This is a genomic window from Methylobacterium sp. (genome assembly GCF_019745455.1).
Taxonomy (GTDB): domain Bacteria; phylum Pseudomonadota; class Alphaproteobacteria; order Rhizobiales; family Beijerinckiaceae; genus Methylobacterium.
Genome location: NZ_JAIETD010000042.1, coordinates 1 through 56,224 on the forward strand (window position 1 = coordinate 1; position 56,224 = coordinate 56,224).

Below are 56,224 nucleotides of genomic sequence, written 5' to 3' on the forward strand. Positions count from 1 at the left end.
GAGTGGGAGTGAACGTAATTCGTGCCGTGGCTTCCGCTCTGATGGTACCGACTGCGCGGTAAAGTTCGGCACCGGACCAATCGATCCGGCGCCTATTCAGATCATCATGCGATCCTCAGATCGCCAACGTCCCGGCCTTCGCCGCCGCAAACCGGTCGTTCACCTTCGACCAGTCCACCACGTTCCACCAGGCCTTGAGGTAGTCCGCGCGGCGATTGCGGTAGGTGAGATAGTAGGCGTGCTCCCAGACGTCGTTGCCGAAGACGACCGGAGTGCCGTCCATCCAGGGGGAATCCTGGTTCGGGCGGTTCACGATGGCGAGCTTGCCGTCCTTGCCGAGCACGACGAAGACCCAGCCAGAACCAAACTGGCGTGCGCCGGCGGCGTTGAAATCGGTCTGGAGCTTGGCGAAGCCGCCCAAATCCTTGTCGATGGTCGCCTTGAGGTCGCCCGTGGGCTCGCCGCCCTTGCCGCCCATGATGGTCCAGAACATCGCGTGATTGGCGTGGCCGCCACCGCTATTCCTGACAACCGGACGAAGCGCCTCCGGCAGGGACGACAGGTTGGCCAGCATCTCGGCAAGCGGCTTCTTGGCGAGGTCGGGCTCCTTGGCGAAGGCCGTGTTCAGGTTTGTGATGAAGGCGGCGTGGTGCTTGCCATGGTGCAACTCCATCGTCTCGGCGTCGATGGTCGGTGCGTTGCGGTCGTTCGGATAGGGCAGCGGGTCGAGCTTGAAGGGGCCGGTCGGGGCGGCGGCCGGTGCCGGTGCGGCCTGGGCGAAGACTCCCTGCGCTTTCATCGCGATGAGGCTGCCGCCCATGGCGGCAAGGGCGGTGCGGCGGTTCAGATGCATGATCTCGGTCTCCGGTGGACGGCCGACGAACCCGATGTCGGCGATGCGGCTACGCTTTTCACTCGCGAAAGGTTTCATTTCGCGATCACGAGATCGGTGCGGCACGGTTCTCCGCTCCCGCCGATCCTTCCCATTACGGCCACACCTTGATCGCCAGGCGTCGTTTCACGAGGTCGCGGTCGGAGGTGATGGCGCAGCCTTCGGTACGCAGCGTGACGTAGGTCATGAGGGCGGTGTCGCCGACATCGTCGAAGTTACGGCCGGTGGCGGCAGGGTCGAGGAGCGAAGGATAGGCGATGAGGCCGCCCGTTGCCTTGCAGGGATCGTCGTAGAGGGTCGCGCCTTCAAGGAGAAGGCGCGGCTGGTCCCAGGCGAGGAGATCGCGCGACGTGGTCCAGTAGAACCCGGAGCGGGGAAAGGCGGCGCTCGCCTGCGCCATGAACAGGGCGATCCAGGTGCCGGTCGCGCGGTGGCGCACCACGGCGCCGACGGGCGTCGGAAACGGCGCCACCGGCTTGCAGGTGTCGGATTCGGGCCGAGAAGGGCCGTAGGGACCGGGGAAGCGGGCGGTGAAGCCGGTTCCTGTCCAGGCACGCCAGCGGGTCGGATCGGCGGGACTGTCGGTGCGGAACAGGCAGACGCCGTGCTCCTGGCTCGTGCCCGCCGTGATCCAACCGGTCGTGGAAGCAAAGACATAGCGCCACCGCCCGTCGCCGACGATGTTGGACGGGTTGAAGAAGCCGCGGTGGCGGCCCTGACCGACCTCCTGCTTGAAAGGCGCCCCAGCCACCACCGCCGGCGGCGCGGCGCGGATGAAGCTGCGTCCGCCGTCGCTCGATGAGGCAGCGAGGATCGTGTTGTACCAGCACTCCATATAGACCTTGGAGCGGCAGCGGCCGGGATGTTTGTCGGCCTGGAACTCGTGATGGACGAGAGCCGCCACCTTGCTCCCGTCTTCGGTCCAGGTGGCCGTGATCCAGGAGCGGTCGTCGTAACGGGCCGGATCGGGATTGCCGGCGGAATCGAGGACGACCGCGCAATCGAGCTTCAAGGTGTCGAGGTCCGGCCCGCGCAGGACCCGGTTGCGGTAATGCATCCCGAACAGGGCGACGGCACCTGAGGCATCGCGAAAAGCCCGGGCGGAGGCGTCGGGAACGTCGGCACCGTCGCAGGCATCGCGGGTCGCCTCGAAGACGATGTGCGGCCCGCCGACCAGGGTGAGGGCGGAGAGTGGCGGTTCGCCGGCGGCGCGAACGGGTCCGGCCAGCGTCAGCAAGGCGAGAATCGCCACGGTCCACCGGCGGTACACGGGCGAGGGATTAGGCGGGCGCGTCATTCTCAAGCCTGGACTCAGGCTAAAGTTTACGGTCTGAACCGTTACGCTCCGATTGACCGACCCATTTTCCCGCGTCGAGGCCCCCATGCTGTTCCTGATCCTCGGTCTCGTGCTGTTCCTCGGCACCCACGCTTTCACCATGCTGCGGACGAGGCGGGCGAGCGTGATCGGCGAGGTCGGGGAGGCGCGCTACAAGCTCGGCTACACCGCGCTGTCGCTGATCGGGCTGATCCTGATCGGCTACGGCTTCGGGCTCTACCGGCAGGAGGGCATGATCCCGGTGTGGAACCCGCCGGTCTTCACCCGCCACCTCTCGCTGCTCCTCACCCTCTTCGCCTTCATCGCCCTGGCCGCGGCCTACCTGCCCGGCCATATCCGCGCGAGGGCGAAGCATCCGATGCTGCTCGCCGTGAAGATCTGGGCGACGGCGCATCTCCTCGCCAACGGCGATCTCGGCAGCATCCTGCTGTTCGGCGGCTTCCTGGCCTGGGCGGTGATCGCCCGCATCAGCCTCAAGCGCCGCGCGGCGAGCCCCGGCACGGTGGCGTCGCAGCACGGCGGCGCAGTGGCCGCACCCTCGGGCTGGCGCAACGATGCCATCGCCGTCGCGATCGGCCTCGTGACGTGGTTCGCCTTCGCCAAATACCTGCACCCGCTGCTCATCGGCGTCGCCGCCTGGCCGGGAATGGCCTGAGGCGCATCGCCTTCCTAGGAGACGGAGCCTCGCCCTTCCGTGAGCCGATCGAGGGCGGCAATGGTTTCGTCGCGCACCTGCCGGAGAGCCGCAAGAGGATCGGCGATATCGCGCGCGCCTCTGGCAGCATCTTCGACGGCGCGGCAGGCCTCGACGAGGCAGTGACACCCTAGCAGCCCTGACGACGATACCGCGACGTGCGTATCTCGCAGGATCTCGGCGAGATCATTGCTCTCGAACGCGCCGGTCAATTGCCGGCGAAGCGCGTCCGTCAGCGTCTTGACCCTCTCAGGTCCGATAAGGTCGGCAAACCCGTCGAACTCTGCTTTTTCGATGAGCGGCGGTTGCATAGGCTCCGTGGAGAGGCTGTGGGTCCGCCCCGACCCTGGAAGCATCCTGTGTGATTGCCCTCTGATCGCACCTTTGTACAGGTTTGCATCGCTTGCGTGCACAGGTCGCCGTGGCGAATTCCGTCTCGGCCGGACCGAATCCGATGCTCACCCCTTCTATGGTACGAGGCTGAAGGTTCCGCGGAAGAAGCTGCCGGCTGTCCGCAGTGAGGCCTGCGCGGCTGCGAGGACGAGGAGCGGCGGTGGAAGAGGTTTTGCTGCGCTGGATCGGGCAATCGATCGCGTTCAGGACCGAGATCCTCTGGCTCGTGGCCCTGATCCTGTCGGTACCTGTCAGCATCCACGTACTCTTACACAAGCGCGAGATCGGCGCCTCCATCGGCTGGATCGGCCTCGCCTGGCTGTCGCCGATCGTCGGGGCGACCCTCTACGTCCTGTTTGGCGTCAACCGCGTCACGCGGCGCGCCAAGAAGCTTCGGGTGAAACCCTCGCGGCAGACCGACCGGCCCGATTCCGACGATCCCGAAACCGTCGCCGCACCGGTGCTGCAGCCCCTCGACGAGGCCGTCTCGCGGATCACAGGTCTGCCGCTGCTGGGCGGAAATGCGGTTCTGGCTTACCGCAATGGCGACGAGGCCTACCCCGCGATGCTGGAAGCGATCGGCGACGCCCGAAGGTCGATCGCCCTGTCGAGCTACATCTTTCGCGACGATACCAGCGGGCGGCGCTTCCTCGCGGCATTGGCCGAAGCAAAGGCCCGAGGTGTGGAGGTCCGGGTCATCGTCGACGGAATCGGTAGCGGATACCTGTTCCCCGCCATCGAGCGTCACCTGCGCACGCTCGGTCTGCCGGTCGGCCGCTTCATGCATTCGGCCCTGCCTTGGCGAATGCCGTTCCTGAACCTTCGCTCGCACAAGAAGCTGCTCGTTGCCGACGGTTCGGTCGCCTTTACCGGCGGCATCAACATCTCGGAACAGAACGAAGTCTCATCCCGGCCGCGTCATCCGATCCGGGACCTGCATTTCAAGGTCACCGGCCCCGTGGTCGAGCAACTCACGGCCGCCTTCGTCGATGACTGGGCGCTCGTGGCCGACGAAGATCTCGACGGCCCGCCTTGGTTCCCGGCTCTCGCTCCCACCGGACCCACGCTCGCCCGCGTCGTGAGTTCCGGACCGGATGCGGATGTCAGGAAGATCGAGCTCGCGATCCTCCAGGCCGTGTCCTGTGCCCGCCGGAGCATCCGTCTCGTCACGCCGTATTTCCTGCCGAGCGAGGTCATGGCCTCTGCCCTGGCGCTGGCGGCGGGGCGCGGCCTGTCCGTCGACGTCATCGTTCCGGCCACGAGCGATCACCCCATCGTCGATTGGGCGATGCGGGCCCATATCGACCCGCTCCTCGAAGCTGGTGTTCGGATCTGGCTCGACGACCCGCCCTTCGACCATTCCAAGGTTCTCGTCGTCGACAAGGCATGGTGCTTCGTCGGCAGCGCGAATTGGGACATGCGCAGCCTGCGGCTCAATTTCGAGCTCAATGTCGAGATCTACGACGAGGCCCTGGCGGTGGACCTCGACGCCTTCATGGCCGAGAAGATGAACGCGCGCCTCACCCCTGAGGATCTGTCGGCGCGCTCGCTTCCCGTGCGCCTTCGCGACGCCAGCGTCCGACTCTTGCTGCCATATCTCTGAACCGCGAGATCTCGGGTCGCGACATTTCCCCGGAGGGGGCAAGGTGCACGGTGATCGGCCGGTGGTCAGAAGCGCCTCGGGGCAGTGCGCTGTGGGCGTGGCAGGCGAGCCCGCGCACGAGGCAGCGATCGAGCCTGAGCGGGACGAGGCGCCCCATCGCATGCGTCGGCCGCCTCGGCCCGACGTCGCGAAAACCCGGCAAGAGGGGCGGCCCGACGAGATTGTAATCGCCGATCACCGCAGCCCGCTCGGGAAGGCTGCGCTCGATCCGGCGAAGCTGGCGCCGATTGAGCACCTGACCGTGCGAGAGATGGACGTTGGCGATACCGAAATCGCCGAGATCCAGCACCTGGCAGACCCGGTCGAACAGGGTGCCGCCGGGAAGTTCGATCACCTCAGGCGGTCTGGCGAAGGGCTTGCGGCTCCAGATCGCGAGACCGTGGATGCGGCCGGGCATCTGCGCCCAGGCGTAGTGGCCGCCGGCCTTCGCCGGAAGCCCTTCGATGTCCTTCGTCGCCTCCTGCATCAGGACGAGGTCCGGCTGTTCGTGGGCGATCAACGTCGCGATGCCCGCGACCGTCGCTCCGGTACGCCTAAGCAGGTTCCAGCTGACGATCTTACGGCAATCCGGAGGGTAGGACACCGACAGGGCCGGTCCGGGCTTGCGGCTGAGGAGGGCGGAGCGTGCGAGAGCGCGGTCATTCAGCATTGCGCATTAACTGGGCCGCAGGGGCCTCCAAGGAAAGGCCGAAAGGAAAGGCCGCCACGCTCCGGATCAGGAATCGGGCCCCGCGAGGATGGGCGAGAGGGTTCTCCCCGCCAGCAGGGTAGCGAGGCGTCCCTCCGCCGTTGTGTCGGACGCAATGAGGAGCCCGCCGCAGACCCGATCGGTTCCCGCGAACGCGTAACGCAGCACGCTCGCGGGAGCGAGGATTCCCGGCTGCTGGGAGACCAGGCCCTGCATCTTTCCGGGCCTGTCGTAGCGGCCGTTGACGATCGACAAACCGGCGGCCCGCCCGGACGGGACGACCGGTGTGAAGGCAAGCCGACTGCGGCCATACTGCGCCATGGCGCGGCGCGGAGAGGCGATGGCCGCGAGCACGTCGGGCGCGAGGTGGATCAGCCCTTCGACCGTCACCGGTCGAACCGCGGCCGCGAACCGATCGAGGACGATGAGGCCGCTGAGATCGTGGAGGATGACGAGGATGCGCGCATGCGCGTACATCGGCCCGTGGACGTTCGTTCCGATCTCGTAGGCGGTGGCGCCGTCGAGCGGTGTCGATCCCGCCAGCCAAGCCTCGCCGCTGCCGGGCTCCCGGCCATCCGGGATTGCCACGTTATGCGCCTCCGCCGAGGCGAGGTGATGACGCGCAGCTCCGGTCTCGACCAGCGTGGAGCCGCCGGCCTCGACGATCCAGCGGATGCCTTCCGTGGCGTAGACGAAGGAGGTGACGTCGCGGTGGCCTTGGCCTCGTGTCGCGTAGGTACAGGCGAAATGCCCCCAATTCCGCCCCGTCGAGTCCTGGCGTCTGATCAAGAAACCGGCGCTGGGCTCCGCCGGTGGCGGCGACGCTGTCCTCCCGCCACGACGCTCGGCCACGAGATCGCGGCCGGCAGCGAAGGCAGCCCGAAGCCGCCCGATCCAGCCGGCATGATCCTCGCCATGCGGCGTGTCGCCAAAGGGCGGCAGACGCGATCCGGGATCGAGCAATTCCGATAGGCCCGGCAAGGCCGCCTCGACACGACGAGTGATCATTCCGCCTAAGGGCTGGTCCTTGAGCGCTCCCGCCAGTGCCGCTCCGAGGTTTATGAGCTCGAGCCGCCGGTGCGGACTCGGATCGGCAATGCCTTCATTCAGGTGGGTCAGCCGCTCGACGCAATCCGCGATGCCGTTCGTGGCGAGTCCTAGCCAATGGCCGGAAAGCGGCAAGCCCGGAAGGGCGCGGGCGATGCAGAGGAGCGCCGAAGCCGCTTCGAGCTGAAGGATCGAGCGGGCGAGGGCGTTTTGCCCGACGATCTCCGCGAGCGCGAAGCCGTGCCTGACCATCTCGCCGGTGAGCGCGACAGCGTGTGTTGCCGTCGCCCCGCTGCAGCGCCCCAGAAGGCGGACGAACACTTCGGCGCGCATCGCAAGGGCTGCCGGATGCAGGGCGAGCGCGTCGGCGGGCTCCCCCCATGGGTTCACTGCCGACCACGATAGCGCGAGTCGCAGGGCAGCTTCCGCATCGCCGTGTGATCCGGCCATCGGCCAGAGCCAGCTCAGCGATTGATAGGCGATCCGCCAAGCCACCGAGCGGAACGGGTCCTCGGTCCAGTCCGGGTCCTCCGGAAGTGGCCAGTCGGGACATTGCGCCAGGCGCAGGGGCGTGCCGGCCGGCCGGCTCTGCTGCTCGCCGTAGCGGAGGGCCTGCGCTCGGGCGAGGATCGGTGGCACCGCCTCCGCGACCCGCGGTGGAGGGCACCAGTGGAGCACCGCGGCGGGCGAGACGCCGAGCCGCTCGGCGAGGTTCGCCAAGAACTCCGAGGACGAGAGACGATCCTCGCCGCTCAGGCTCTCGAGCCGAAGGCCGTCTTCGAGAGAGACCTCCGGCGCGTCAAGGAGTTCGACCTCGGTCACGGTGCCATCCCAGGTGGCGAATCCGACGGAGACGCGGGCGGCTTCGGCCGGGGGCGCAAGGTCCAGGGTGAAGCGGCGTGCCTGCTGCTGAGCGGGAATGTTCACGAAGGCACCGACCGCCGGGATCAAGATCGTGCCGGGATAGGGTGGGGCGATCTCACTGCCGTTGACGTCGCGGTAGACGATGCGGGCGAGAGCCGAATGCTCGCCAGGAGCGGGCGCGAAGATCTGTCCGCGAAGGATCAGCGGACGGCCTGTTATCAGGACGTAGTCGAACCATTCGGGGTTCTGCGCGAGGGGCCGGCGGCGGCGGAAGGGCGCCGCCATACCGGAGATCGCTTCTCGTGCCACCTGAAGAAGGCGCGGGCGGCCGATGACGAACGCGTGGGTGTTGCGCCACGACCGGATCGTGATGGCGACCTCGGCGGCGGGGGCGGGAAGCGCGAACGCCACACGCACCATGGCTGTCCGCGGGGCCACGACCTCCCCGGGATGCAATGCCGGTCCGGCAATCCAGGCGCCATGGGGATCGAGCAGCGTCCGGTCGAGGCCCGGGACTTGGTCGAAGTCGAGGCTAGACCCATCGGGCGCGCGCAGGTCGATCCCGACAAGGGCGAAATCGGGAACCGAAAGTGCACTTTCGTCGGTATCCCAGTCGATACCGAAACTGAACTCGCACCATTGGTTCGGCACGAGGCCGGAATAACCAAGGACTACCCGCGACCAGCGGTTCTTAGTGCCCACGCGGTGGTGATCTTCTTCGGAACCGGCGCTTGCGCCACCGGCATAGCGCGCCGGTTCAGCCTCGATCACGAATATTCCCCAGAGCGGCGACGTCCGAAAGCCACCTCGTGGCGCTCGGACGAACCGAATGGACGAGGCATCATCTCGGGCTCGGCATGATGCGTGGCGGGCTCCCGACAGGATCGGAGGCCGCGATCGGCCGACGGGCCTTCCTTTCGGACTGCGGCCTTGGCGGCGAGGTGTCAAGCTTTTGCGACGACACGGCGAGAACCGGACGAAGGACGCCGGGAGAGGACAGGGCGTCAGCTTCGGACAAGGTTGCCGCCTTAAGGCTCGGACAGAAGACGATCGCATCCGGAGAAGGCGGTGACCGGTGTTTACCTTTTCGAGCTCGCGTCGAAGCAGGCCCGTTACCTTGCCGTTCGGCAGGCGACGATCGCCAGCAACGTCGCCAACGCGAACACCCCGGACTACAAGGCGCGCGACGTCGTGCCTTTCTCCGAAGTCATGTCTCGCATGGCACAGACCACCGGCATGGAGATGACTGCGAGCGCCCACATGACCGCGGGTGAGAACAGCATCCCGACGAAAGCGGTCTCCGCAGATGCCGCCTGGGATGCCCTCGACACGTCGAGCTCCGTCAGCCTCGAGCAGGAGATGCTCAAGGCAGGCGAGGTCAGCCGCGATCACAACTTGAACACGGGCGTCGTCAAGGCTTTTCACCGGATGCTGATGTCGGCCGTGAGGTCCGGCTGATGATCGATCCTCTCGCCGCTTCGACACGCCTCGCCGCCGCCGGCCTGGAAGCCCAGTCCCTGCGGTTACGCGTCGCCGCCGAGAACGTCGCCAACGCCCAATCGACCGGCTCTGAACCGGGCGCGGACCCCTATGCACGCAAGACCGTCAGCTTCCGCACGGCGATGGACCGCGCCGCCGGCGTTGCCTCGGTCAGGCTCGCGGCCATCGGGACCGACAATACTCCGTTTCGAATCGAGCGCGACCCCGGCAACCCGGCCGCCGACGACGAGGGCAACGTCAAGATGCCCAACGTGAACATGCTTGTGGAGATGGCCGATATCCGCGAGGCCAACCGCTCCTACGAGGCCAACGTGCAGGTGATCAAGCAGGCGCGCGCCATGGTCGCGAGCGTCATCGATCTCCTGAGAACCTGAGGACCGTCCCGATGATCGAAGCCCTCGCCTCCATCTCAGCCTTCGACAAGGCGGGTGCGGCCTCCCGCACCGAAGGCACCGCTGCGCTTCAGCGCGCGGTGATGCCGGCATCGTCGGCCGCACCGACGACCGATTTTGCCGACGTGATGGCCCAGCTCGTCTCCGGCGTCCGCACCTCGGTCCGCACCGGCGAGGCCACCGCGATCCAGGGGATCAAGGGCAACGCCTCGGCCCAGCAGGTCGTCGAGGCCGTGCTCTCCGCCGAGCAGAGCCTGCAGACCGCTATCGCCGTACGCGACAAGGTGGTCGCCGCCTATCTCGAACTCAGCCGCATGCCGATCTGATCAACGTGCCGATTTAAGGAACGAACGCCGTGAGAGCTCTCGCCATCGCCGCGACCGGCATGAACGCCCAGCAGCTGAATCTCGAGGTCATCGCCAACAACATCGCCAACCTGAACACCACCGGGTTCAAGCAGGCGCGCGCCGAGTTCACCGACCTGCTCTACCAGGCCGAGCGCCAGCAAGGCGTGCCGAACCAAGCCGGCCAGGAGCCGGTTCCCGAGGGCGCGATGCTGGGTCTCGGCGTGCGCACCGCCGCGATCCGCAACCTCCACCGTCAAGGGCAGCTCGCCAACACCGCCAACCAGCTCGACATGGCGATCAACGGCCGCGGATATTTCCAGATCACCAGCCCCAACGGCGAGATCAATTATACCCGCGCCGGCTCGTTCAACCGAAACAATGCCGGCCAGCTCGTGACGCTGGAGGGCTACACCGTCGAGCCGGCGATCCTGATCCCGGCCAATGCGGTGGACGTGGTGGTCAACCAGTCTGGGCAGGTGTTCGCCAAGATCGACGGCCAGGTCGCCCAGCAGAACATCGGCCAGCTCTCGCTCGCCAACTTCGCCAACGAATCCGGCCTCGAGCCCCTCGGCAACGGCCTCTACCGCGAGACACCGGCCTCCGGTCAGGCGGTGGTCGGCGTCGCCGGCGACGTGAGCTTCGGCAGGATCCAGCAGGGCTACCTCGAAGGCTCGAACGTCGATCCGGTCAAAGAAATCACCAACATGATCACGGCGCAGCGCGCCTTCGAGATGAACTCGAAGGTGATCACCACCGCCGACGAGATGGCCGGCACGGTCTCCAAGGGCATCCGCTAAGGGCCGACTGCGATGCGACGCCTCTCAGCGTCCATCCGCCAGACCAGACAAGACGCGCGGGCGGCGGGACGGGTGCTCCGGCGCCGGACCCTGTCAGCCGAGAGCCGGACACAGAAGAGTACGACGGACATGGGCAAGACCTCCTTCCACCGACGGATCGCGGGCGCCCTTGCTGGCCTCGTCCTCGCCTGCGTCGGGCCGGTCGCGGCGGGCGAGCTGATGCTTCCCGTCCCGACCGTGACGATCTATGCCGGCGACATCATCAAGGAATCGATGCTGCGCCTGCAGGCCTATCCCGAGACCTTCAAGGCCCGGGCCGCCGTGATCGACGCGCCGCTCGCCATGGTCGGTCGCTCCGCCCGCCGGATGCTGCTGCCGGGCGAGCCGGTGCCGGTCAACGCCGTCGATGATCCTCGCCTCGTCAGCCGCGGCGCGCCGACCCAAATCGTGTTCGAGGAGAATGGCCTGTTCATCACCACCGTGGGGTCGCCCCTCCAGAACGGAGGCCTCGGCGAACTCATCCGGATCCGCAATAGCGATACCGGACGGATCATCCTGGGCACCGTGATGGCCGACGGACGCGTCCGGACCGGTGACAGATGATGCGCCACATCCTCCTCGTCCTGGCAGCTTTCTTCCTCGTCGCCCCGGCCGCCTTGGCCGGCACCCGCATCAAGGACATCGCCACCCTCAAGGGCGTGCGCGACAACCAGCTCGTCGGCTACGGCCTCGTCACCGGCCTTCAGGGCACGGGCGATACCCTTCGCAATGCCCAATTCACCGAGCAGTCGCTGCAATCGATGCTCGACAAGATGGGCATCAACGTCCGCGATGCCCGCCTGCGCACCCGCAACGTCGCCGCCGTCATGGTGACCGCCGACCTGCCGCCCTATACGGGCATCGGCTCGCGCATCGACGTCACCGTGACCTCCCTCGGCGATTCATCCTCGCTCAAGGGCGGGACCCTGCTGATGACTCCGCTGATGGGCGGCGACGGCCTCGTCTACGCCGCGGCGCAGGGACCGCTCGCGGTCTCCGGCTTCGTCGTCGGCGGTCAGGCCGAGACGGTGACGCAGGGCGTGCCGACCGCCGGGCGCATCCCCAACGGCGCGCTGATCGAGCGCGAGGTGACGGGCACCTTCCGCGACCTGCCCGAACTCGTGATGGAGCTCAAGAACCCGGACTTCAAGACCGCGATCCTGGTAGCGGATGCCATCAACGCCTACGCCCTGCAGCGCTTCCGCAAGCGCGTCGCGATCCCCCGCGATCAGCGCGCCGTGGTGCTGATCCGCCCCGCCCAGATCGCGCAGACGCGCTTCATTGCCGAAGTCGGGGATCTCTCCGTCGATCCCGACGTGCCGGCCCGGGTCGTCGTCGACCAGCGCACCGGAACGGTGGTGATCGGGCGAAACGTGCAGGTCTCGACGGTGGCGGTGACCCACGGCAACCTCACGGTCCGCGTGAGCGAGACGCCCGAGGTCTCGCAGCCCGAGGGCTTCTCGCGCGGTCAGACCGTCGTGGTGCCGCGCACCGAGGTGGCGGTGAACGAGCAGCCGGGGCGCCTCGCGATCATCCGCGGCTCGGACCTCCAGACCCTTGTGCGCGGCCTCAACCAGGTCGGGCTCAAGCCCACCGACATCATCTCGATACTGCAGGCGGTGAAGACCGCTGGCGCACTCCAGGCGGAGCTCGTCGTCCAATGATCCGCGCGCGGTTTCTCCTCGCTGCGACCTTCTCGCTTGCCTTGGTCGCCGGTCCGGCATCGGCAGTCGAAGCACCGCCGGCCGAGACGGCCAAAGCAGCGGAGGCGGCGCCGAAGCAATCCGGGTACTGCGCCAGCATCGCGGACGCTGCCGCGGATGCCCGCTTCGCCTGGCAGAAGGAACAGCTCGCGGCGCTGGAAAAGCAGGTCGAGGAGCGGATCAAGCGCCTCGAAGAAAAGCGAGCCGAGTACGAATCCTGGCTCTCGCGCCGCGACGCCTTCCTCGCCAAGGCCGACGAGGGCGTCGTCGCGATCTACACGAAGATGCGCGCCGATGCGGCTGCCCTTCAGCTCGCCAACATGCCCGACGAATCCGCGGCGGCGATCCTGACGAAGCTCAACGCCAGGACCGCCAGCGCCATCCTGAGTGAGATGGAGGCCGCCCGCGCCTCCCAACTCGCCCGCGTCATGACCGATCTGGGCAAGAAGGCCCGAGACAGCGAGAAATCCTGATGACCCTCCCGTTGAATCCTCGGACCAGGCTCGGCCTCGCTCTCGTCGTCCTCGCTCCCACGCTCGGCGCCTGCAACAGCAACCGCCTCTCCGAGTTCGGGCAGCCGCCAGTGCTGAGCCCGATCGGCACCGGTCTCGCCGCCCCGCGCGAGACCCTGCCCACTACTTTCGGCTCGCTCAACCGGCGCACCTATCACTCGGCTTGGTCGCCGAATGCCGTCGAGATGTACCAAGACCCGCGCGCTCGCAATGTCGGCGACGTGATCACGGTGGCGATCCAGATCGAGGACAAGGCGCAATTCGACAATTCGAGTGATCGCTCGCGCAGCCAGCGTTCGAGCCTCGGCTTCGACTTCGGCTACGGCGTCTCGGCGCTCAAGGATTCGGCGACCGCCGATGCCGGCATCCGCTCCTCCATGGAAACCAAGGGCGCGGGCAGCATCGACCGCTCCGAGAGCCTCCGGTTCTCGGTGGCCGCGGTCGTCACCGAGGTCATGCCCAACGGCAACATCCTGATCTCGGGCTCGCAGGAGGTGCGGGTCAATAACGAAGTCCGCGTGCTCAACGTCGCCGGCATCGTCCGGCCGCGCGACATCTCGCGGACCAACACCATCGCGTACGACAAGATCGCCGAGGCGCGGGTCTCGTATGGCGGTCGCGGCCGCATCAGCGAGGTGCAGGCGCCAACTCTTGGCCAGCAGGTCTTCGAGACCCTGGCGCCGTTCTGACGCCGTCTCGATCCGGAGAACGACACGATGGCCGACAAGAAGGACGATGCGCCGAAGAAGAAGGGCGCTATGGCGCTGATCGGCGCCGTGGCGGTGGCGAGCCTCGTCGCGATCGGCACAGGTGGTGGACTCGGCATCTACCTTCATTCCACCGTCGAGAAGGCGGTCGACCAGAAGAAGCGCGAGGAAGAGGACAAGGCGGTCAAGGTGCTGACATACACCGGCGACCTTTCCCTGCGCAGCGTCGGCTCCGTGGTCACCAATCTTGCCGATCCCAACGAGGCCTGGGTCCGCCTCGAGTCCTCCGTCGTGTTCAAGACGGTCTCGGTGCCGGCACCTGACGTGGCGCTCGCCGAGATCCGGGCCGACATCGTCGCCTATCTGCGCTCGGTCACCACGAAGCAGATCGAGGGCGCGAGCGGTCTGCAGCATCTTCGCGAAGACCTCAACGAGCGCGTCGCTTTGCGCACCAAGGGCCAGATCCGCGAGCTGATCGTGGAATCCATCGTGGTGCAGTAGGGCACTTTCCCCTCCCCCTTGTGGGGAGGGGCAGGGGTGCGGATGGCTGGGCGACCTGTCGTCGAGGCCAGCGGAACCACCCTCACCTCCAACTCCTCCCCCCAAGGGGGAAGTGAGTCGCCAGCATCGGTTAGGTTCGATCGACGGAAAGCCTCATGAGACCCCTCACAACGGCGTTCCTCGCCCTCGCCTTAATGCCGCTCCTGACTGCCGCAGCTTCCGCGCAATCGGCCACCGGCCTTCCGGCCCTCGATGCGCTCCTGCCCGCCGGCAACGGCGCCGCGAGCGGGCGCATCCTGCAGCTCATCGCCCTGATGACGGTGCTGTCCCTGGCGCCGGGCCTCCTCGTCATGGTGACGAGCTTCACGCGCTTCGCGGTGGCGTTCTCGTTCCTGCGATCGGGGCTCGGGCTGCAGAGCACACCGGCCAACATGTTCCTCGTCAGCCTCGCGCTCTTCCTCACCTTCTACGTCATGGCCCCGACCTTCGACCGGGCCTGGAACGAGGGCATCAAGCCGCTCAGCGAGAACCGGATCACCGAGGTCGAGGCCCTCCCGAAGATCGTCGAGCCGTTCCGCGAGTTCATGACCACCCATGTGAGGCCCAAGGACCTCCAGACCTTCACGGACCTCGCCAGCCGTACCTTCCCGGCGGTGCAGGAAGGCGAGAAGATCGACCTGCGAATCCTCATACCCGCCTTCATGATCTCGGAGCTCAGACGGGGCTTCGAGATCGGCTTCCTCATCGCCCTGCCGTTCCTCGTGATCGACATGATCGTGTCCACGGTGGTGATGTCGATGGGCATGATGATGCTGCCGCCGACCGTGATCTCGCTGCCGTTCAAGGTGCTGTTCTTCGTCCTCATCGACGGCTGGAACATGCTGGTGAGCGGGCTCGTACGATCGTTCTTCTGACCGCCCCTGGGAAAGCAACCTCCGCACAAGGATCGCGGGCGACAAGGACCTTCGCAGGCATGACCTCAGCGGAGCAGCCCTTTACATGTCCGGTCTCCAACACGCCGAACGGCTCTGGAACAACATTCTCGCGCTCGGCGGACGGCGCATCGCGGCGCTGGGCCTGATCGGCCTCGTCGTGTTCCTGTCGGTGGGGCTCGGCGCCTATTACCTCAGCCGGCCCGCCCAGGAACCCCTCTACACGGGCCTCAGCCGCGAGGATGTCGGCCGCATCGGCGGCGTCCTCAAGGATGCCAACATCCCCTTCGACGTGGCCGCCGACGGCGCCTCCGTCCTCGTCGCCTACGGCCATACCGCGCAGGCCCGGATGCTGCTCGCCGAGAAGGGCCTGCCGCAGAGCTCGAAATCCGGGTACGAATTGTTCAACGACCTTGGCTCGCTGGGCATGACCTCCTTCATGCAAGAGGTGACTCGGGTCCGTGCCCTCGAAGGCGAGATCGCACGCACCATTCAGGGCATGAAGGGCGTGCGCGCCGCCCGCGTCCACATCGTCCTGCCGGACCGCGGCTCGTTCCGGCGCGACCAGCAGCCGCCCTCCGCCTCCGTCGTGGTCCGCACCGAGCCCGCCGACGACGTCAGTGGCGCCCAGGCCATTCGCCAGCTCGTCGCCTCCGCCGTTCCCGGCATGAGGCCCGACCGCGTCACCGTCATCGGCACCGACGGCGCCCTTATCCTTTCGGGGGACGAGACCAGCACGGCGACCACAGGCAAGATGGCGAGTCTCGAGAAGACCGTCAGCCGCGAGGTCCAGGAGAACATCCGCCGGACGCTCACGCCCTATCTCGGCATCGGCAATTTCGAGGTCAGCGTCGCGGCGCGGCTGAACACCGACAAGACCTCGGTGAACGAGACGATCTACAATCCCGATCAGCGGGTCGAGCGCTCGACTCGCGCCGTCCGCGAGACCGAGAACGCGCAGAACCGCAATTCGCAGCGTCCGACCTCTGCCCAGCAGAACCTGCCCGACCAGCGCACGCGCTCGGACGGCAACGACACCTCCAGCAACGAGACCCAGAAGCGCGAGGATCTCACCAATTACGAGATCTCGACGAAGACGATCCAGACCGTCAGCGACGGCTACGCCATCAAGCAGATCTCGGTCGCCGTCCTCGTCAATCGCTCGCGCCTGGCGGCCCTCGCGGGCCCTCAGGGCGGCAAGGAATCGATCGACGCGCAGATCGCCGAGATCGAGCAGCTCATCGGCTCGGCCGCCGGCTTCAGCAAGGAGCGCGGCGACAACGTGAAGGTCGCGGCCGTCGGCTTCGTCAATGACGGCCAGCCGCTGGAGCCGGTGGCGCCCTTGAGCCTGCAGGACGTGCTGCTGCGCCAGTCGGCGACCCTCATCAACGCCGCCACCATCCTCCTCGTCGCCGGTCTCCTGATCTGGTTTGGCCTGCGCCCGGCCATGCGCGCCATCCTGGCGATCCCGGCCGCCGAGCAGGAGCAGGTCGCCGCCCTCGCGGCTGCCTCTGGGGCGAGCCTGCCTGGCCCGGACGGGGCGGCGCTCGCCGGACCGCCGGGGTCGGGACTTGCCGAGCTCGCAGGTCCCGTCCCGACCAACGTCGCCGGTATGATCGAGGACCTCGCCGACAAGATGGCCCGCTCCCCGCAGAAGCGCCTCGAGCAGATGATCGAGGCCGACGAGGAGCAAGCCGCGCAGATCCTGAAGCGCTGGCTCATGCGTGAGGAAGTTGCCTGATGGCACCGGTGATCGCCCGCTACCTCCCCGACTTCTCCATCGCCGAGGCCTCGCCCCCGCCGCGCGCCCAGGACGGCCTCGCCCTCCTGCTCCGCAACCCGACACGCCCCGCAGCACCCACGCCGCCGCCGGAGGATCGCGAAGCCCTCCTGCGTGCCGCCGAGGCGAAGGGATGGGAGCAGGGCCGCGCCGACGCCCAGGCCGAATCCGCATCGATCCTTGCCCGTGCGCGGGAGGATTTCGACGCCCGGCTCGACATCGCACGGCGCGACTGGTGCCGCCTGGAGGCCGAAAGCCTTGCCGCCGGCTTCAGCGCTGCCCTGGCGACGCTGGCAACCACCTTCAGCGACAGGATCGGCCAGCTCCTCGTTCCGGTCGTCACCGAAACCCTCCGCCGGCAGGCGGTCGACGAGCTCTCGACGGTGCTGACCGGGCTTCTCAGCGAAGGTCCGCGTGGTGCTCCGATCCGGGTCCAGGGCCCCGGCGACCTCCTCGATGCCATCGCCGGCCAGCTCGGTGCTTTGTCCGGCTCGGTCGCGTTCGTTCCCGCCGACGCCATCGAGATCACTGTCCGTGCCGACCAGACCTTGATCGAGACGCAGCTCGGCGCATGGGCCGGCCGCCTCGCCGCCGCAGTCGGGGAGCGCTGACATGGCGGAGGGCGCCCACGAGATCATCATCATCAAACGCCACGGCGACCACGAGGAGGGTCACCACGGCGGCGCCTGGAAGATTGCGCTCGCCGATTTCATGACGGCCATGATGGCGCTCTTCCTTGTGCTGTGGCTGATCGGCTCGACCACAAAGGAGACGAAGACTGCCATCGCCGAGTATTTCAACCCGGTGAAGCTTGCCGACGTCACCTTCGATCGCCGAGGTTTGCGCGACCCGCAGAACACGCCCGGCGAAGCGCCGAGCGAAGGCGAGCTCGGCAAGACGGATGGCGGCCACGGCGAGGGCGGCAAGGGGGACGGCAAGAGCGGCGATGGCAAGAGCGCCGGTGCTCCCGGCAGCCGCGCTCGCGAGGCTGCCCTGTTCCAGGACCCGTACTCCGTTCTCGCGCGGCTCGCCGCCGAGGTCGAGTCCGACCGTGCCGATTCCGCCGATGCCGTCGTGACAGAGGCCGGCCAACCCGGCATCAGCGGCGGCGAAGCGGCACGCGATCCCTTCGATCCGCTCTATTGGCAGGTGGCGTCGCTGCCCAAGAACCGGACCGACACCCCCGGTGCCGCCAATACCGTCGCGCCACCTCCCCAGGACGGCCGGCCGGATGCACGATCCGCGAACCACGGCGCCGTCGTCGCCAAGGCTGACACGGCCAGGACCACCGCAGCCAAAGGCGATACGGTGAAGGGTGATGCCATCAAGGCTGCTCCCATCCAGTTGGCAGCGGCGGGCGAATTGCTGCCCGTCCTGGCTAACGCGAAACCGGCCGATGCGGCGGCACCTCCGGTTCCTCGCGAGGCTGCGAAGGAACCGGCCGTCGAGTTTCGACGCGAGGCGGCTCCCGAGGTCGCAGCCCCGGCATTGGGCGAGCCCGTGAAGGAGGCCGCGAAGGATCCGGCCAAGGCGGCGGCCGATGCGGCCGAAGCCGCCGCGGTCGCGGAGATCCGGGCAGAGATCGCCAAGGCCATTTCCGGCCTCGGAACCGGGGCGCCGGCACCGCAGATGGATGTTCGGCGCTCCGGCGAGGGGATCCTGATCAGTCTCACCGACGAGGCCAATTTCAGCATGTTCTCGATCGGATCGGCGGAGCCGCAGGCCAAGGTGGTCAAGGCGCTCGAGCGGATCGCCAAGGTCATCAAGGATCGTCCCGGTCGGATCGTGGTTCGCGGCCACACAGACTCGCGGCCTTTCCGTTCCGAGACCTACGACAACTGGCGCCTGTCGTCAGCGCGCGCGCAGATGGCCTCCTACATGCTCGTCCGCGGCGGCGTCGAAGATGCTCGCCTGGAGCGCATCGAAGGCTATGCCGACCGGCTTCCGCGCAATGCCGCAGACCCGAAGGCGGCCGAGAACCGTCGCATCGAGATCCTTCTGCGGGGGCGGCCCGAGTGAGACTCCGCGCTCGATTCCCAGGCCTCGCCCCGCTGATTCTGGCGGTGCTGCCACTCGTGCCGGCGAGTGCCGCCGATTCGAAGGGCGAAGGCGAGGCGAAGGCGCCGACCGCGGCGATCGAGCCGCTACCGATCGCCGCTTACTCGGTGCCGATCGAACTCGTCCGCACGCTCCAGCTACTTCAAGACCGCATCGCCCTCGGCTCGACGCAGGCGTTCATCGGCCAGCGCGCATTGGTCCAGCACGCCGAGGAGCGGATGCTGGCGCTGCAGCCGGAGACCTGGGCCGAGCAGAAGAACGTCCGGGCGGCGGTGACCTTCGCGCTGAGCGGGGGCGGACCTGGGCTGATGCGCCACCTCGTCGCCTCCGGAAAGGCCGGCGACGCCGAGACGCCTCTCATCCTCGGCACCCTCGCGTATCTGGAGGGCCGCGAGAAGGAAGCGCGAACGCTTCTCTCTAAGATCGATCCCAATGCCGTGCCGGTCGGCCTCGGCGCCCAACTCGCCCTGGCACAGGCTGCTCTCGCGGCGAGCGTCGATCCGGCGCAATCGGTGCGCCTCCTCGACCTCGCCCGCCTCCTGGCGCCGGGAACGCTCGTCGAGGAGGGGGCACTCCGGCGCGAGATCTTCGTGCTCGCCCAGACCGGCGACCTCAAACGGTTCGAGGCCCTCGCGATCCAGTACCTCCGGCGTTTTCGTCACTCGGTCTATGCCGGAAACTTCCGGCAACGCTTCGCGGCGGCGCTGACCCGCCTCGACTTTGCCAGCGACGGCGCCCGCTTCGCCAAGCTTCAGGCGATGCTTGACGAGATCGAACCAGAGGGGCGGCGCGACATCTATCTCCTCGTTGCCCGCGCCGGGCTCGACCAGGGCAAGACCAGCACGGCCGTCTTCGCCGCCGAGCGGAGCATCACCCTCGCCGACCCGGCTTCGCCCTTCGCGGTGCGCGCCCGCCTCTATCGTGCGGCGGCCCTCCTCGCCGCGGAGGGGCATTTCGACCACAGCATCGAGACCCTGCGCACGACGGATCGTCGCGTGCTCGCGGATGCCGACCTCGTGCTCCTCGACGCCGCCCTCGCCATGGCGGCGGAGATCCGCTCCGTGCCCGCCGCCAAGGCAGAGGCGACGACGACCGTTCCCGACTCGGCGACTCCGAAACGTGCCCTGCCGATGCCGGCCTCCATCGCCCGCGCGCAGGGAATGATCGATCGGGTCGACGCGATGATGAATAGGAGCAGCCGGTGAATACGCTCGGTGCCAACCTTGCTTCCGTCCGATCCGGCCCCGAGTCTCCGGCGAGCCGGTCGGGGCGCGACGACGATAGCGCCGTGGCGTTCGGCGCGATGCTCGGCGCTCTGGCCGGAGATGGAGCGCCGGGTGCCAAGCCGGCCCCGGCCGAACTGGAGCCCGAAACACCGCCGCCTCCACCGACAGATGCCGCTCCCGCCTCGACGCTCCTCAAGGCCCTGGACGCCGCTACGTCGGTTCCGACGGGCGGCATTCCCGGCGGCATCGAGAACCTGTTGGGGCAGACCGCACAGCTCACCCTGATTGCGCCTCCATCCGTGGCATCGACCGCGGCCATGCGGCGGGGCGGGCCTGCGGCGGGCATCGCAATGGCGGGCCTGCACGAAAGGCTTCAGGTCACCGTCCTGTCCCAGGAAACCCACTTCGCGCCGGTGAAGCCGCACCCGGTGACACTGATGCCGGTGCTGCCAGCGGCTGCCGAGGACGTCGGAGCGGCCAACCTCATCGGATCCACGCAGCCGGGACAGGTCTCCGCTGCAGTCCGGCCGGACACGTCCGCCGTCGCCAACGCTGCAACGGCGTTCGATGCCCTTTCGCCCTCGCATCTTGTCTTGGCGGCAGCGTCTATCCAGCGGGCGTCGCCAGAGCCGGGAGGACCCGACCCAGCCATCGCCACGGTTTCATCCTCGACGGCAGCGAATCCCCTATCCGGCCTTGCGATAGCGCCGGGCATTCCGAACGGAGTCCAGGGCACCGCAGAGGCCGATCCCGCACAGCCGTCAGGCGTATCGCCAGGTGCTTCGACGGCCACCCCGGCGCAGTCCTCACAGGTTGATGCGTCCAGCGCTGAGACCCCCGCTCCCGCGACTGGCGTATCCGGCCTCGCAAAAGCGACTTCGCCAGGACCATCGGGCGGAAAGTCGGTAACGGCCGAGACTTCGCCTTCGAACGACGATACCGAACGGCCCATGGCAAGCCCGGCATCGCAGGCGAATGCTGTCCGGTCTGTTCGTCCCGGATCACTGGAAGCGTCACCCGACGACCGGAACGGACGCCGGTCGGAAGACGCGAAACCCGTCATCGCCGCAACCGTGATTCAGGGCGCGCCTGCGTCGTCAGCGCCGCAGACCCTCCAGATGCCTTCGATCCCGATGCCTTCGCTCCAGGTGGCCGAGGCCGTGCTGGCCGAGGTCGGCCGTCTGCCGGGCGTGAGCGGTCCGGTCATCCAGTCTGGTGCCGAAGGACCGCTGCGGATCCTTACAATCCAGCTTCGCCCGGACGATCTCGGCACCGTCGTGGTGCGGATGCGCCTGCGCGGCGACCAGCTCGAGATGAGCCTTCACGCGAGCCGCGAGGAGACCGCCTCCCTCCTGCGCAGCGACGGCGCGGCCCTTGACGATCTTCTCAGAAGCGCCGGCTACCAGCCGGACCTCGTCACCGTCACCTCCGGGCGCGGCGAGGGGGCCGGTGCCGCTGACCCGGCGCGCGGCGGTGCTGCGGGCTCCTCGGCGCAGGGCGGATCGAACAGCGATCCCCGCCACGCCAATTCCGATCAATCCGGGCGCCGCCAGCCCGAACCCCGCGACCCGGAGCGTGCGGGCATCTCGAGGGACAGGACGAGCGATGAGACGAACTCTGTCGGTTCTGGCCGTCTCGGCCGCTATCTCTAGCGCCCCGGCGCCAGCGGCGGCCACCAATGTGTGCGAGCGCGAGATGGCAGGCGCCTCGGCCAAGCACGGCGTGCCCCTGGGCGTCCTCTACGCCGTCGGCCTGACCGAGAGCGGCAACAAGGGCTCACTGCAGCCCTACGCGATGAATATCGCCGGCAAATCCTATTTCGGGTCGAGCGCCGCCGACGTGATGCAGCGGCTCGCCCTGGCTCAGCGCAGCGGGGTCAAGCTCGTCGATCTCGGCTGCATGCAGATCAACCACCATTACCACCGGTCGCGGTTCACCTCGCTCGAAGGCATGATCGACCCGCGCCAGAACGTCGAATACGCCACCGTCTTCCTGAAGGAGCTGAAGGCGCGTGAAGGAAGCTGGACCCTCGCCGTCGCGCGCTACCATGCCGGGCCCAACAACAATCCCGCGCAGAAGATCTATGTCTGCCGCGTCATCGGCAACATGGTCGCGACCGGCTTTGGACAATGGACCCCAAATGCCCGGAGCTTCTGCAAGTAGATCGATGCTGAACGGGCGCTCAGCCGATGAAGGTGTAGCCGATGAAGCGCTTGGCCTCGATCGGGTCGTAGCCAAGCCGCGTGCTGAGCTTCTTGCGCAGCTTGCTCACGTGGCCCTCGATTACGCTTTCCTCGACGCCGTTGCTGTAGACGCCGTAGACCACGTTGTAGATCTGCGTCTTCGTCATCCGGCGCCCCTTGTTGCGGACGAGGCATTCGAGGATGTGACGTTCGCGCCGGGGCAGGGCGAGGACCTCGCCGTCGATCTCGGGATCACGTCCGTCGAAATAGACTTTGAGGCGGTCGGTCGAGGCCGATTTCTCGCCCACCTGCGGCAGGCCGCCATTGACCCGCCGCCAGATCGCTTCGGATCGCGCCAGGATTTCGCGGACATGGACGGGCTTCGGCAGCACGTCGTCAATGCCGGCATCAAGGAGGACCAGGGTGTCGTCGAGATTGCGCACGTCGCTCAGCGCGATGATCGGCGCGCGCGACAGCTTGCGGATCGCGCTGGCGCATTTGGCGCGCTCCTCGAAGTCTCCGAGGAGAAATCCCTGGATTGCTTCCCTGTCGCCGCGCGACGAGGCCTGGAACCAGCTGGCGAACTCATCCGGTGCGAGGCCAAGGGACGAGATGCCCTCTCGATCGAATCTGGCCTTGTACCCGGCATTCACTGATTGCCGCGCATCGACCAGGATGTACATCGTCGATCTCTCCGGTTCCTACGCAACCGTCATCGTGACCTAAGCAACTCTCGCGACCGATCCGAGGGAATGCCGCTTTAATGGAGCGGCAACAATGCTTCGTCACAGCATTGTCGTGCGAATGACGCTGCCCACATCGAGCTATCGCCCCACTGGATTGCAGATGGGTATAGACCGCAACTTCGTGAACATTCGCCCACGCCTTTGCTGCCCAGCATCTACTCGCAGATGCGATTCGACGATTTAACCTATGAATGTCGCCGGGCATTCATATGGTCAATCCAATTCGGAGCACCGGGTCAGACAAATCGCGTTTCCGACTCAAAAAACTCGCCATCTATGGGCAAGCAGCGAGGTTTGTTCAACTAACAGTCGAAAACCAGGTTCGCCGCTCGCGGGAGCCGAGGTTCAAGCCGCGGCCGGCCGCAGTCGAGCATCCGCCAGTGCGCTCGCGAAGCCGTCGAGGTTGAACTGCGACGGGCTTTGGTCTGCCAGGATGCGCTGAATCGCAACGCCGACATAAACGCCGTCGAGGATCAGCTTGAAGAAGACCGTCACGGGCTTCGTCACGAACTCCATGTCGAGGACGACGGTCAGCGAGCGGCCCCAGTCGAACCGGATGTCGGCGCCGTCGGCATAGGCGATCGTTGCCTCCTTGAAGAAAGGCTCTGCGGAGGAGGCCACCAGGTCGGCGATGTTGCCGTGGCGCTCGCCCTTGACCCAGCCGATCAGGATGCCGCCGTCGAGGAGGCAAAGTTCGGCGATGAAGTCGCGGATCGCCGTTGCGAAGACGCGCTCGGCCGCTCCGAGCACATCGTCGTCCCTCAAAGGTTCGCCGTCTGACGAGCGCGGAAGTGCTGTCATGTACGGGTCCTCGCGAACAGGAAGAACAGGATCTGGGCCACTGCGCTGTAGAACTCCGCGGGGATCATCCGGTCGACCTCCACACTGTCGTACAGGGACCTTGCGAGAGGCTTGTCTTCCACGACGGGAACGCCGTTCGCCTCTGCAATTTCTCGGATGCGAAGGGCGAGAAGGTCCTTACCCTTGGCGAGCACGAGGGGAGCGGGCTGTTCTTCTCGGTTGTAACGCAGGGCGATGGCATAGTGAGTCGGGTTGGCGATCACCACGGTGGCCTCTTTCACCGCCGAGAGCATGCGTTTGCGTGACCGGTCCTGCGCCAGAGAGCGCAGGCGACTCTTGATCAGGGGGTCGCCCTCGCTCTGCTTGTGCTCGTCCTTGATGTCCTGGTGGGACATCCTGAGCGACCGCTGCCAGCGAAGGCGCGACCAGACCAAATCGGCCGCCACGATTACGATGGTGGCGATACTGACGACCGAGATCAGCCGGATCGAGACCGTGAGGATCAGGTCGGGGATCTGGCTCGGATCGGAGAACATGGCATTCATGGCTTTGTTGCCCTCCGAGCGCAGGAGCAGCAGGGCGACGAGTGAAACCGATAAAAATTTAAAGACCGATTTCAGAAATTCGATTTGACCTTCCTTGCCGAAGATCCGTCCCCAGCCCTTCGCCAGCGATACCCGTGACCATTGCGGTCGGATCCGCTCGCCGACGAGGCTCGGGACGTTCTGGAGGAGGGATGCCGCAAGGCCGCAGAGCCCGAGGATCGCCAGGATCGGGACGAGGAAGCGGGCCACCGCGAGGGCGGTGCCCTGGAACAGCATCGCGGCGTCCTGGCTGTTTTCCAGCGCAAAGCCCCGCGGATGGTCGAGCAGGGGGGACAGGTCTCGAACAAGCGGCCCGACCCCGTCGCGGACGACGAAGCTCAGGGCGATGAGGAGCCCGAGAATCGATGCGAAGATGGGTGCTTCGCGGGAGAAGGGGACATTGCCCTTCTCGACGGCATCCCGAATCTTGCGTTCGGTCGCCGCTTCGGTCTTGCTTTCGGGATCGTGATCATCCGACACGGGACGGGCCCGGCCGCATGGTCAGGGTCGCCGTGGCCTCAGCGGATGAGGGCCTCAACCTCGCCTCCCGCATTGATCTCGATCTCGCCGCGGCCCGCCATCTCCATGGCAAGGTCGGTGATGCTGCGGCGCGCCTCCATGACGTCCTTCGCCGCGGCGGGCTCGCCGCCATTGAGCTCGTGCTCGACCATGCGCCGCACGCGGGCGGAGAGAGCGCCCAGTACCACGTTGCGGAACTCGGCATCCGTGCCCTTGAGCGCGAGGACGAGGCGGTCGTTCGGCACGGAATCGAACAGGCTCGTCCTCGCGCGCGGAGCCAGCTTGACGATGTCGTCGAAAGTGAAGAGCAGCCCCTTGAGGATCTCGACCGATTTCGGCCGCGACTCGCCCAGACTCGTCAGCACCTCGTCGATCTGGGTGCGCTCCATCTTGTTGATGATGTCCGCCATCTTGGCGTGGGTATCGGCGCCCGAGTTGCGCGATCCGTTGATCAGGAAATCCTCGAGAAGCCCCTTCTCGATGGCTTGGCGGACCTCGTCGACGATCGGCTTGAACGACAGCATCCGCCGCATGATGGTGTTGCGCAGAGCTTCCGGAAGGTGAGCCATCACCTTGGCGGCGGCACTCGGCTTGATCTTCGAGAGGACGAGAGCGGCCGTCTGCGGATGCTCCTTGACGAGGTAGCTCGCCAGCATCGTCTCCGATACGGTCGACATCCGTTCCCAGACTGACCTGGTCACGTCGCCCCGCAGGTCGGCGAGGATATCCGAGAGCTGGTCGGCCGGAAGGAGGCCGGTGAGCAGCTTCTCGACCTCCTGAAGAGTGCCGACAAGGCTGCCGCCCGCCGAGAACTCGCCGGAGAAGGTCTCGACGATGGTGTCGAGCTGGTTCGAACTCACCGCCCCGAGCTGGGTCGCCGATCGGGTGATCTGGCGGATCTCCTCCGGCTCGAAATACTTGAGCAACCGGCCGGCCGCCGGCTTCCCCATGGCCAGGAGCAGCGCCGCGACCTCGTCCACCGGATTGAGCTGCCGGAGATTGCCCTGAACCTTGGCCGGAAGAGTGGACATCGCCTGCTTTCAGCCCTCAGCCATTATGGCCGGAATCGGCCGGACCGACGATCTCGGTCAAGGAAACGCCGAAGCGGGAATTGTCCTCCTCGACGACCACGATCTCGCCGCGGGCGACGACCCGGCCGTTGACGGTGATGTCGACCGGCTCGCCGACACGGTGGTCGAGGGGCACGATGGCGCCGCGTCCGAGCTTCATCAGGTCTGCCACCGGCATGGTCGCCGACCCGAGCACCACCTGGATCAGCACCGGGATGCGCAGGATCGAATCCAGGTTGCGACCGTCGCCGACCCGGGGCTCTCCGTCGCTGGAAATGCTCGGGAAAGACGGAGTTGCGCCGGTAGGGACGGCGCTGGCGCTGTCGAAGGGGCTGTCGCTCATCGGCCGCTCATTGGGTTTCAAAAGATTTTGCAATGTGTGGGGCTTGTTCGTTCAAGGCCAGAACATCCGGTGCCATCAGCCGCTCGAGGTCGTCGGACGGTCGACGTGGGGCTGGTGGGCCGTGGCGATTTCGCCGGCGAGGCTCCGGCGGCTCGCCTCGAGATCCGAGAGGGTCTTGCGGGCCTCGTCGATCTTCACGGTCAGGTCCTCCAGGATGGCCCGGCCCTCGGTGCTGAAACTGCGGACCGCAGCCCCGGCGCTGGCGAGCGCATGGCCGGATTCGGCGAAGATCCGACCGTACTCGGCCTGGGTCCGGTCGAGGCGCTTGAGCTTGAGGTACATCGGCACCACGCAGGCGCTCGTCACCACGAGAGCCAGCAGCAGGACGGTGTCAACGAGCGGCGTCATCTTCGGCGGCTTCCTTTCGCTGCGCAATGGCTTCATCGACCCGTAGGACGTAGGATCCCTGCGCCTGGCCCATGTGGCACCAGAACAGGGGTCGGTCGTTGCCTTCCAGCATCACCCGCGTCGCAGGGGTGGCATCGAGGCCGATGACCTGGCCGACCTTGAGGTCGGCGATCTCGCCCAGCGTCAGGGTGCGCTCCTCCAGCACCGCCCGCAGCGTCACCTCGGCCTTCTGGACCTCGGCGGCCATCTGACGGGTCCAGCGCGGGTCGCGGGCCGCCGTATCGCCGGTGAGCGCCTTGGCGAGACGCGGCCTCATCGGGTTGATCGCCGAATGCGGCATGATCACCAGCAACTCTCCGCCGCGATTGAGCGCCTGGATCATGAAACGGGCCTCGACCGCCTTGTTGCTGCGGCCGCCGATGACAGCGAATTCCATCCTGGTCTCGGTGCGCTCCAGCCGGAACGTCGTCGCGGAGACGAGGGAGAAGGACGATTCGAGAGCCTTCCCGATCTGCTCGAAGATCATATGGGCGAGGCGGAGTTCGATCGCCGAAAACGGGCGCTCGTCCTCCACCGGCGGCTCTCCGCCGTCGGCTCCGAACAGGGCCTCGACCATGGTGAAGATGAAGTCGCGGTCGAGGGCGACGAGGATGTGGCTATCCCACTCGGCGGCGTGGAAGATCCCCGCCACCGCGTTGTTGTCGCAGGCATCGAGCAGCTCGCCGAAGGGGCCGTTCCTGATCCCCGTGAACGAGAAGAACACCGAGGATGCGACGAGGTGCTTGAGGTTGTCGGTGCAGGCACTGGTCAGCCGGTCGAACACCACCGCCAGCATCGGCAGGCGCTCGAGGGAGAGGCCGCCCGCTTCCTTGAGGCGTATCTTCAGGTCCGTCGGATTGGCGGTCGGTTGTCCGGTCATGCGGCCTCCCGCGGCGCTCCGCCTGTCACGGTCGCATTCTCGACCTCGTCGATGGTCGGGCGGTCTCCCGACGAGATGCCCTTGCGCCCGTGCTCCACCGCGATCTGCGGCACCGCTCCGTTCATGTATGCCAGAAGGCTCTGCTTGACGATGATATAGACCCGGCCTTGCTTCTCGCGGGTGGTCTTCACCTTGAGGGCGAAGGGCGCAAGCACACCGTAGGACAGGAAGATGCCGACGAAGGTGCCCACGAGTGCGGCGCCGATGAGGCCGCCGAGGATCTGGGGAGACTGGTCGAGGGCCCCCATCGCCTTCACGATACCGAGGACCGCCGCGACGATGCCTAGAGCCGGAAGCGCCTCGGCGACCGTGGTGAGGGCGGCATAGGGCTTGAGGGCGTCGCGCTTCTGGCCGGTGATCTCTTCGTCCATGAGCGCCTCGATCTCATGCGAACGCGCATTGCCGATCAGGATCAGGCGCGCGTAGTCGCAGATGAACATCACGAGGTCCTTGTTCTTGGCGACGTCTGGGTAGGTCTTGAACAGCTCCGAGTTCTCGGGGTCGTCGAGATGGGGTTCGACCTCGTTCCGGGGTTTGTTCTTGAGTTCCCGCATGAGGGTGTGAAGCAGGCCGAGGAGGGCGAGAAAGTCCTGACGCTTCGGCACCTTGCCGGTGAGTGCCTCCATCGATGCGCGGCCCGTGTCGACAACCGTCTTCATCGGGTTGGCGATGACGAACGTACCCGCCGCCATGCCGCAGATGATGACGTATTCCCAAGGCTGCCAAATGACGATGAGGTGGCCGCCCATGGCGACGAAGCCGCCGAGCATCGAACCGATGGCGATGACGAGACCGATGAGGACGCTCAAGGCTGCCGCCTCCACTGTGACCATGTCACGATGGGAGCGGGGATAGGGTGGATCGCTTGCGTGGGGCTGGCACACCCCCGACTCCGGAGGCGCGTTGTTCAGGCGCGCCCGAGAGCCGATTGCCTCACGTCATCGTCGGCCGGCGCCGTCGCCACCTCGCGGGGAGATGAGATTCCTGCGGCTCGGGGCAGCGACAAGGTGACGACGAGACCATGCGGCTCCCGGTTCGCCAGACTGATCTGTCCGGAATGGGCCTCGACGATCGCCGTAGCGATGGAAAGGCCGAGGCCGAAGCCTGGCGTCTCGTCGAGGTTTCGTGCGCGGTCTCCTCGGACGAAGGGCTGGAGCATCGCCACATGGTCCGCAGCGGGGATGCCGGGGCCCTCGTCTGCGATGGCGACAGTGGCTCCCGCCGAAGTCGCCGCCATGCTCACGCGCACCCGCCGGCCGTATTTCACCGCATTGTCAACGAGATTGGAGATCGCCCGTTGGAGTTCGTCGGATCGGCCATTGATCAGGACATGTCTCAAAGTCTCGGCCTCTACGTCCGCGCCCATGTCGGCGAAGTCGTCGCAGACCGTCTGGACGAGCGCGGCGAGATCGAGGGGCGCCATCTGGTCCTGCTTGCGTCCGTCGCGGACGAAGGACAGGGCGGCCTCGACCAGGGCGTTCATCTGGTCGAGGTCCCGCAGGGTTGCCGCGCGGGCGTCGTCGTCGTCGATGAACTCTGCCCGGAGGCGCATGCGGGTGATCGGCGTGCGCAGATCGTGGCTGATGGCTGCCAGCATGCGGGTGCGGTCGTCGATGAGGCGCGTGACGCGGTCGCGCATCCGTCCGAGCGCACGGGAGACCGTGAGCACCTCCTCGGGCCCGCGATCTGGAAGCGGCGTGCTATCGTCCACTCGGCCGAAAGCCTCGGCCGCCTCGGCCAGTCGCGCCAGGGGGGCCGCGAGTGCCCTCGTCGCCCAGACCGAGAGAACCGACAACATCGCGGCTAGAAATACGATCGTGCCGAGAACCGGGCCCCAGCGGTACGGCGGGGCGATCAGGCGGAACGGAACCCGCGCAGAGATGATCAGGCGGCTCGGCGTTTCCACCGTGAGCCGGGCCACGCCGTCCTCGCTGAGATCAGTCGATTTCGTCAGCGGGAGCACCTGGTAGCCGGCGCCGAGGTTCTGCAGGAGCCTCGGCGCCTGGGGGTGTGCCTCGCTGCCCGCATCTGCCGGAGCGGCTTCGTCCAAGCTCAGGTCCATCGACGGCTCCGCGGCTCTGGCCAAGGCGAAGACCACCTGTCGCTGGTCGGCCTGAGCGGTCTCGAGCATGCGTGCGACCACAGCGAGGCGATTGGTGACGCCTCCGGGCGTATCGACGGTGCGCCAGGGTCCGGCGCCGGCAAAAAAGAGAGCGATGGCGATGAGGATATGCGTGACGACGATGGTCATCACCACGAGCACCGCGATCTGGCCGCTGACGCTGCGGGGGACCGGAAAGCTACGCCGCGACGTGGCGGGCTCGTCCGGACGGGCTCGATCGCCGATGGGGTTAGTCATGACTCCCTAGATGCTCCGCCTACACTGTCACCAGCAAACCTTCCTTTGGCTTTCCGGGCACCGCAGGAGCCAAGCACACCGATGTTTCCGGGTTATCTCTGGCGACTGACGACCTCCGACGAGGAGCTTGATCACGAATTCTCTGCCGCCACGACGGCGAAGGTGAGGACGTCGACGGCCTTGGCGCCGCCGCGCAGGAGTGCCCGGGCGGCAGCGTTCGCGGTGGCGCCAGTTGTACTGACATCGTCGACGAGCAGCACGCGCCGTCCCTGCAGGCGTGCCTTGGCCGCCTCCGGAACCCGGAAGGCGCCCTGAAGATTGGCGGCGCGGGCGGGCCTGCTGAGACCCACCTGCGAGCGAGTGGCCTTGACCCGCTCGAGGCAGCCCGGGTCGTAGGATCGTCCCTTGTGCCCGGCGATGGCCTTCGCGAGAAGCGCCGCCTGATTGAAGCGCCGTCGCCAGAGACGCAGGCGGTGGAGTGGCACCGGAACGACGCAATCGGCCTCGGTAACGAGTTCGGTCCCCGCTGTCTCCATCATCCGCGCCATGACCGCTGCAAGGTCAAGACGGTCCTCGTACTTCAGGCGGTGAACCATCCGGCGCGCGACCTCATCGTAGACGGCGACAGCCCGTGCCCTTTCGAAGGCCGGCGGCTCGGCGATGGCACGTGGCGAGATCAGTGGCCCGACACCTAGATCCACGCTGAAGGGCGTCCCGAGCCGGGAGCAATAGGGCTGTTCGATCAGGGTCAAGCGTGTCCAGCAGGCAGGACAAAGGGCGTGCGCGTCGGCGGTGGCTCCGCCGCAGCCGGTGCAGCTCGGCGGATAGACGAGGGTCAAGGCCGCATCTCGGAACGTCCGGCAGCAGTTCTCAAAGAATAACCGCAAGGGTTGCATCAGTCTGAGATGACACCCGCTCGGCGTCTTGAAAAGCCCCCTGCCGGCTCCACGCCGGTCGAACGGCTCTTTTGGCCGCCGCATCCCGGCTCCAGCCGCCTACCTCGCTCTCAACTGACGTCGCCGGTTCTTCAGAGGCCGCATGTGCGGCGCTTAACTGTTTCTTGAGTACGAATGACTAACATTTGTTATTATGAATGCATCCCAGATCCCGACTGCGATGGTCGGAGCATTTGCTTTCTTTACCCTGGTTCTGCCGCTCGCCGCCCTTGTGCCTGCGCGGTCGGGCGGACCTGTTCTGGTGGTCGGAGACCCGTGGGCGGAGGGGGACGCGGCAATCACGGTGATCGCGCGCTCCGAGGGCGCGATCGTCCGCATGAGCATCCTTCCGTTCATCGCTGTCGCGCGGTCCGACGATCCCGACTTTCATGCCCAGCTGCATCGCGCGGGCGCCTGGATGACCCTCGACGCCTCATGGGCGCTGGGCTGCCGACCCGAACCAACCTTCAAGGACGATTCACGCGCATGAGCACGAACGGCTTCACCCTGGACCGCATCAGGACGTCGTCGGGACGGATGTTCGTCGGCTTCCTCTGGCTCAACGCCATCCTCGTGGTAGCTGTGAACACCTGGCGGGGAACCTTCGCGAGTTTCGGACTGGCTGCCGCCGCCCTGGCCCTTGCCGCGATTCCGACGCTCGCGGCGGCGCGCGACCTCACGGGACCACGGACGCGGCTCCTCGCCAGCCTGGGTCTCGCGGCTCTCGTCGCGATGCTGGTCGCGGTGTTCGAGCAGGGCGGCCGCGGTCAGACTCTGCAGATCGACATCCACATGTACTTCTTCGCCTGCCTCGCGATCGTCGCAGCCCTCCTCGATTGGAAGGCCTTGATCGCCTATGCGACCGTCGTCGCGGTGCATCACCTCGGCTTCGGACTCGTGCTTCCCGCGCTCGTGTTTCCCGACGGCGGCGGCATCCAGCGGGTCGCCCTTCACGCTGTCATCCTGATCGCACAGACCGCCGTGCTGGTCTGGCTGGTCTTCCAGATTCAGAAGGGCGTCTCGGCCAGCCGCGCGCTCGCCCGCACCGAAAGCGACAAGCAGGAAGCGGAAGCCCTGAAGGCGAAGGCCGAGGAGCAGGCTCGCCGGGAGGTCGTGCGTGCCGCCGCCGTAGAGCGCCAGGTGCATTCCTTTCAGAGCGCCGTGGCCGACGTCGTCCAATCGATCGAGACCTCACTCGCCGCCATGGAGTCGAGCGGCCATGCCATATCCGATGTCGCCCGGCGTGCCGAGCAGGAGACAGACGGCGCCTCGGCTCGCACGATCCAGGCGGGCGACAACGTCCGCCGGGTCGCGCAGACCTGTGACCACCTTACCGCCACCGCCGACGAGATCTCGCATCACCTCGACGCCACGAATGCCGCCACGCGCGCGGCGAGCGACGATGCGCGCCAGACCGGTGAGACCGTCAACCAACTCATGGCCTCCGTCGAGCGGATCGGCTCGGTCATCACGACGATCCGGTCGGTTGCAGAGCAGACCAACCTCCTTGCGCTCAACGCCACCATCGAAGCCACCCGCGCAGGTGTCGCCGGCCGTGGATTCGCGGTAGTCGCCACCGAGGTGAAGAGCCTCGCCGGGCTGACCGCGAGCTCGACCGAGGAGATCGCGACCCAGATCCGGGACGTTCAGAGCGCGACCGAACAATCCGTGGCATCCATGCGGGCGGTCGCCACCCGGATCGACGATGTCGAGCGCACGGCCGCCGCGATGGTCGACGCCATCGGCCGCCAACGCAGCGCGACGCAGGGAATGGGAACCGATATCGGCGCCGCCCTGTCCAATGCCGAGGCGGCATCTACCGGGGTCATTCAGGTGGCTCGGACGGTCGGCACCACCCGCGCGGTCATCGATCAGGTCCAGGCCTCGACCGATGCCGTACGCAAGCAGGTAGGGGTCCTTCGCGGCGTCACCGCCGGGTTCGTGAAGGAACTCGGAGCCTCGCGACGGGCGTGAGGCTCGCAGGCCGCCCCGCCCGCATGCCATAGCTTTTCCTCGATGGATCGGGACGGCTCCTGCCGTCGGCGGCAAGGGGAGGGGACATGGTCCGCAGGCGTCATACGCCGACGAACGAGGCTCTCGGGGAGATCGCGGCGCGCCTCGGCGCGAAGCTCGATGCGGTGGCTTTGGATCTCCTGCGGCAGCAACTCAATCTGCCGGAGTTCGACGGGGAACCCGATGAGGCGGACGTCGCGAAGGCGCTGCATGCGCTCGAAGCGCGGCGCCTCTTCCTGCAGAGCGGTCTTGGCGAACTGGCCCGGACCCTGCCGGACCTGAAGGTGACCGCTGGTGCGGATGGAGCGCTTGGCGCCTCGCTCTCCGTTACGATGCCGATCCTCGATGACGGACGCATGGACCTGCGAGTGGACGCCCCCGCGCAGGAGGCGGCGTCGATCCTCGACGAAATGGCCGAGCGCAACGATCCGGTCTGGCGGCTCGATGACCTGCGCATGTTTCTCGAGGCCGAGCGGGCCTCGGTAAACCGGGCGCTGCGCAAGCCCGTGGACCGTCTGCGTCAGCAGGTCCGCGTCGACCTCCAGGACGTCGGCGCCGACGCGGCGACCTATATCGCGCATCTCGACCGCTCCCTGCGCTCGCGCCGCTTCGCCTTCGGGCCTGATCTCGCCCGAACCTTGCTCGACACGCTCAAGCCTGTCCGCACCCGTGCCAGGGTGCTGGCGCAGGAGGACTCGCCGCGCCGGCGCCTGCGCGACCGGGTCGGGTTCGGGGCCTATATCGACCGGCTCACGGCCGCGCGCCGGCTCAACCGCCGCATCGTTTTTCACATGGGGCCGACAAATTCGGGCAAGACCTATGCGGCATTGGAGCACCTCACGGCCGCCGCCACCGGCACTTATCTCGCGCCCCTGCGCCTTCTTGCCCTGGAGAACTACGAAGCGTTGCTGGAGCGCGGCTTGCGCGCCGGGATGATCACCGGCGAGGAGGTGCTGGGCGAAGCCGAGCCGACCCACACCTCGCGCACCATCGAGACCGCGGATCTGCGCCGTACGGTCGAGGTCGCCGTCATCGACGAAATCCAGATGATCATGGACCCGGATCGTGGGTGGGCCTGGACCAACGCCCTGTTCGGCATCCCGGCCCGCACCGTGATCGTCTGCGGTTCGGAGGATGCCCTATCCTTCGTGCGGCGTGCGGCGGAGGCCGCCAACGAATCCCTCGACGTCGTCGGCTTCACCCGCAAGACGCCGCTGCGGCTGATCGACGAGCCGGTTCCCCTGGACCGCGTCGAAGCCGGGGACGCCGTCGTCGCGTTCTCGCGCCGGGCCGTGCACGAGAACCGCGAAGCCCTGATCGCGGCCGGTCACAGCGTGGCGACGATCTACGGCGCGCTCTCGCCAGAGGTGCGCCGCGCCGAGGCCGCTCGGTTCCGTGGCGGCGACGCCGAGATCCTGGTGACGACCGATGCGGTGGGCATGGGACTCAATCTCGGGCCCCTCAAGCGGGTGTTGTTCTCGGTCGTCCGCAAGTGGGACGGCAAGGCCGAGCGGCCGCTCACCCATTCGGAGATCCGGCAGATCGCCGGCCGGGCGGGCCGCTTCGGACATCAGGAGGCCGGCTATGTCGCGGCCCTCGACGTGGCCGGTATCGCGCCCCTGCATGCCGCGCTCGGTGGTGCCATCACGGCGCCCGCAGCCGACCCGCGCTTCTTCGTCAGGCCAGACCTCGTCGCCATCGAAGCCATGGGTGAGGAGATGGGCACCGACAGTCTGGAGGCGATCCTGCGCCACTTCGCCGTTGCGACGTTCTACGAGGGTTCGCCGTTCCAGCCAGCCGACCAGGACGCGATGATAGCCGCCGCAGCCAAGACCGATCAGGTCGCCCTGTCGATCGCCGACCGCTTCGTTTTCGCAATCTGCCCTATCGATCGGCGTGACGCGATCTCCTGCTCCATCCTCGACCGCTGGATGGAGGCTTGTGCGGAGGGAGCGGAAGTGGATGCATTGCGTCCGGGCAATGTTCATGACCTTGCCGAACAGGAGCGGCTGGTACGACTCGGCAGCGCCTATCTTTGGCTCGCGCGCCGCTTCCCTCGAATTTTCATAGCTGTCGACGACATGCGTGCGATGCGCGGCGCGGCCAATGCGGCGATCGAAGCCTATCTTGCCGCGATTGCGAGATCCGCCGTCTTTGAACCAGGGCGTCGAACTCAGATTGCCCGAGGGCCAGCGGCCTAGCTTATCCAGACATCGACGATGCCAGTTCGTCATTCCGGGCGCCGAAGGCGAACCCGGAACGACAGGAAGGGTCCACGACCCTCGATGTGGAAAACGGCAGTCCGACTTTGGAGCTTTGCCTCAGAGCGGCTTGGCGTTCTTCATCGACATCAGGTTCATGACGGCGAGGCCCAGCCACGGACCGACGAAGACCAGGAAATAGAAGAAGCTCATGCTCACGCTCCCATCAGCCTGCGGCAGGATGATTCCGGCCGTCCGGAACGATAAGTCCCAATCCTTGACTCGGTTTCAAGCCGTCGCCTGCTTTCCCGGTCGTTGATCAGACCTCCTCGGACCCTCGGGATCGCCATCAGCCCGCCCCGATGATCTTCCGCGAGCAAGCGGTATGGGTGTCGCGATATCCGAGATGCTCGTAGAATGCCGTGACCGGATGATTGTTGTCACGAGGATCGCGATCTCTGGCTTCGACATGGGTTCCTCACGAAGTGGCGATTGCGTTGCCGAACGCAGGTCCGCATGATCCTTCGCTGACGCTCGTGCGTTGCCGCCCCGAACGCAACGCACGAGGAGTTCAGCCATGAGCAGTGGCGCCACCGCCAGCGACAGCCCCTTCATGAAGGGCCGGAACGCCCGCCTCTACGGGCGAACCCCTGATAGCTGCCCGTATCCCGAGGGAAGCCAGGAACGGATAGCCTGGATGGAGGCCTTCGAAGAGGCCGTCGATAACAGGCCAGAGGCGGAATCCGGCGGCGATACCAAAGGCGAACCCTGAAGCCCTAAGGGCGATCAGGTACCCCGCGGCTTCGCCCGGCGGGTCGGAGGCTCGGCGATCGGGTCCTCCGGCCAGGGGTGGCGCGGGTAGCGCCCACGCATGTCGGTGCGCACTCCAGCCCATGAGCCGCGCCAGAAGCCAGGCAGGTCTCGGGTGATCTGGATCGGGCGCGAGGCCGGCGAGAGCAGATGCAGTACCAATGGCACCTGACCGCCGGCGAGTGCCGGATGACGGTCGAGTCCGAACAATTCCTGGACTCGCACCGCCAGGACCGGGCCGCCCTCGGCCTCGTAATCGACCGGGATACGGGACCCCGTCGGCACCTCGACATGGGTCGGGCACTCGCTGTCGAGCCTGTGACGTAACTCCCATGGCAGCAGGCCCGACAAAGCCCGACCCAGCGTATCCGCCGAGATGGCGTTGAGGCTTATCAGGCCATTCAGTTCGGGCGCCAGCCATTCCGCTGCCGTGGATGCCAAAGCCTCGTCGGAGACGTCCGGCCAAGGCTCCCCCTGTGCCGCCCGCAAGAAACGTATCCGTGCGCGCCATTGCGACAGGGCCGGAGTCCAGGGGAGGGAGTCGAGGCCGATCTCGGCGATGCCTCGGGCCAGGATGCATGCGGATTCGCTATTCGCCGGTACGGGAAGGGTGCGTTCAGCGAGCGTGACCGCTCCCAGCCGTCTCATCTCGCGCGCGCGCAGGCTGCGCGCGCTTCTTTCGAAGGTGACTGACGTCGTGGTCTCGATCCAGTCAGCGAACAACGCCTCGATCGCCTCCTGCGAGATCGCGGCCCCAGCCAGAATGCGCGCATTGCCGGCCGAGCCCGCGAGTTCCGCCGCGACGATGTAGTGCTCCCGCGCCAGCGCCGAGGCCGGGTCGAGCCGGCCGCCACGGCCATTGACCAAGACGAACTCGCCGTCGCGGCCTCGTGCGCGAGCGATGCGGTCGGGATAGGCGAGGGCCAGGAGGTAACCCGGGCCAAAGGGATCAACGCCACTGCTCCGGAGAGCCGCCTCGCCGGCCTGGCGTGCCCAGCCTTCGGCGAGCCGGCGCATGTCCGCCGCCCGTTGCCCACGGTCGCGACCGAACCGCTCGATTCTGTCGGCGAGGTCAGCACCGTCGCCGCCGAGGCCGCGCTCCACGATAACGGCGGCGAGGCGGGCGGCCTCTGACGCCGCGCCGGAATCCGCCGCGCTCACAACCATCCTGGCGAGGCGCGGCGGGAGGGGCAGGGCGCGCAGGCGGCGTCCGTCCGGAGTCAGGCGCCCATCCGCATCGATGGCCGAGATTGCCTGAAGCATCGACTTGGCTTCCTCGAGCGCCGGCCCTGGCGGCGGATCGAGGAAGGCGAGGCTGCGCGGATCGAGGACGCCCCATGCGGCGCAATCGAGGACCAGACCGGCAAGGTCCGCCGCGAGGATCTCGGGCTTGCCGAAGGCCTCCAACGCGCTGGTAGCGGCCTCCGGCCACAGCCTGTGGCAGACGCCCGGCTCGGTGCGTCCGGCACGGCCGCGGCGCTGATCGACGGAGGCACGTGACGCCCGCGCCGTGACGAGGCGTGTCAGGCCGGTCGCCGGCTCGTAAACCGGGACGCGCGCCAGACCGGAATCGACGACGATGCGGACGCCCTCGATCGTCAGCGAGGTCTCGGCGATGCTGGTCGCCAGAACCACCTTCCTTCGTCCCGGAGGAGCAGGGGAGACCGCCCGATCCTGCTCGGCCGGGGTGAGGGCGCCGTAGAGCGGGGCGACATCGACATCCTCGCCGACCCGGTCTTCCAGGAACGTGGCGACGCGGCGTATCTCTCCCTGTCCCGGCAGGAAGGCCAGGACCGAGCCGGCATCGGCCCGCAACGCCCGCAAGATGGCCTCCACCATGGTCTCCTCGATCCGCTTATCGGGCGCGCGGGGCAGATGCCGGGTCTCGACCGGATAGGCACGGCCCTCCGACTCGATCACCGGCGCGTCGCCGAGAAGCTTCGCCACGCGGGCGCCGTCGAGGGTCGCCGACATGACGATGATCCGCAGGTCCGGCCTCAATGCGCCCTTGGCGTCGAGGGCGAGGGCGAGGCCGAGATCGGCATCGAGCGATCGTTCGTGAAACTCGTCGAACAGGATCGCCCCGACGGCGCTAAGTTCGGGATCGTCGAGGATCATGCGGGTGAACACACCTTCGGTGACGACCTCGATCCGGGTACGAGCCGACACTTTCGAGCCGAGCCGCACCCGAAGCCCGACGGTCTCCCCGACTTTCTCGCCGAGCGTCGCGGCCATTCGCTCGGCCGCACCGCGGGCGGCGAGGCGGCGTGGCTCCAGCACAATGATTTTATGGTTCGGCCTCAGCCACTTGGCATCGAGAAGCGCGAGGGGGACGCGAGTCGTCTTGCCCGCGCCGGGAGGTGCGACGAGTACCGTGCCGGAGGAGGCGTCGAGGGTGGCGAGGAGCCGCGGCAGGACCGCATCGATGGGAAGGGCGGTATCCGGCGGAAGGCTGACGGGAGCGGTCATGAGAAGGCTGGTGCGATGTGAGACGCGAAACCGCAAGTCTCGCGTGGTCGATGCGAGCTGCATCCTGTTCGCCTGAGAGGTCCCGCCATGCGGAGTGAGTTCTCCCCGGTCTCGGCTGAGAGACGAATGCAATCTTTCGTGGAACAGGTTGGACACAAGTGAATTGTTAGCCCGGCGCCAATCGGGCGATTTGACGGAAAGACCACATGAACAAGCTTACTCTTACCCTTGCTGCCAGCCTGTTCATGGGTGGCCTCGGCATCGGCCTGGCTCCGGCGTCCGCCGCTTCCGCCATGCCGGCAGCATCGGTCCTCGCCGACCAGCCCGTAGCCAGCGAGGCCGGCTACCACCACCGTCGCGGCATGCGCCACCGCCACGGGATGCGTCATCGTTCGATGCGCCGGATGCAGCCGCGCATGATGAGCGACCCGAATTCTCGCAATCCGTCACAGCCGGGATACCAGCAGCAGAAGGGCAACACCTCGGGCGGCCCGCGCTACTGAGGCTGATTCTGTCGCCGAAGCGACAACCAGGAGTTTGACGAAGGGGCCGGTGCGAAGAGGCGCCGGCCCTTTCTTGTTTTAGGTGGCAGTTGGGATCGAGGAGCTTCTCCCCAGGGCAATGGCCGCGCTTCGCTGCTTCGACCGCCTCGTTCTGGTATCACCGCGCCATGTCAGAGCGTCCTGCCCGATCCTTGCCCAAGGCGGTTGCCACGTCAGACGTCGTCACGGCCCTCGACAAGGCCGGCGCCACGCCGATGATGGCTCAGTATATCGAGATCAAGGCCGCCAACACCGATTGCCTCCTGTTCTACAGGATGGGCGACTTCTACGAGTTGTTCTTCGAGGATGCCGAGATCGCATCGCGGGCGCTCGGCATCGTGCTGACCAAGCGCGGCAAGCATGGCGGCGCCGATATACCGATGTGCGGCGTGCCGGTGGAGCGCGCCGACGACTACCTCAGCCGCCTCATCGCCCTGGGCCATCGCGTCGCCGTTTGTGCGCAGACCGAGGATCCGGCTGAAGCGAAGAAGCGAGGGCCTAAATCGGTCGTAAACCGCGCCGTCGTCCGCCTCGTCACCCCCGGCACCATTACCGAGGACCGGCTGCTCGATCCGGCCCGCGCCAGCATCCTGCTCGGAATCGGCCGGCGCAAGCTCGACGACGCCAGGTTCGGCTACGGCCTCGCCGCCATCGACATCTCCACCGGGCGCTTCTCGCTGACCGAAGTGGAAGGCGGCGAACTCGCGGCAGCCATCGCTCGCCACGAGCCGCGCGAGATCGTCCTGTCCGAAGCGATCCATGCCGACCCGGGTCTCGCGCGCCTGTGGCGCGAGACGCAGGCCGCCGTGACGCCTCTGCCCCAGGCGGAGCTCGAGCCAGCCTCGGCGGAGCGGCGCATCAGGGAGCAATTCGGTGTCTCGACCCTCGACGGGTTCGGCAGCTTCAGCCGGGCCGAGATCGCTGCAGCCGGCGCAGCCCTCCTCTACGTGGCCCGCACGCAGGTCGGAGCGAAGGCGACCCTGACGCCGCCGATGCGGGAGGCGAGCGGCACGACGCTCTCGATCGACGCGGCGACCCGCGCCAATCTCGAACTCACCCGCACCTTGTCGGGCGAGCGCGGCGGCAGCCTGCTCGCCGCCATCGACCGGACGGTGTCGGCCGCGGGCGCAAGGCTGCTCGCCGAGCATCTCGCCGGGCCACTCACCGAGCTTTCCGCCATCGCGCGCCGGCACGAGGCCGTGACCTTCCTGGTGGAGGACGGCGCTCGACGCGGTGCGCTCCGCGAGACGCTCGCCCGCGCGCCGGACCTCGCCCGCGCCCTGTCGCGCCTCGGCCTCGGCCGGGGCGGCCCGCGCGATCTCGCGGCCCTGCGCGACGGCCTCGACGCGGCCTCGTCCATCGCCGACCGGCTCGGCGCCCTCAGCCCCATTCCCGAGGCCCTGAGCGAGATCGCCGGAAGCCTCGCCCGGGTCGATCCAGGCCTCGTCGAGACCTTGCGCGCCGCGCTCGCCGACGACCTCCCGCTGAACCGGCGCGACGGCGGCTTCGTGCGCGAGGGCTACGATGCCGAGATCGACGAGACCCGGCTGCTTGGCCAGGATTCCCGCAAGATCGTGGCCGCGCTCCAGGCCCGCTACGCCGAGGAGACCGGCTGCCGGACCCTGCGGATCAAACACAACCACCAGCTCGGCTACTTCATCGAGGTGCCGCAGGCGGTGGGCGAGGCCTGCCTCAAGGGTCTGATGCGCGAGACCTTCGTCCATCGCCAGACGATGGTCGACGCAATGCGGTTCACAAGCCTCGAACTCGGGGCGCTCGAATCGAAGATCGCCGGCGCCTCGGAACGGGTCCTGGCGCTCGAAGGCGCGATCTTCGAGGCGCTGGCCGCGAGGGTGCTCGATCAGGCCGACATCATCGCGGCCTGCGCCGAAGGGCTCGCCGCCCTCGACGTCGCCGCTTCCCATGCCGAGCTGGCGGTGGAGCTCGATTGGTCGCGCCCCTTCGTCGACGACAGCCTCGCCTTCATCGTCGACGGTGGCCGCCACCCCGTGGTGGAGGCGGCGCTGCGGCGCTCGGGCGAGCCCTTCATCCCCAACGATTGCGACCTCTCCGGCGAGGGGCGCGGGCACATCCGCCTCATCACCGGCCCGAATATGGGCGGCAAGTCGACCTTCCTGCGCCAGAACGCGCTCATCGCCGTGCTGGCGCAGATGGGCGCCTTCGTGCCCGCGAGGCGCGTCCATCTCGGTGTCGTCGACCGCCTGTTCTCCCGGGTCGGCGCCGCCGACGACCTCGCCCGCGGGCAATCGACCTTCATGGTCGAGATGGTCGAGACCGCCGCGATCCTGAACCAGGCGTCGCGCCGCTCCCTCGTGGTCCTCGACGAGATCGGCCGCGGCACCGCCACCTTCGACGGTCTCTCGATCGCCTGGGCGTGCCTCGAACACCTGCACGAGCAGAATGGCTGCCGCGCCCTGTTCGCCACGCATTTCCACGAACTCACGGCGCTCGGCCAGCGCCTCACACGCCTCGACAACGCGACCCTGAAGGTGGCCGAGCACAAGGGCGAGGTGGTGTTCCTGCACGAGGTCGTGCCGGGGATCGCCGGACGCTCCTACGGCCTGCAGGTGGCGCGCCTCGCGGGGCTTCCGGCGAGCGTCGTGGCGAGAGCGAGTGCGATTCTGAAGAACCTCGAGAGCGCCGAGCGCGACCGCCCGAGCCGCCCGCGGATCGACGACCTGCCCCTCTTCGCCAGCCTCGCCCCGCCGCCTCCGCCCGAACCTCCCCCGCCCGAGCCGCAGCGCGACGAGCTTGCCGCATTGCTCGATACGATCGAACCCGATGCTCTGACTCCGCGGGACGCGCTCGATGCGCTGTATCGGCTGAAAGCGCTCAGGGCGGAACGGCAAGGCTGAGGCCGACACGCGGCAAGCACGCTTTCCATCTCGCTCCTGCGTCCTAGGTTAAAGGGCTCGCACCCTGCACCACTCGATGGACCTTGCCGCGCGCCATGAATGTCGTCGTCCCCCAACACGGCATGCATGGGTCCGAGCGGCTCAAAAGCGCAGCGCGTGCCGTGTCGTCTCTTGCCGCGTCCCGGGCCGATAGGCTCGATCGCGAGGGCGAGTTTCCTGCCGAGGATGTCGCCGATTGCCACCGTCTCGGGCTGCTCGCGGCGCCGCTGCCGCATGGCCTCGGCGGCTCGAGCCTCAACGAGGCCGGCATGGCGCCTCTTCTACTCGACGTCCTGGCACTGCTCGGCCGCGGCAGCCTAGCGTTGGGGCGGCTCTACGAGGGGCACGTCAACGCTCTCTCGCTGGTGTCGCGCTACGCTTCGACCCCCGTTCGCGAGCGGCTAGCCGGCGATGCCATGGACGGTCATCTGTTCGGGGTCTGGAACACTCAATCGGCGGAAGGCGGTCTCGTCCTCAGCGAGGAGGGGGTACGATACCGCCTTTCCGGCTCCAAGTCGTTCGCCTCGGGCGCGGGCTTCGTCACGAGGCCTCTCGTCACCGCCAGACGGCCCGATGGCCGCCAGCAGATGCTGGTGGTCGATCTTGGCCAGGGCGAACGCGCCGATTTGTCGAGCTGGCGGGCGCAGGGGATGCGCGCCTCCGTTTCCGGCACCGTCGATTTCTCCGAGCTTTGCGTAGGACCTGAGGCATTTATCGGCGACCCCGATGATTATTTCCGCGAGCCCGACTTCTCCGGCGGGGCCTGGAGGTTCTGCGCGGTGCAGCTCGGCGGGATCGAGGCGGTTTTCGATACACTGCGTCAACACCTGCGCGAGACCCGCCGCGACGGCGATGCTCACCAGCGCGGCCGGGTCGGCCAAGCGGCCATCGCGGTCGAAACGGCCCGGCTCGTCGTGGCAAGAGCGGCTTCGATCGCCAACGATCCCAACGTCCATACCGACCAGGCCATCGCTTACGTGAACCTCGCCCGGTCCTCCGTCGAACGCGCCGGACTCGACGTGCTCGAACACGCTCAGCGCTCGATCGGGCTTGCCGGGTTCCTTCAGGGGCACCCGATCGAACGCCTGTCGCGCGATCTGATGGTCTATCTCCGGCAGCCGGGTCCGGACAGGGCGCTTGACATGGCGGCGGGCTACGTGCTCGCCAGATCCGGTCCTGCCGACAGCCTTTGGCACTGAGGCCGCATTCCATGACGCGCCACGTCACGACCGTTCCGCCGGAGTATTTCGACAACCTCTATGCGTCGAACCCGGACCCCTGGAGCTTCGAGACCAGCGATTACGAGCGCGGCAAATACGAGGCAACCCTCGCGAGCCTTCCACGCCAGACCTATGCCAGCGGCCTGGAGGTCGGATGCTCCATTGGGGTGCTGACGCAGCGGCTGGCCGCGCGCTGCACCAGACTCATCGCCGTGGACGTCGCGCAATCCGCTCTCGATGCTGCGCAGGCACGATGCTCCGGCCTCGAACACGTCAGCTTCGCCAAGGCGGCCCTGCCTTTAGACGGCCCTCCCGGCCCCTTCGACCTCGTGATGCTGTCCGAGGTCATCTACTTCTTTAGCCGTAGCCACATGGCGACCTTCGCCTCCTACCTCAGGCAGGTGCTCGAACCGGGCGGAGACGTCGTCCTCGTGAACTGGCTCGGAGCGACCCATTATCCGCTCGGCGGAGACGAGGCGGTGGGCCTTGTGATCGAGCACGGCCAAGGCTGGCTGGATATCGTTCACCAGACGCGGACCACACAGTATCGCCTCGACGTCCTGCGCGCGCGAGCCTAGCCGGCTAGCGAATCGCCTCGTCGAGCGGGACGACGACCTCGGCTCTGGTGCCAGGCTGTGCATCGCTCCAGGCGATCGTGCCGCGAAGCTGCCGTACGACCATGTCGATCAGCGAACGGCCGAAACCTCCGGTCCTCGGCGTGCCCTGTCCCACGCCATCGTCCTCGACGCGGATGTGGAGCGTATCCCCCCGCCTGATCCCAGCGATCCACAGCCGGCCTGCGCGGTCTCCAGGGAAGGCGTGGCGAATCGCGTTGGTGGCGAGTTCATGGACCAGCAGCGCCAGCGGAGCGGCCATGGTGGCCGAGACGGTAATGGCCTCGAAATCGACCGCGACTGAGATCCGCGAGGTGTCTACGCCGGCGAGGAGATCCCCGAGCAGCTCCGAGGCAAAATCCTGGATGTTGAGGCGTACCGACTCGTCCACGGAATAGAGCAGCCGATGGACGGCCGCGAGAGCGCCGACGCGCTCGGCCATCGCCTGCAGGGCATCGCGGGTTTCGCCCTCGGGCGTGCGCCTCGTCTTGAGGAGCATCAGCGAAGAGATCACCTGGAGGTTGTTCTTCACGCGATGGTCGACCTCGCGAAGCATCTCCGTCTTCCGTCGCAGTTCCGCCTCCAAGGCGGCGATGCGCTCGTCGGCCTGGCGCAGGGTGCGACCGCTAAGCCGCTCCCGCGATGGCGCGCCGGGACGAACGACGCGTTCTTTCACGACGCCCGTAGCGTGGCGTGAAACCATCCTGATGTAGTTCAAGCCGACGTCCCCACGATGAGTTTCGCCGATAGGCGTTGCGGTGCAAAGACTTGGATGCGGCAGACCGGGGAATGATTTCGCGAAGCCGTGCCCTTCGGATCGCAGACACGAGGATCGGTCCGATGTATGGCCACGGCCGGCGTGTTCCCTGTCCCATCAATCGTCGCGCGGCGGCTGCGGCTCATGGCTGCCACGTTTCTGGACCATTAAGGCGTCGAGGCCCTGAGGAGTTCCCCTGTCATGGTTGATGGCCCCGCGGCATCGAAGAAACTCGGGTTCCGCGACGTGGTGGAGGATTCGCGTGTCGCCCTGATGCTCGCCCTCGGCTTCGCCTGCGGGCTGCCGATCCTTCTCGTATTCTCGACACTTTCGGCGTGGCTCGCGACGGCCGGCATCCAGCGCACCAGCATCGGGCTCCTGAGCTACGTCTCCTTCGCCTATTCCCTGAAGTTCCTGTGGGCACCGGTGATCGACCGGCTCGACCTGCCGATACTGACGCGCTGGCTCGGGCGCCGCCGGGCCTGGATGGTGCTTGCGCAACTCGTGGTCGCGGCGGGTCTCATCGGGATGAGCCAGGGCGAGCCCAACCAGAGTCTCGTCTTCATCGTGATCTGCGCCCTGGTGACCGCCTTCGCCTCGGCGACGCAGGACATCGTGGTGGATGGCTGGCGAATCGACGCGGCGCCGACGGAGCGTCAGGGCGTGATGCTGGGCGCCTATCAGCTCGGCTATGCGATCGCCCGCGCGTTCGCTGGAGCCGGCGCTCTCTACATCGCTCAAGGTGCAGGATGGTCTGCCGCTTACGGCGCCATGGCCGTCCTCATGCTCGTCGGCCTCGTCGGGGCGCTCGCCGCACCCCGCCAGGACGCTCCTGTCGTGGACGGCGAGCGACGCAGCCTTGCCGACACCCTGAGGATCGCCGTTGTCGAGCCATTCGGCGACCTGGTCCGCCGCAAAGGCGGTAAGCTGATCCTGATCCTGTCGCTGATCATGCTCTACCGCCTGCCCGACATCATCTCGGGCGTGATGGCGCAGCCGTTCTACATCGAGCAGGGTTTCACGCTCACCGAGATCGCCAACGTCACCAAGATCTACGGGGTGATCATCGGCATCGTCGGCGCCCTCGCGGGGGGCTTCTGCGTGCTGCGCTTCGGCATGCAGCCGACGCTGCTCGTCGGCGGGATCGCGGGGGCGGCCTCGAACCTGATGTTCACCTGGCTCGCTCTGAACGGCCACGACACGCCGCTCTTCGTTGCCAGCATCTCGATCGACAACTTCGCCGGCAATTTCGCCGGCACGGCGCTGATCGCCTACATGTCGAGCTTGACCTCCTCGGCCTTCGTGGCGACGCAATACGCACTGCTCTCTTCGCTCTATGCCCTGCCGGGCAAGTTCGTGGGCGGCTTCTCCGGCTACATGGTCGATGGCCTTGGCTATCCGAACTTCTTCGCGGCCTCTGCCGCCATCGGCATACCCGTGGCACTTCTCTGCCTCGTGCTCTCGGCGATGGGGGAGGGGAAGACGCAGACCGCTGCCGTCGCTGCTCCGGAGGAAGAGGCGATCGCCGCCAAGGTCTGATGTGTCGCAAACCTTCACACTCGGAACCAAACCCGCGGGCGGGCCTTGCCAGGGCAGTGGTTCGCATCTGTCGAAGACGAGCGAGAGACATCCGTGCGAGAAACACCCGTGACAGACATCGCCCTGCCCAGCGACACCGAGACCCTGCCGGCCGCGAGCGCCATGCCGACTCTCACCGATGCCGACCGGGACGCCCTGAAGCGCGCCGTCCTCGCCCTCGAGAAGCCGGGGCTGGCCGCACGTCTCTCGGCTGCGGTGGGGGCACCCCTCGACATGATTGGCCGCGCGCTGCCCGCGCCCATCACCGACGTCGTCGCCCGCTCTACCGAGGCGGCGATGCGCACAGCCCTTCGGATCGCCTTGGCCAGCCTGCCGGAGGCTGCCGCCAAGGGTGAGCAGAGCCTCGTGGATGCATCCGCGATCCCTGCTCCGGGCCGTTTCGACTGGATCGGAGGATCGAGCGAAACCCGCCACAAGATTTTCGCGGGCGTCTCGGGCGCCGTCGGCGGCGCTTTCGGGTTGGCGACCCTTGCCGTCGAGCTCCCGCTCTCCACCACCCTGATGCTTCGTTCCATCGCCGAAATCGCCAGGGAAGAGGGTGAGGATCTCGCGAAACCGGAGAATGCCCTTGCTTGCGTCCAGGTCTTCGCGCTCGGTGGGCGCTCGAGCGCCGAGAGCAGCCTCAGCGATAGCGGCTATTTTGCAGTGCGGGCTGCCCTTGCCAGGACCCTGGCCGAAGCCGCCCGCTATGCCGGCAACAAGGCGCTCCTGGACGAGGCTGCGCCGGCGCTGATCCGCTTCTCGACGCAGATCGCCTCGCGTTTCGGCCTGGTCGTTTCGCAGAAGGTCGCGGCGCAGGCTGTGCCGATCGTCGGCGCCATGGGCGGCGCAGCCGTCAACGTCGCCTTCATGGACCACTTCCAGTCCACGGCTCGCGCTCATTTCACGGTGCGGAGGCTCGAGCGGGTATACGGTCAGGGAACCGTGCGGGCAGCCTACGAACTAGAGAAGGCGGCGCTCGGCGCTTGATTCAGGGCAGTGGGAATCAGGCCCACTTCGGCCAGCGCCGCTTGATCAGGTCGAAGACGAGCCGTGCGGTCTGGACCTCGCCGCCCTCGGGTCTTCCAGGCTTCGTGGTCGGGTTCCAGCCGTAGAGGTCGAAATGGATATGCGCCTTGGTCTTCGGGGCGAAGCGGCGCAGGAACAGGGCGGCGGTAATTGCACCCGCGAAGGGCCCGCCCGAGACGTTGTTGAGATCGGCGACCTTCGACTCAAGGAGACTCGCGTAGGGCGCGTGGAGCGGCATTCGCCAGACCGGGTCGATTGCCGCCTTCGCCGAGGCCATCACCGCTTCGGCAAGGGAATCGTCTTCGGTGAAGAAGGCTGGCAGGTCGGGGCCGAGGGCGACGCGGGCGGCGCCCGTCAGCGTGGCGAAATCGATGAGCAGATCCGGCGTCTCCGAATCGGCGAGCGCCAGGGCGTCGGCCAGGATCAGCCGCCCTTCGGCATCGGTGTTGCCGATCTCGACGCTGAGGCCCGCGCGGCTGCGGAGCACGTCGCCGGGCCGGAAGGCGTTGCCGGAGACGGCGTTCTCCACGGCCGGGATCAGGAGACGCAGGCGCACCGGGAGACCGGACGCCATCACCATGTCGGCGGCGGCCAGCGCCGCGGCAGCCCCGCCCATGTCTTTCTTCATGAGCAGCATGCCGGCCGAGGGCTTGATGTCGAGGCCGCCGGTGTCGAAGGCAACGCCCTTGCCGACGAGGATGACGAGCGGTGCCCCGTCGTCACCCCATGTCAGGTCGATGAGCCGGGGGGCGCGGGGCGAGGCCATCCCCACCGCGTGGATCATCGGAAAGTCGCGGGCGAGCGCCTCGCCCTTCGTCACCGCAACGGCGGCGCCGTGACATTCGGCGAGGAGGCGGGCCGCCGCCTCGATCTCGGCCGGGCCGAGATCGTTCGCAGGCGTGTTGACGAGGTCGCGCCCCATGGCGACCGCCGAGGCGATCCGCACGATCTCCGCCGCATCGACCCCGTCCGGTGCGACGAGCCTGGGGGAGAGGGGGGCTTGCCGGTAGCGGGTGAAGCGGTAGCTCCCGAGCAACCAGGCGAGGGCAGCCTCGGCCGCATCGAAGCCGGCATCCTGGCCATCGTCGAAGCGATAGGCGCCCGGCGGCAACAGGCCGGGAAGCTTGCCGGCGACGAGACGATCCCCACCAGGTTCGCCGAGGCCGAACAGCACCCGTGCGACCCTACCGTCCTCGCCCGGCAGCAGGACGATGCGTCCGGCTTTGGGCGCGAAGTCCACCGCGGCGCAATAGGCCTGGTGGCGTTGCGAAAGCCCCTCCCTGATGGCCGCCCAGCCCGCGGCCGAGACGCAGGCGACGGGCACGGCCGTGGTTCCGGAGGGGAGTAGATCGGGGAGGCGCGTCATGGGCCCTTAGGTTCGCGAGCGGAGCGGATTAACCGGAGATTAGGGTTAACGCTCTAACACCAGCTGACCGGTAGCGTGAAGCGCGAGGCCGGCCTGCTTGTTCGGAGTGCGTCATGGTCCGGCCCCGCTTTTTGCCACGGCTCAGAGTGGCACCCGTCCTCCTCACGGCCGGACTGGTACTCGGCGGCTGCCAGGCACGGTCGCCCGAGACGACGGGCTCGATCGGTACGCCGTCTCTCTCGTTCCTCGGCGGTGCGTCGCGGGACCGGAACGTCGTGAGCCGCCGGGATGTCGAGACTTTGGGAGAGAAATACGCCGCCGATTCCGGCGATATCGGGATCTCGCTACGCTACGCCCAGGCCCTGCGCGCCACCGACCAGAAGCCCCAGGCCGTCGCGGTCCTCCAGCAGGTCGCTCTACGCAACCCGAAGAATTCGGCGGTTCTCGCCGCCTACGGCAAGGCGCTGTCGGATGTCGGACGGTTCGCGGAAGCCGCGGACGTGCTCCAGAACGCCCACACTCCGGCACGGCCGGATTGGCGGGTGCTCTCGGCCCAGGGCGCCGTCGCCGATCAACTTGGCGACCATGCCCGTGCCCAGGCCTTCTACGAGGCCGCCCTCAAGATCCAGCCAGACGAGCCGACAGTGATGTCCAATCTCGGACTGTCCTACGCGCTCGCACGCCAGCTCGATCCGGCCGAGACCATTCTGCGCAGGGCCGCCTCCCTGCCGCAGGCCGATGCCCGCGTGCGCCAGAACCTCGCTTTGGTGCTCGGGCTGCGCGGCAAGTTCGCGGAGGCCGAGGAAATCTCCCGCCGCGACCTGACCCCCGACGCCGCCGCCGCCAACGCGGCGTCCCTGCGCGCCTTCGTGGCGCAATCCGCACGTCCGAATGCTGCCAAGCCGCCTGGGAAGCGGACGGCTGCGGCGTCGGAACTGCCGCCCGGCTGAGCGACATCCTGCCCGCTTTATCGTCCCTGGAACCGATCCGCCGGCCACGGCATAAGCGATGCGGTACAGATGTGCGAAAGGGAAACGCCGGCGATGAGTTTGGACCAAGGACACATGGCGCCTCCCGTCCTCGACGACGCAACCTTGGCCTTCGCGGGCCGCGTCTTCCAGTTCGCCCGGATGGGCCATACCGAGGAACTCGCCGAGCTGCTGGGACAGGGCCTCCCGCCCAACCTGCGCAACGACAAGGGCGACAGCCTTTTGATGCTCGCCGCCTATAACGGGCAGGAAGGCACCGCGCGGGCCATTCTCGACCACGGAGGCGATGCCGAGATCGCCAACGATCGCGGACAGACGCCCCTCGCCGGAGCCGCCTTCAAGGGCGATATCGCGATGGCTCGTCTCCTGATCGAACGCGGCGCCCGGATCGACGGCACCGGCGACGGAAGCCGTACGGCCCTGATGCTCGCCGCGATGTTCAACCGGACGGAGATTGTAGACCTTCTCCTCGCCCACGGCGCCGACCCGCACCGGCGCGATTCCGCAGGTGCTACCGCCGCCGACCTCGCCGAGCAGATGGGCGCGGTGGACACGACGGCGCAGCTACGCAACCTGGCGTGATCGCGTCGTCTGGATGTCAGATAAAATGATTCAACAATCCGGTGCTGCTGCACAGGATTGAACTGTCGAGGGGTTCGTGCCCAAAAGTTTCGCGGCCGGTTCTTAGGGGTGTTTCGTTTTTCATCGAATCGGTGGGCCGTCGCAATATGCCAATCAAAAATTGGAATTGCGTCGACTGGCTCATGCGACGACAGCCCTAATGGCGGATGCCCCTCGTCACCCAGTATTCTCGCGGCACGCAGATACCGAGTGGTGTTGCGAATTGCTCGCTAAAGGCGATGAAATCTCGGCGCAGTTCGGAGCGGCGGTTCTCATCGAGTGAAGTGGCGAGAGCCTTCGTTGGCCCGTAGCCGTCGGAGAAAGTCTCCCAGGCCGCTACGCCGCTGGGCTCGCGGTAGTAGGAGACGCCCTTCTCGAAGGCCAAGTCGAAGTCCTTGCCCAGCAGATCCGCGATCCGTTCCGTCCGGCCCCATTCGAATGGCGAAGGCGCCACCGGTACGAGCGGCGTCGGCATATAGGGCTTCATCACCATGAACATCTGGAAAACGTTGCTGTCCGACAACCAAGTCGTGAGCGCAATGCGCCCGCCGCTGCGGCACACCCGCCCCAGTTCGGACGCGGCGGCCTCGGGGCGGCTCGCGAACATCACGCCACAAGTAGAGATCACGGCGTCGAACTCGCCGTCGCTGAATGGAAGCTTCTCGGCGTCGGCGACTTGGTACGTGATGTCGAGGCCATCCGCCCTTGCTTGATCGGCCGCGAACGCGATGAGGTCGGGGCCAATGTCCACGCCAATCACCTGAACTCCGCGCCGAGCGACGACGCGAGACGTCCAACCGGTTCCGGTCGCGAGGTCGAGGACCTTTTCACCAGGCCTGGGATCGAGGCGAAGCACGCAATGCTCGATGCTATCGGCAATGCCTCGGCTGATTTCGTTATAGCGCCCACCGCCCGAGTTCCAGACACTCGCGGGCTTCTCATTGTGAGGCTGGATCTCGTTCATGGTCCGTCCTGTCAATGATTAACACTCTTCGCGCCTTTGGATGTCGATTATAATCCGCTTATCGATGTCATGATGCAATCGAACTTACGCGGAACCGAATTCGGTATTAGATAATTCAAATGGTCTACCTCAAATGAGTAAGTTGTTTTCGACGCCTGAGCCGCAAAGTACCGATAAAAATGGCTTGTTGCTTGAACGGCAGCGAAGGAGAGCGCTTCTAAAGCTGTCATCGCATGAGCCAGTTGAGGGCTGCGGGGCAGAGAAAACCTATGGCGTGCGGATGGCGCATGCATCGTGACGGCAACGACGTCCCGCTCGAGGATGGTCTTCGGCACGTAGAATCGTCTGCCCCGCGGATCTTCGGCGGCCTCGAAAGGCCGAGCTTGGATGCCTTGTGCAGCTAATTTGACCGGTTCACCCTCGGACGCGTCAAATGGACTGGTGAGGAGTGGAAATGAGGTTGGCGGTCGGATTGTTTGCGCTGCTTCTGTCGATTAACTGTCCGGCATGGGCGGAAGACGGTCCAGCGGTCGAGTGGTCCGCCGAGGGCAACCGAGTCGAGATTCGTCAGCCATTCGGCGGATCAGACATCGTCGTCAGCACCTCCTCCCGCATGGCGGGAGCGATCGACAGCCTGACCTGGTCCGGGCGCGAGTTCGTGAACACCTACGATCACGGCCGCGAACTGCAGTCCGCAGCATCGTTCGATGACTACGGAGAGTGTCTCAACCCGACTGAAGCCGGGAGCGATGCAGACGGTACAGGTGAGACAAGCTCAAGCCGTTTGAATCAGGTGCAAACGGGTCGGAGCTGGCTTCAGACATGGAGCCAGATGGCCTTCTGGCTAGCGCCAGGGACAACCTCGGCGGGCTGTTCAAAGGGGCCAGGACCCTACGATACGGTGCTGTCTGACTACGCGCTGATGAAGCGCGTCACGATCGGCGCTCATGGCGTCGCGAACGCCATCGAATACCGGGCGACGTTCTCCGTTCCACGACCGCACGGCTCCGCGACTTTCGAGGTAGCCACCGCCTACATGCCAGCCGGTTTTTCGCGCTTCTGGACCTACGAACCAGCACCGCGAAAGTTATCACCGCTCACTGATGGGCCAGGCGAACAGAACCTTCCCGTCATCTTGGCGACCGAAGACGGCTCCCATGCCATGGGTGTGTACAGCGCGGGTCTGCCTCAACCCGCGTTTCCCAACCAGGGATACGGACGGTGGAGCTTTGCTCACCTTCCTGAGCCGGGCAACGCGACGGTTAAATGGAACTGCGTCTTTCGCGAAGCCAACCTCTCGCCCGGAGATCATACGTTTACCTGCTACGTGCTGATCGGGACGCTTCAAGACGTTCAAGCCGGAATGACCGCACTGCAAGCTGCCCTGGATGGGCGCCAGACAGCGGCTGCCAGACAAGCGCCCCGTCACGACACCGCTGCACCGCAAGCCGAAACCTCGCCTTCCCAGGACCGAAGCAAGGCAGAACCTGATCGGGGTGTGACGCTGTTTGTCGGTACAGAGCCGAACTGTAATGCCGGCATCCTCACGACCGATCCACGGTTTGGAGGCTGCGCGACCATGCCGATTGGCTCGACGCTGGCAAGTCGATCAGCCTCGAGCGGACCGGCCCTCTACGCCAGCCTTGCGGATGGCCCGAGTGCTGGGGTCGTGACGAGCAATCCCGGCCATCTTAACGCGCCGACCAAACCGATCGGATTTCTTCTGCCGCGCGGTTCGGAAGGAACGCCGGTTTATGTTGGGACCGTGAGCGGTTGCAATGCAGGCGTAGCGTCGACGAACCCCACCCATCTCAATTGCAGCGGCTCCTTCTTGGGTGTCGCGCTGCGGTAGCAGATGATGTTCACAGGTCGATCGAACGCGGCGCCACAGATCATCACCTGCAGCGCGGCCGTCATGAGACAGCGCCGCTCGGAGAGCTACTTCCCCGTGAACGACCAGAGCGGCACGCTGCCGGTCGGCACGCCCGGTACTCCGCGGCGGTAGTGGGTCCGCTGGAACAGGATGCGGTCTGGCTCGACGCCCGACGGCTTCTCGCCGCTGAGCACGAGAGCACCGCAATAGTCCGAGCGGACGACGCCGAGGAAGGGGTGAACACCAAAGAGCTGCAGCGTCGTCCAGCCGTAGCCGGCCGCCTCTGTCGCATAGTGATCCAGGAACTCTCCTGCGGCGGCATGAACGGCCTGCCACTTCGGGCCGGAAGACCGGGACATGGCGATGTGCTCGGCTTCAAGGTCATGAAGCCCTGTCGCCAGGCTGCGATGTCGGGATGCTCGATTGAGAAGGCGAGTGAAGCTGACATGCGATCCGGCGGCTGAAGTCGGCCGGATGCGATGGAGCGACAGAGTTAAGAAAGTCCGAACGCGCCAGACCGTCTCTAGTGTGCGCCGACGGGAGGTTTCTGACTGTTCAAGCTGTGGCATCCCGTCGCAGAAAGCAGCGTTGGCAATGCCATAAACAGTGCTGCCCACGTGCTGCCCAGCCAAATATGAATCGCTCGGCCCAAAGCCGCGGACTCACCTAACTAGTTGTGCATGCTCGCAATTTCTGGTGCTGCTGGACAGGATTGAACTGTCGACCTCTTCATTACCAATGAAGTGCTCTACCACTGAGCTACAGCAGCGTCCGGAGGGGCGACGCGATAGGCGCCTGCCCCGACCGGCACGGGCATTAGCGGATCACCGGGGGCTTGGCAATCGCCGTAACGCCCCTGTTTGCCGCGTCTTCGCCGGCGAGGTGTTTTCGCGCATCGGATTGCCCCGATCGTCCGTGGCTTGCGACCTGGCTTCGGTCCATATTCGCCTGGCGTCGTTTCAACGGGGCTTGAGATGGATCGTAGGCGGGGATTTTTGGAGCGGGAAAGGCGGCTGCGGTTCGCCGTCATCCTCATCGGGACTTTCAGTCTTCTCGTCGCCCTGCCGGGGCTGGCGCTCTGGCGTTTCACCGAAGGCCTTCCGCCCCTCGATCTGACGCAGGCGAACCAGCGATCCACCATCGTCCTCGACCGCGATGGGCGACTGCTGCGCCCCTTCGCGACCGCTGACGGGCGCTGGCGACTGCCCATGACGGCTGCAGAGGTCGATCCGCGCATGCTCGCGATGCTGGTGGCCTACGAGGATCGGCGCTTCGCGAACCACGGCGGTGTCGATCCGATCGCTCTGGGCCGCGCCGCCTGGCAATGGCTGACCAGCGGCCGGATCGTCTCCGGCGGCTCCACCCTGTCGATGCAGGTCGCCCGGCTCATCGAGCCTCGGTCCGAGCGGTCCCTCGGAGCCAAGCTCCGGCAGATGGTCCGGGCGATCGAGCTCGAACGGCGCCTCGGCAAGTCGGGCGTCCTCGACCTCTACCTCACGCTCGCGCCCTATGGAGGGCCGGTTGAAGGTCTTCGCGCGGCGAGCCTCGCCTATTTCGGGCGGGAGCCGGCGCGGCTCTCCTTCGCCGAGGCGGCGCTTCTCGTCGGGCTGCCGCAGAGCCCGGAGGCGCGCCGGCCCGATCGCTTCGCCGAGCGCGCCCGGCTCGCCCGCGATCGGGTGCTCGACCGCGTCGCCACGGGCGGCGTGATCACGAAGGCGGAAGCCGAGGCCGCCAAGGCGGAGCCGGTGCCGACCGCGCGAAAGCCGTTTCCGATGCTGGCGGCCCATGCCGCGGATGCCGCCATCGCAGCCGAGCCGTCAGCGCAGGTACTCCGCCTCACCATCGACGGCCGGCTTCAGGCGAGCCTGGAGGCCCTGGCGAACGAACGGGCCGCCGCCGTGGGTCCCGGCATCTCGGCCGCCATCCTCGCTGTCGACAACGCGACCGGCGCCGTCATCGCTCAGGTCGGGAGCCCCGGCTACACCGATGCGAGCCGCATGGGCGCCATCGACATGACGGGCGCGATCCGCTCGCCGGGCTCAACCCTCAAGCCCTTCATCTATGCGCTCGCCTTCGAGGGCGGTGCTGCACATCCCGAGACGCTGCTCGAGGACCGGCCCTTGCGGTTCGCCGGCTCCTACGCGCCGGAGAATTTCGATCTCGGCTACCAGGGCATCGTGACCGCGCGCCGTGCACTTCAGCTCTCGCTCAACGTTCCGGCGGTGGACCTGCTCGAAGTGGTCGGCGCGGCGCGCTTCATCGCCCGGCTCAGGGCGGCAGGCGCCCGGATCGCGCTTCCTCGCGATACCGCTCCCGGCCTGCCCGTTGCGCTCGGCGGTCTCGGCATCACCCTGACCGACACCGCCCGTCTGTTCGCAGGTCTGGCCCGCGGCGGCTCCGTGCCGACCCTCCTGCGCCGCCTCGGCGAGGCACCGGCTTCCGAGAGCCTGATCGCCGATCCCGTCGCCGCATCCTATGTCGCCGACATCCTGCGCGGCGCGCCTCCGCCCGAGAACGCCCTGCCGAACCGCATCGCCTACAAGACCGGCACGTCTTATGGCTATCGCGACGCCCTGGCCGTCGGATTTGACCGGCGTGTAACCATCGGCGTCTGGGTCGGGCGGCCGGACGGCAACGCCGTGCCCGGTCTCGTCGGGCGTCTCGTCGCCGCGCCGGTCCTATTCGACGCCTTCGCCCGATATGGCGGCGAGCCCGAGCCCGTACCGCTCGCCCGCGAAGCGCTCGTCGCCACCACCGTGACCCTGCCGCCGCCCCTGCGGCATATCCGAAAGGATGCGCCGAAGACCCTGGTGGCCGGGCAGGGCGCGGCCCTTCGCATCGCCTACCCGCCGGACGGCGCCCGGATCGATCTTGGGCTCGCCGAGTCCGGCGCGTCCGCCGCACTCGCCCTCAAGGCGCTCGGCGGCGTTCCGCCCCTGACCTGGATGGTCAACAGCCTGCCGGTGGCCGAAAGCGCCCGCCGCCAATCGAGCTGGACGCCCGACGGGGCGGGGTTCGCCCGTATCTCGGTCATGGACGCGTCGGGCGCCAGCGACAGCGTCGTGGTGCGGCTCGAATGAGCCTCTCGCCCCCGGAAAGCCGCATGCCGATGCCGGGTCGGGTGACGGGTGCGTGATTTCGCACAGACTCCGGTCGAAGCTCGGCCCTAGCGTTTGAACAGCGTTACATAAGGGGCAGCCGGTGACCGAAGCGACATTCCAGGACGGCGAGACCGATCCGGCCAAGACCATCGCCGGAGGCGTGG

At 67.0% G+C, this 56,224-nt stretch carries 53 protein-coding genes and 1 tRNA gene (1 of these 54 cut by a window edge); 33 read left to right on the forward strand and 21 right to left on the reverse strand.

Annotated elements, in window-relative coordinates:
• Positions 1-115: 115 nt before the first annotated feature.
• Positions 116-799, reverse strand: coding sequence for a superoxide dismutase (locus tag K2Y56_RS10295; protein WP_292507341.1), 684 nt, complete (start codon positions 797-799; stop codon positions 116-118).
• Positions 800-986: 187 nt separating this feature from the next.
• The gene (locus K2Y56_RS10300; protein ID WP_292507286.1) at positions 987-2,189 is read right to left on the reverse strand and encodes a hypothetical protein; all 1,203 of its coding nucleotides are present in this window, start codon (positions 2,187-2,189) and stop codon (positions 987-989) included.
• A gap of 85 nt (positions 2,190-2,274) precedes the next feature.
• On the opposite strand from K2Y56_RS10300, the gene K2Y56_RS10305 reads away from it, so the two are divergent.
• Positions 2,275-2,883, forward strand: a complete 609-nt coding sequence (locus tag K2Y56_RS10305) for an NnrU family protein (protein ID WP_292507287.1) — start codon at positions 2,275-2,277, stop codon at positions 2,881-2,883.
• Positions 2,884-2,897: 14 nt separating this feature from the next.
• Here the strand turns inward: K2Y56_RS10305 and K2Y56_RS10310 are convergent, their stop codons facing one another.
• Positions 2,898-3,233: an Hpt domain-containing protein gene (locus K2Y56_RS10310; RefSeq protein WP_292507288.1), complete on the reverse strand. Its 336-nt coding sequence runs from the start codon at positions 3,231-3,233 to the stop codon at positions 2,898-2,900.
• Positions 3,234-3,475: 242 nt separating this feature from the next.
• Between K2Y56_RS10310 and K2Y56_RS10315 the strand changes: the two genes are divergently transcribed.
• Complete coding sequence (locus tag K2Y56_RS10315) at positions 3,476-4,918, forward strand: phospholipase D-like domain-containing protein (RefSeq protein ID WP_292507289.1); 1,443 nt, start codon at positions 3,476-3,478, stop codon at positions 4,916-4,918.
• On the opposite strand, the gene K2Y56_RS10320 is transcribed toward K2Y56_RS10315, so the two are convergent.
• Positions 4,836-5,627, reverse strand: a complete 792-nt coding sequence (locus K2Y56_RS10320) for an endonuclease/exonuclease/phosphatase family protein (protein ID WP_292507290.1) — start codon at positions 5,625-5,627, stop codon at positions 4,836-4,838. The two genes, K2Y56_RS10315 and K2Y56_RS10320, sit on opposite strands and share 83 nt — an antisense overlap.
• 66 nt (positions 5,628-5,693) lie before the next feature.
• Entirely contained in the window at positions 5,694-8,279 is a 2,586-nt protein-coding gene (locus K2Y56_RS10325) for a heparinase II/III family protein (RefSeq protein WP_292507291.1), read from the reverse strand.
• A 366-nt stretch (positions 8,280-8,645) separates the two neighbouring features.
• On the opposite strand from K2Y56_RS10325, the gene flgB reads away from it, so the two are divergent.
• The 16 genes from flgB (at position 8,646) to K2Y56_RS10405 (ending at position 22,234) form a co-directional block, all read left to right on the forward strand.
• On the forward strand, positions 8,646-9,035 hold the full coding sequence (gene flgB, locus K2Y56_RS10330) for a flagellar basal body rod protein FlgB (RefSeq protein ID WP_292507292.1): 390 nt from the start codon (positions 8,646-8,648) through the stop codon (positions 9,033-9,035).
• Entirely contained in the window at positions 9,035-9,451 is a 417-nt protein-coding gene (gene flgC / locus K2Y56_RS10335) for a flagellar basal body rod protein FlgC (RefSeq protein WP_292507293.1), read from the forward strand. Before flgB ends, flgC begins: the two co-directional genes overlap by 1 nt.
• An 11-nt stretch (positions 9,452-9,462) precedes the next feature.
• The gene (locus tag K2Y56_RS10340) at positions 9,463-9,795 is read left to right on the forward strand and encodes a flagellar hook-basal body complex protein FliE (RefSeq protein ID WP_292507294.1); all 333 of its coding nucleotides are present in this window, start codon (positions 9,463-9,465) and stop codon (positions 9,793-9,795) included.
• A gap of 29 nt (positions 9,796-9,824) precedes the next feature.
• Entirely contained in the window at positions 9,825-10,613 is a 789-nt protein-coding gene (flgG, locus tag K2Y56_RS10345) for a flagellar basal-body rod protein FlgG (protein WP_292507295.1), read from the forward strand.
• Positions 10,614-10,832: 219 nt separating this feature from the next.
• Entirely contained in the window at positions 10,833-11,216 is a 384-nt protein-coding gene (gene flgA / locus K2Y56_RS10350; RefSeq protein ID WP_292507342.1) for a flagellar basal body P-ring formation chaperone FlgA, read from the forward strand.
• The gene (flgI, locus tag K2Y56_RS10355) at positions 11,216-12,316 is read left to right on the forward strand and encodes a flagellar basal body P-ring protein FlgI (protein WP_292507343.1); all 1,101 of its coding nucleotides are present in this window, start codon (positions 11,216-11,218) and stop codon (positions 12,314-12,316) included. The genes flgA and flgI overlap by 1 nt, the downstream gene beginning before the upstream one ends.
• A complete protein-coding gene (locus tag K2Y56_RS10360) occupies positions 12,313-12,828 on the forward strand; it encodes a MotE family protein (RefSeq protein WP_292507296.1) in 516 nt (171 codons plus the stop codon). The genes flgI and K2Y56_RS10360 overlap by 4 nt, the downstream gene beginning before the upstream one ends.
• A complete protein-coding gene (gene flgH / locus K2Y56_RS10365; protein ID WP_292507297.1) occupies positions 12,828-13,556 on the forward strand; it encodes a flagellar basal body L-ring protein FlgH in 729 nt (242 codons plus the stop codon). Before K2Y56_RS10360 ends, flgH begins: the two co-directional genes overlap by 1 nt.
• Before the next feature lie 27 nt (positions 13,557-13,583).
• Positions 13,584-14,075, forward strand: a complete 492-nt coding sequence (locus K2Y56_RS10370) for a flagellar basal body-associated FliL family protein (protein WP_292507298.1) — start codon at positions 13,584-13,586, stop codon at positions 14,073-14,075.
• A 155-nt stretch (positions 14,076-14,230) separates the two neighbouring features.
• Complete coding sequence (gene fliP, locus K2Y56_RS10375) at positions 14,231-14,989, forward strand: flagellar type III secretion system pore protein FliP (protein ID WP_292507299.1); 759 nt, start codon at positions 14,231-14,233, stop codon at positions 14,987-14,989.
• 85 nt (positions 14,990-15,074) lie between these two features.
• On the forward strand, positions 15,075-16,748 hold the full coding sequence (fliF, locus tag K2Y56_RS10380) for a flagellar basal-body MS-ring/collar protein FliF (RefSeq protein WP_292507300.1): 1,674 nt from the start codon (positions 15,075-15,077) through the stop codon (positions 16,746-16,748).
• A complete protein-coding gene (locus tag K2Y56_RS10385) occupies positions 16,748-17,398 on the forward strand; it encodes a hypothetical protein (protein ID WP_292507301.1) in 651 nt (216 codons plus the stop codon). The genes fliF and K2Y56_RS10385 overlap by 1 nt, the downstream gene beginning before the upstream one ends.
• 1 nt (position 17,399) lies before the next feature.
• Positions 17,400-18,806: a MotB family protein gene (locus K2Y56_RS10390; RefSeq protein ID WP_292507302.1), complete on the forward strand. Its 1,407-nt coding sequence runs from the start codon at positions 17,400-17,402 to the stop codon at positions 18,804-18,806.
• On the forward strand, positions 18,803-20,050 hold the full coding sequence (locus K2Y56_RS10395; protein ID WP_292507303.1) for a chemotaxis protein MotC: 1,248 nt from the start codon (positions 18,803-18,805) through the stop codon (positions 20,048-20,050). The genes K2Y56_RS10390 and K2Y56_RS10395 overlap by 4 nt, the downstream gene beginning before the upstream one ends.
• Positions 20,047-21,723, forward strand: coding sequence for a flagellar hook-length control protein FliK (locus tag K2Y56_RS10400; protein ID WP_292507304.1), 1,677 nt, complete (start codon positions 20,047-20,049; stop codon positions 21,721-21,723). Before K2Y56_RS10395 ends, K2Y56_RS10400 begins: the two co-directional genes overlap by 4 nt.
• Positions 21,677-22,234 (forward strand): transglycosylase SLT domain-containing protein, encoded by a 558-nt coding sequence (locus K2Y56_RS10405; protein WP_292507305.1) that lies wholly within the window; start codon positions 21,677-21,679, stop codon positions 22,232-22,234. The genes K2Y56_RS10400 and K2Y56_RS10405 overlap by 47 nt, the downstream gene beginning before the upstream one ends.
• A 19-nt stretch (positions 22,235-22,253) precedes the next feature.
• On the opposite strand, the gene K2Y56_RS10410 is transcribed toward K2Y56_RS10405, so the two are convergent.
• The 10 genes from K2Y56_RS10410 to K2Y56_RS10455 all read right to left on the reverse strand — a co-directional run bounded on the left by K2Y56_RS10410 (position 22,254) and on the right by K2Y56_RS10455 (position 30,959).
• Positions 22,254-22,937 (reverse strand): response regulator transcription factor, encoded by a 684-nt coding sequence (locus K2Y56_RS10410; RefSeq protein ID WP_292507306.1) that lies wholly within the window; start codon positions 22,935-22,937, stop codon positions 22,254-22,256.
• A 408-nt stretch (positions 22,938-23,345) separates the two neighbouring features.
• A complete protein-coding gene (locus K2Y56_RS10415) occupies positions 23,346-23,801 on the reverse strand; it encodes a hypothetical protein (protein ID WP_292507307.1) in 456 nt (151 codons plus the stop codon).
• On the reverse strand, positions 23,798-24,865 hold the full coding sequence (gene flhB / locus K2Y56_RS10420; RefSeq protein ID WP_292507308.1) for a flagellar biosynthesis protein FlhB: 1,068 nt from the start codon (positions 24,863-24,865) through the stop codon (positions 23,798-23,800). Before flhB ends, K2Y56_RS10415 begins: the two co-directional genes overlap by 4 nt.
• A gap of 38 nt (positions 24,866-24,903) precedes the next feature.
• Positions 24,904-25,935 (reverse strand): flagellar motor switch protein FliG, encoded by a 1,032-nt coding sequence (locus K2Y56_RS10425; RefSeq protein WP_292507309.1) that lies wholly within the window; start codon positions 25,933-25,935, stop codon positions 24,904-24,906.
• Positions 25,936-25,951: 16 nt separating this feature from the next.
• A complete protein-coding gene (fliN, locus tag K2Y56_RS10430) occupies positions 25,952-26,317 on the reverse strand; it encodes a flagellar motor switch protein FliN (RefSeq protein WP_292507310.1) in 366 nt (121 codons plus the stop codon).
• Between the two features lie 75 nt (positions 26,318-26,392).
• A complete protein-coding gene (locus K2Y56_RS10435) occupies positions 26,393-26,725 on the reverse strand; it encodes a hypothetical protein (RefSeq protein WP_292507311.1) in 333 nt (110 codons plus the stop codon).
• Positions 26,709-27,644: a FliM/FliN family flagellar motor switch protein gene (locus K2Y56_RS10440; protein ID WP_292507312.1), complete on the reverse strand. Its 936-nt coding sequence runs from the start codon at positions 27,642-27,644 to the stop codon at positions 26,709-26,711. The genes K2Y56_RS10435 and K2Y56_RS10440 overlap by 17 nt, the downstream gene beginning before the upstream one ends.
• Entirely contained in the window at positions 27,641-28,513 is an 873-nt protein-coding gene (gene motA, locus K2Y56_RS10445) for a flagellar motor stator protein MotA (protein WP_292507313.1), read from the reverse strand. The genes K2Y56_RS10440 and motA overlap by 4 nt, the downstream gene beginning before the upstream one ends.
• Positions 28,514-28,611: 98 nt before the next feature.
• Complete coding sequence (locus tag K2Y56_RS10450) at positions 28,612-30,063, reverse strand: ATP-binding protein (RefSeq protein ID WP_292507314.1); 1,452 nt, start codon at positions 30,061-30,063, stop codon at positions 28,612-28,614.
• Between the two features lie 131 nt (positions 30,064-30,194).
• The gene (locus K2Y56_RS10455; protein ID WP_292507315.1) at positions 30,195-30,959 is read right to left on the reverse strand and encodes a ComF family protein; all 765 of its coding nucleotides are present in this window, start codon (positions 30,957-30,959) and stop codon (positions 30,195-30,197) included.
• A 220-nt stretch (positions 30,960-31,179) separates the two neighbouring features.
• Between K2Y56_RS10455 and K2Y56_RS10460 the strand changes: the two genes are divergently transcribed.
• The 4 genes from K2Y56_RS10460 to K2Y56_RS10475 all read left to right on the forward strand — a co-directional run bounded on the left by K2Y56_RS10460 (position 31,180) and on the right by K2Y56_RS10475 (position 35,984).
• Positions 31,180-31,488, forward strand: coding sequence for a hypothetical protein (locus K2Y56_RS10460; protein WP_292507316.1), 309 nt, complete (start codon positions 31,180-31,182; stop codon positions 31,486-31,488).
• Positions 31,485-32,972, forward strand: coding sequence for a methyl-accepting chemotaxis protein (locus K2Y56_RS10465; protein WP_292507317.1), 1,488 nt, complete (start codon positions 31,485-31,487; stop codon positions 32,970-32,972). The genes K2Y56_RS10460 and K2Y56_RS10465 overlap by 4 nt, the downstream gene beginning before the upstream one ends.
• Positions 32,973-33,058: 86 nt before the next feature.
• Positions 33,059-35,212: a helicase-related protein gene (locus K2Y56_RS10470; protein WP_292507318.1), complete on the forward strand. Its 2,154-nt coding sequence runs from the start codon at positions 33,059-33,061 to the stop codon at positions 35,210-35,212.
• Between the two features lie 577 nt (positions 35,213-35,789).
• On the forward strand, positions 35,790-35,984 hold the full coding sequence (locus tag K2Y56_RS10475; RefSeq protein WP_292507319.1) for an Rmf/CrpP family protein: 195 nt from the start codon (positions 35,790-35,792) through the stop codon (positions 35,982-35,984).
• A gap of 14 nt (positions 35,985-35,998) precedes the next feature.
• Here the strand turns inward: K2Y56_RS10475 and hrpB are convergent, their stop codons facing one another.
• Positions 35,999-38,491, reverse strand: coding sequence for an ATP-dependent helicase HrpB (gene hrpB, locus K2Y56_RS10480; protein WP_292507320.1), 2,493 nt, complete (start codon positions 38,489-38,491; stop codon positions 35,999-36,001).
• Positions 38,492-38,697: 206 nt separating this feature from the next.
• Between hrpB and K2Y56_RS10485 the strand changes: the two genes are divergently transcribed.
• The 4 genes from K2Y56_RS10485 (at position 38,698) to K2Y56_RS10500 (ending at position 43,746) form a co-directional block, all read left to right on the forward strand.
• Positions 38,698-38,994, forward strand: coding sequence for a hypothetical protein (locus K2Y56_RS10485; RefSeq protein ID WP_292507321.1), 297 nt, complete (start codon positions 38,698-38,700; stop codon positions 38,992-38,994).
• A 167-nt stretch (positions 38,995-39,161) separates the two neighbouring features.
• Entirely contained in the window at positions 39,162-41,909 is a 2,748-nt protein-coding gene (gene mutS, locus K2Y56_RS10490; RefSeq protein ID WP_292507322.1) for a DNA mismatch repair protein MutS, read from the forward strand.
• Positions 41,910-42,004: 95 nt separating this feature from the next.
• Positions 42,005-43,147: an acyl-CoA dehydrogenase family protein gene (locus K2Y56_RS10495; protein ID WP_292507323.1), complete on the forward strand. Its 1,143-nt coding sequence runs from the start codon at positions 42,005-42,007 to the stop codon at positions 43,145-43,147.
• Between the two features lie 11 nt (positions 43,148-43,158).
• Positions 43,159-43,746, forward strand: coding sequence for a class I SAM-dependent methyltransferase (locus K2Y56_RS10500; RefSeq protein WP_292507324.1), 588 nt, complete (start codon positions 43,159-43,161; stop codon positions 43,744-43,746).
• Between the two features lie 4 nt (positions 43,747-43,750).
• Here K2Y56_RS10500 and K2Y56_RS10505 read toward each other — a convergent pair whose 3' ends face one another.
• Positions 43,751-44,500, reverse strand: a complete 750-nt coding sequence (locus tag K2Y56_RS10505) for a sensor histidine kinase (protein WP_292507325.1) — start codon at positions 44,498-44,500, stop codon at positions 43,751-43,753.
• 240 nt (positions 44,501-44,740) lie between these two features.
• Between K2Y56_RS10505 and K2Y56_RS10510 the strand changes: the two genes are divergently transcribed.
• Complete coding sequence (locus K2Y56_RS10510; RefSeq protein WP_292507326.1) at positions 44,741-46,078, forward strand: MFS transporter; 1,338 nt, start codon at positions 44,741-44,743, stop codon at positions 46,076-46,078.
• A gap of 162 nt (positions 46,079-46,240) precedes the next feature.
• Positions 46,241-47,107, forward strand: a complete 867-nt coding sequence (locus tag K2Y56_RS10515) for an EcsC family protein (protein ID WP_292507344.1) — start codon at positions 46,241-46,243, stop codon at positions 47,105-47,107.
• A 16-nt stretch (positions 47,108-47,123) separates the two neighbouring features.
• Here the strand turns inward: K2Y56_RS10515 and K2Y56_RS10520 are convergent, their stop codons facing one another.
• Positions 47,124-48,512 carry a M17 family metallopeptidase gene (locus K2Y56_RS10520; protein ID WP_292507327.1) on the reverse strand — a complete coding sequence of 463 codons (1,389 nt, stop codon included), beginning with the start codon at positions 48,510-48,512 and terminating at the stop codon, positions 47,124-47,126.
• A gap of 113 nt (positions 48,513-48,625) precedes the next feature.
• On the opposite strand from K2Y56_RS10520, the gene K2Y56_RS10525 reads away from it, so the two are divergent.
• Together K2Y56_RS10525 and K2Y56_RS10530 are read left to right on the forward strand one after the other, a co-directional pair.
• A complete protein-coding gene (locus tag K2Y56_RS10525) occupies positions 48,626-49,462 on the forward strand; it encodes a tetratricopeptide repeat protein (protein ID WP_292507328.1) in 837 nt (278 codons plus the stop codon).
• Positions 49,463-49,576: 114 nt separating this feature from the next.
• A complete protein-coding gene (locus K2Y56_RS10530; RefSeq protein ID WP_292507329.1) occupies positions 49,577-50,083 on the forward strand; it encodes an ankyrin repeat domain-containing protein in 507 nt (168 codons plus the stop codon).
• A 196-nt stretch (positions 50,084-50,279) separates the two neighbouring features.
• Here the strand turns inward: K2Y56_RS10530 and K2Y56_RS10535 are convergent, their stop codons facing one another.
• Positions 50,280-51,086, reverse strand: coding sequence for a class I SAM-dependent methyltransferase (locus K2Y56_RS10535; RefSeq protein WP_292507330.1), 807 nt, complete (start codon positions 51,084-51,086; stop codon positions 50,280-50,282).
• A gap of 454 nt (positions 51,087-51,540) precedes the next feature.
• Here K2Y56_RS10535 and K2Y56_RS10540 point away from each other — a divergent pair, with 454 nt between their 5' ends.
• Positions 51,541-52,938, forward strand: a complete 1,398-nt coding sequence (locus K2Y56_RS10540) for a hypothetical protein (protein ID WP_292507331.1) — start codon at positions 51,541-51,543, stop codon at positions 52,936-52,938.
• A gap of 86 nt (positions 52,939-53,024) precedes the next feature.
• On the opposite strand, the gene K2Y56_RS10545 is transcribed toward K2Y56_RS10540, so the two are convergent.
• On the reverse strand, positions 53,025-53,318 hold the full coding sequence (locus tag K2Y56_RS10545; RefSeq protein ID WP_292507332.1) for a hypothetical protein: 294 nt from the start codon (positions 53,316-53,318) through the stop codon (positions 53,025-53,027).
• 335 nt (positions 53,319-53,653) lie between these two features.
• Positions 53,654-53,728, reverse strand: a tRNA-Thr gene (locus K2Y56_RS10550).
• A 205-nt stretch (positions 53,729-53,933) separates the two neighbouring features.
• Between K2Y56_RS10550 and pbpC the strand changes: the two genes are divergently transcribed.
• Positions 53,934-56,039, forward strand: a complete 2,106-nt coding sequence (gene pbpC, locus K2Y56_RS10555) for a penicillin-binding protein 1C (RefSeq protein ID WP_292507333.1) — start codon at positions 53,934-53,936, stop codon at positions 56,037-56,039.
• 169 nt (positions 56,040-56,208) lie between these two features.
• On the forward strand, positions 56,209-56,224 hold the start of the coding sequence (locus tag K2Y56_RS10560) for a hypothetical protein (protein ID WP_292507345.1). The gene runs 635 nt beyond the window's last position; only the first 16 of its 651 coding nucleotides appear in the window; the start codon lies at positions 56,209-56,211; the stop codon falls past the right edge of the window.

Coding starts and splice junctions, on each gene's coding strand:
- K2Y56_RS10460 (WP_292507316.1), top strand. CDS start 31,180: ATGGTCGGAGCATTTGCTTTCTTTACCCTGGTTCTGCCGCTCGCCGCC.
- K2Y56_RS10535 (WP_292507330.1), bottom strand. CDS start 51,086: ATGAACGAGATCCAGCCTCACAATGAGAAGCCCGCGAGTGTCTGGAAC.
- K2Y56_RS10305 (WP_292507287.1), top strand. CDS start 2,275: ATGCTGTTCCTGATCCTCGGTCTCGTGCTGTTCCTCGGCACCCACGCT.
- fliF (WP_292507300.1), top strand. CDS start 15,075: ATGTCCGGTCTCCAACACGCCGAACGGCTCTGGAACAACATTCTCGCG.
- flgH (WP_292507297.1), top strand. CDS start 12,828: ATGACCCTCCCGTTGAATCCTCGGACCAGGCTCGGCCTCGCTCTCGTC.
- K2Y56_RS10405 (WP_292507305.1), top strand. CDS start 21,677: ATGAGACGAACTCTGTCGGTTCTGGCCGTCTCGGCCGCTATCTCTAGC.
- K2Y56_RS10310 (WP_292507288.1), bottom strand. CDS start 3,233: ATGCAACCGCCGCTCATCGAAAAAGCAGAGTTCGACGGGTTTGCCGAC.
- K2Y56_RS10495 (WP_292507323.1), top strand. CDS start 42,005: ATGAATGTCGTCGTCCCCCAACACGGCATGCATGGGTCCGAGCGGCTC.
- K2Y56_RS10530 (WP_292507329.1), top strand. CDS start 49,577: ATGGCGCCTCCCGTCCTCGACGACGCAACCTTGGCCTTCGCGGGCCGC.
- flgA (WP_292507342.1), top strand. CDS start 10,833: ATGCTTCCCGTCCCGACCGTGACGATCTATGCCGGCGACATCATCAAG.
- K2Y56_RS10360 (WP_292507296.1), top strand. CDS start 12,313: ATGATCCGCGCGCGGTTTCTCCTCGCTGCGACCTTCTCGCTTGCCTTG.
- mutS (WP_292507322.1), top strand. CDS start 39,162: ATGTCAGAGCGTCCTGCCCGATCCTTGCCCAAGGCGGTTGCCACGTCA.
- K2Y56_RS10440 (WP_292507312.1), bottom strand. CDS start 27,644: ATGACCGGACAACCGACCGCCAATCCGACGGACCTGAAGATACGCCTC.
- K2Y56_RS10390 (WP_292507302.1), top strand. CDS start 17,400: ATGGCGGAGGGCGCCCACGAGATCATCATCATCAAACGCCACGGCGAC.
- K2Y56_RS10515 (WP_292507344.1), top strand. CDS start 46,241: ATGCCGACTCTCACCGATGCCGACCGGGACGCCCTGAAGCGCGCCGTC.
- flgC (WP_292507293.1), top strand. CDS start 9,035: ATGATCGATCCTCTCGCCGCTTCGACACGCCTCGCCGCCGCCGGCCTG.
- K2Y56_RS10470 (WP_292507318.1), top strand. CDS start 33,059: ATGGTCCGCAGGCGTCATACGCCGACGAACGAGGCTCTCGGGGAGATC.
- flgI (WP_292507343.1), top strand. CDS start 11,216: ATGCGCCACATCCTCCTCGTCCTGGCAGCTTTCTTCCTCGTCGCCCCG.
- K2Y56_RS10465 (WP_292507317.1), top strand. CDS start 31,485: ATGAGCACGAACGGCTTCACCCTGGACCGCATCAGGACGTCGTCGGGA.
- K2Y56_RS10370 (WP_292507298.1), top strand. CDS start 13,584: ATGGCCGACAAGAAGGACGATGCGCCGAAGAAGAAGGGCGCTATGGCG.
- pbpC (WP_292507333.1), top strand. CDS start 53,934: ATGGATCGTAGGCGGGGATTTTTGGAGCGGGAAAGGCGGCTGCGGTTC.
- K2Y56_RS10455 (WP_292507315.1), bottom strand. CDS start 30,959: ATGCAACCCTTGCGGTTATTCTTTGAGAACTGCTGCCGGACGTTCCGA.
- hrpB (WP_292507320.1), bottom strand. CDS start 38,491: ATGACCGCTCCCGTCAGCCTTCCGCCGGATACCGCCCTTCCCATCGAT.
- K2Y56_RS10510 (WP_292507326.1), top strand. CDS start 44,741: ATGGTTGATGGCCCCGCGGCATCGAAGAAACTCGGGTTCCGCGACGTG.
- K2Y56_RS10320 (WP_292507290.1), bottom strand. CDS start 5,627: ATGCTGAATGACCGCGCTCTCGCACGCTCCGCCCTCCTCAGCCGCAAG.
- K2Y56_RS10300 (WP_292507286.1), bottom strand. CDS start 2,189: ATGACGCGCCCGCCTAATCCCTCGCCCGTGTACCGCCGGTGGACCGTG.
- K2Y56_RS10340 (WP_292507294.1), top strand. CDS start 9,463: ATGATCGAAGCCCTCGCCTCCATCTCAGCCTTCGACAAGGCGGGTGCG.
- K2Y56_RS10500 (WP_292507324.1), top strand. CDS start 43,159: ATGACGCGCCACGTCACGACCGTTCCGCCGGAGTATTTCGACAACCTC.
- K2Y56_RS10425 (WP_292507309.1), bottom strand. CDS start 25,935: ATGTCCACTCTTCCGGCCAAGGTTCAGGGCAATCTCCGGCAGCTCAAT.
- K2Y56_RS10485 (WP_292507321.1), top strand. CDS start 38,698: ATGAACAAGCTTACTCTTACCCTTGCTGCCAGCCTGTTCATGGGTGGC.
- K2Y56_RS10520 (WP_292507327.1), bottom strand. CDS start 48,512: ATGACGCGCCTCCCCGATCTACTCCCCTCCGGAACCACGGCCGTGCCC.
- K2Y56_RS10435 (WP_292507311.1), bottom strand. CDS start 26,725: ATGACGCCGCTCGTTGACACCGTCCTGCTGCTGGCTCTCGTGGTGACG.
- K2Y56_RS10410 (WP_292507306.1), bottom strand. CDS start 22,937: ATGTACATCCTGGTCGATGCGCGGCAATCAGTGAATGCCGGGTACAAG.
- K2Y56_RS10525 (WP_292507328.1), top strand. CDS start 48,626: ATGGTCCGGCCCCGCTTTTTGCCACGGCTCAGAGTGGCACCCGTCCTC.
- fliN (WP_292507310.1), bottom strand. CDS start 26,317: ATGAGCGACAGCCCCTTCGACAGCGCCAGCGCCGTCCCTACCGGCGCA.
- K2Y56_RS10545 (WP_292507332.1), bottom strand. CDS start 53,318: ATGTCCCGGTCTTCCGGCCCGAAGTGGCAGGCCGTTCATGCCGCCGCA.
- K2Y56_RS10450 (WP_292507314.1), bottom strand. CDS start 30,063: ATGACTAACCCCATCGGCGATCGAGCCCGTCCGGACGAGCCCGCCACG.
- K2Y56_RS10475 (WP_292507319.1), top strand. CDS start 35,790: ATGAGCAGTGGCGCCACCGCCAGCGACAGCCCCTTCATGAAGGGCCGG.
- K2Y56_RS10540 (WP_292507331.1), top strand. CDS start 51,541: ATGAGGTTGGCGGTCGGATTGTTTGCGCTGCTTCTGTCGATTAACTGT.
- K2Y56_RS10385 (WP_292507301.1), top strand. CDS start 16,748: ATGGCACCGGTGATCGCCCGCTACCTCCCCGACTTCTCCATCGCCGAG.
- K2Y56_RS10415 (WP_292507307.1), bottom strand. CDS start 23,801: ATGACAGCACTTCCGCGCTCGTCAGACGGCGAACCTTTGAGGGACGAC.
- fliP (WP_292507299.1), top strand. CDS start 14,231: ATGAGACCCCTCACAACGGCGTTCCTCGCCCTCGCCTTAATGCCGCTC.
- K2Y56_RS10295 (WP_292507341.1), bottom strand. CDS start 799: ATGAAAGCGCAGGGAGTCTTCGCCCAGGCCGCACCGGCACCGGCCGCC.